The organism is Stenotrophomonas sp. TWI1149, assembly GCF_039673155.1.
Lineage (GTDB): Bacteria > Pseudomonadota > Gammaproteobacteria > Xanthomonadales > Xanthomonadaceae > Stenotrophomonas > Stenotrophomonas maltophilia_AA.
In genome coordinates this window covers 1-56,657 of sequence record NZ_JBDJLB010000019.1, presented here as the reverse complement: position 1 = coordinate 56,657, position 56,657 = coordinate 1, and the positions used below count along the sequence as shown (strand labels likewise).

The 56,657-nt window shown below is 68.0% G+C and carries 51 protein-coding genes (1 of these 51 running past the window's edge); 18 read left to right on the top strand and 33 right to left on the bottom strand.

All coding sequences use genetic code 11. From position 1 onward, the window contains the following. From ABE424_RS18610 to ABE424_RS18590, 5 genes are all read right to left on the bottom strand, one after another. Positions 1-521: the 5' portion of an AI-2E family transporter gene (locus tag ABE424_RS18610; protein ID WP_176990931.1), read on the bottom strand. It extends 571 nt beyond the left edge of the window; only the first 521 of its 1,092 coding nucleotides appear in the window; the start codon lies at positions 519-521; its stop codon lies off the left edge, out of view. Between the two features lie 136 nt (positions 522-657). Beyond that, positions 658-1,134: a protein sip-5 gene (locus ABE424_RS18605; RefSeq protein ID WP_346492584.1), complete on the bottom strand. Its 477-nt coding sequence runs from the start codon at positions 1,132-1,134 to the stop codon at positions 658-660. Next, positions 1,131-1,631 carry a phage holin family protein gene (locus ABE424_RS18600; RefSeq protein ID WP_176990933.1) on the bottom strand — a complete coding sequence of 167 codons (501 nt, stop codon included), beginning with the start codon at positions 1,629-1,631 and terminating at the stop codon, positions 1,131-1,133. The genes ABE424_RS18605 and ABE424_RS18600 overlap by 4 nt, the downstream gene beginning before the upstream one ends. A gap of 8 nt (positions 1,632-1,639) precedes the next feature. Next, complete coding sequence (locus ABE424_RS18595; protein WP_019185548.1) at positions 1,640-2,005, bottom strand: hypothetical protein; 366 nt, start codon at positions 2,003-2,005, stop codon at positions 1,640-1,642. Between the two features lie 111 nt (positions 2,006-2,116). Beyond that, positions 2,117-3,544: a Do family serine endopeptidase gene (locus ABE424_RS18590; protein WP_346492583.1), complete on the bottom strand. Its 1,428-nt coding sequence runs from the start codon at positions 3,542-3,544 to the stop codon at positions 2,117-2,119. A gap of 555 nt (positions 3,545-4,099) precedes the next feature. Between ABE424_RS18590 and ABE424_RS18585 the strand changes: the two genes are divergently transcribed. Then, on the top strand, positions 4,100-5,119 hold the full coding sequence (locus ABE424_RS18585; RefSeq protein ID WP_346492582.1) for a histone H1-like repetitive region-containing protein: 1,020 nt from the start codon (positions 4,100-4,102) through the stop codon (positions 5,117-5,119). 241 nt (positions 5,120-5,360) lie between these two features. After that, entirely contained in the window at positions 5,361-6,038 is a 678-nt protein-coding gene (locus tag ABE424_RS18580) for a hypothetical protein (protein ID WP_346492581.1), read from the top strand. A 16-nt stretch (positions 6,039-6,054) separates the two neighbouring features. On the opposite strand, the gene ABE424_RS18575 is transcribed toward ABE424_RS18580, so the two are convergent. Continuing rightward, positions 6,055-6,414 (bottom strand): DUF1428 domain-containing protein, encoded by a 360-nt coding sequence (locus tag ABE424_RS18575; protein WP_346478414.1) that lies wholly within the window; start codon positions 6,412-6,414, stop codon positions 6,055-6,057. Positions 6,415-7,076: 662 nt separating this feature from the next. Here ABE424_RS18575 and ABE424_RS18570 point away from each other — a divergent pair. Next, positions 7,077-7,649 (top strand): Ax21 family protein, encoded by a 573-nt coding sequence (locus tag ABE424_RS18570; protein WP_176990938.1) that lies wholly within the window; start codon positions 7,077-7,079, stop codon positions 7,647-7,649. Positions 7,650-7,777: 128 nt separating this feature from the next. Next, complete coding sequence (locus ABE424_RS18565; protein WP_346478413.1) at positions 7,778-8,206, top strand: NUDIX domain-containing protein; 429 nt, start codon at positions 7,778-7,780, stop codon at positions 8,204-8,206. Positions 8,207-8,255: 49 nt separating this feature from the next. Here the strand turns inward: ABE424_RS18565 and ABE424_RS18560 are convergent, their stop codons facing one another. From ABE424_RS18560 to ABE424_RS18550, 3 genes are read right to left on the bottom strand one after another with little or no spacing between them, the layout of a single operon-like run. Continuing rightward, positions 8,256-9,188, bottom strand: a complete 933-nt coding sequence (locus ABE424_RS18560; protein WP_346492580.1) for an alpha/beta hydrolase — start codon at positions 9,186-9,188, stop codon at positions 8,256-8,258. Beyond that, entirely contained in the window at positions 9,185-10,054 is an 870-nt protein-coding gene (locus ABE424_RS18555) for an alpha/beta hydrolase (protein ID WP_346492579.1), read from the bottom strand. The genes ABE424_RS18560 and ABE424_RS18555 overlap by 4 nt, the downstream gene beginning before the upstream one ends. After that, positions 10,054-11,109: a sugar phosphate isomerase/epimerase family protein gene (locus ABE424_RS18550; protein ID WP_346492578.1), complete on the bottom strand. Its 1,056-nt coding sequence runs from the start codon at positions 11,107-11,109 to the stop codon at positions 10,054-10,056. Before ABE424_RS18550 ends, ABE424_RS18555 begins: the two co-directional genes overlap by 1 nt. 112 nt (positions 11,110-11,221) lie before the next feature. On the opposite strand from ABE424_RS18550, the gene ABE424_RS18545 reads away from it, so the two are divergent. Further along, positions 11,222-11,812, top strand: coding sequence for a helix-turn-helix domain-containing protein (locus ABE424_RS18545; protein WP_346492577.1), 591 nt, complete (start codon positions 11,222-11,224; stop codon positions 11,810-11,812). A 12-nt stretch (positions 11,813-11,824) separates the two neighbouring features. On the opposite strand, the gene ABE424_RS18540 is transcribed toward ABE424_RS18545, so the two are convergent. The 6 genes from ABE424_RS18540 to ABE424_RS18515 are packed head-to-tail and all read right to left on the bottom strand — an operon-like array spanning position 11,825 to position 20,681. Then, entirely contained in the window at positions 11,825-12,928 is a 1,104-nt protein-coding gene (locus tag ABE424_RS18540) for a sugar kinase (RefSeq protein WP_346492576.1), read from the bottom strand. Continuing rightward, positions 12,925-14,106, bottom strand: a complete 1,182-nt coding sequence (locus tag ABE424_RS18535) for a GDSL-type esterase/lipase family protein (RefSeq protein WP_346488307.1) — start codon at positions 14,104-14,106, stop codon at positions 12,925-12,927. The genes ABE424_RS18540 and ABE424_RS18535 overlap by 4 nt, the downstream gene beginning before the upstream one ends. A 30-nt stretch (positions 14,107-14,136) precedes the next feature. Continuing rightward, on the bottom strand, positions 14,137-14,892 hold the full coding sequence (locus tag ABE424_RS18530) for a glucose 1-dehydrogenase (protein ID WP_019185567.1): 756 nt from the start codon (positions 14,890-14,892) through the stop codon (positions 14,137-14,139). A 43-nt stretch (positions 14,893-14,935) separates the two neighbouring features. After that, positions 14,936-16,228 (bottom strand): MFS transporter, encoded by a 1,293-nt coding sequence (locus ABE424_RS18525; RefSeq protein WP_346488306.1) that lies wholly within the window; start codon positions 16,226-16,228, stop codon positions 14,936-14,938. Next, the gene (locus tag ABE424_RS18520; protein ID WP_346492594.1) at positions 16,225-18,438 is read right to left on the bottom strand and encodes an oligoalginate lyase; all 2,214 of its coding nucleotides are present in this window, start codon (positions 18,436-18,438) and stop codon (positions 16,225-16,227) included. The genes ABE424_RS18525 and ABE424_RS18520 overlap by 4 nt, the downstream gene beginning before the upstream one ends. 17 nt (positions 18,439-18,455) lie before the next feature. Continuing rightward, the gene (locus tag ABE424_RS18515; RefSeq protein WP_346492575.1) at positions 18,456-20,681 is read right to left on the bottom strand and encodes a polysaccharide lyase 6 family protein; all 2,226 of its coding nucleotides are present in this window, start codon (positions 20,679-20,681) and stop codon (positions 18,456-18,458) included. A 280-nt stretch (positions 20,682-20,961) separates the two neighbouring features. Here ABE424_RS18515 and ABE424_RS18510 point away from each other — a divergent pair, with 280 nt between their 5' ends. Continuing rightward, positions 20,962-23,853, top strand: a complete 2,892-nt coding sequence (locus ABE424_RS18510; RefSeq protein ID WP_346478403.1) for a TonB-dependent receptor — start codon at positions 20,962-20,964, stop codon at positions 23,851-23,853. 89 nt (positions 23,854-23,942) lie between these two features. Then, positions 23,943-24,686 carry a FadR/GntR family transcriptional regulator gene (locus ABE424_RS18505; RefSeq protein WP_179460437.1) on the top strand — a complete coding sequence of 248 codons (744 nt, stop codon included), beginning with the start codon at positions 23,943-23,945 and terminating at the stop codon, positions 24,684-24,686. A gap of 21 nt (positions 24,687-24,707) precedes the next feature. On the opposite strand, the gene ABE424_RS18500 is transcribed toward ABE424_RS18505, so the two are convergent. Then, the gene (locus ABE424_RS18500) at positions 24,708-25,097 is read right to left on the bottom strand and encodes a DUF6165 family protein (protein WP_176990945.1); all 390 of its coding nucleotides are present in this window, start codon (positions 25,095-25,097) and stop codon (positions 24,708-24,710) included. Positions 25,098-25,332: 235 nt separating this feature from the next. Between ABE424_RS18500 and ABE424_RS18495 the strand changes: the two genes are divergently transcribed. Further along, positions 25,333-25,971, top strand: coding sequence for a TorF family putative porin (locus tag ABE424_RS18495; protein ID WP_346492593.1), 639 nt, complete (start codon positions 25,333-25,335; stop codon positions 25,969-25,971). A 12-nt stretch (positions 25,972-25,983) separates the two neighbouring features. Here ABE424_RS18495 and ABE424_RS18490 read toward each other — a convergent pair whose 3' ends face one another. After that, complete coding sequence (locus tag ABE424_RS18490) at positions 25,984-27,165, bottom strand: MFS transporter (RefSeq protein WP_346492574.1); 1,182 nt, start codon at positions 27,163-27,165, stop codon at positions 25,984-25,986. A gap of 99 nt (positions 27,166-27,264) precedes the next feature. On the opposite strand from ABE424_RS18490, the gene ABE424_RS18485 reads away from it, so the two are divergent. Beyond that, positions 27,265-28,200, top strand: a complete 936-nt coding sequence (locus ABE424_RS18485) for a LysR family transcriptional regulator (protein ID WP_346492573.1) — start codon at positions 27,265-27,267, stop codon at positions 28,198-28,200. On the opposite strand, the gene ABE424_RS18480 is transcribed toward ABE424_RS18485, so the two are convergent. Beyond that, complete coding sequence (locus ABE424_RS18480; protein ID WP_346492572.1) at positions 28,166-28,636, bottom strand: DUF1456 family protein; 471 nt, start codon at positions 28,634-28,636, stop codon at positions 28,166-28,168. The two genes, ABE424_RS18485 and ABE424_RS18480, sit on opposite strands and share 35 nt — an antisense overlap. A gap of 190 nt (positions 28,637-28,826) precedes the next feature. Here ABE424_RS18480 and ABE424_RS18475 point away from each other — a divergent pair, with 190 nt between their 5' ends. Together ABE424_RS18475 and ABE424_RS18470 are read left to right on the top strand one after the other, a co-directional pair. Then, positions 28,827-29,279 (top strand): hypothetical protein, encoded by a 453-nt coding sequence (locus ABE424_RS18475; protein ID WP_319209605.1) that lies wholly within the window; start codon positions 28,827-28,829, stop codon positions 29,277-29,279. Positions 29,280-29,376: 97 nt separating this feature from the next. After that, positions 29,377-30,126 (top strand): SDR family NAD(P)-dependent oxidoreductase, encoded by a 750-nt coding sequence (locus ABE424_RS18470; protein WP_346492571.1) that lies wholly within the window; start codon positions 29,377-29,379, stop codon positions 30,124-30,126. A gap of 129 nt (positions 30,127-30,255) precedes the next feature. On the opposite strand, the gene ABE424_RS18465 is transcribed toward ABE424_RS18470, so the two are convergent. The 5 genes from ABE424_RS18465 to radC form a co-directional block, all read right to left on the bottom strand. Beyond that, positions 30,256-30,618, bottom strand: a complete 363-nt coding sequence (locus tag ABE424_RS18465) for a VOC family protein (RefSeq protein WP_319209601.1) — start codon at positions 30,616-30,618, stop codon at positions 30,256-30,258. Positions 30,619-30,688: 70 nt separating this feature from the next. Beyond that, a complete protein-coding gene (locus tag ABE424_RS18460) occupies positions 30,689-31,471 on the bottom strand; it encodes a helix-turn-helix domain-containing protein (RefSeq protein WP_346492570.1) in 783 nt (260 codons plus the stop codon). Between the two features lie 129 nt (positions 31,472-31,600). Beyond that, the gene (locus ABE424_RS18455) at positions 31,601-32,461 is read right to left on the bottom strand and encodes an SPOR domain-containing protein (protein WP_319209596.1); all 861 of its coding nucleotides are present in this window, start codon (positions 32,459-32,461) and stop codon (positions 31,601-31,603) included. Positions 32,462-32,479: 18 nt separating this feature from the next. Further along, a complete protein-coding gene (argS, locus tag ABE424_RS18450) occupies positions 32,480-34,168 on the bottom strand; it encodes an arginine--tRNA ligase (RefSeq protein ID WP_319209593.1) in 1,689 nt (562 codons plus the stop codon). A gap of 102 nt (positions 34,169-34,270) precedes the next feature. Further along, positions 34,271-34,960, bottom strand: a complete 690-nt coding sequence (gene radC, locus ABE424_RS18445) for a DNA repair protein RadC (protein ID WP_346478396.1) — start codon at positions 34,958-34,960, stop codon at positions 34,271-34,273. Positions 34,961-35,154: 194 nt separating this feature from the next. Here radC and coaBC point away from each other — a divergent pair, with 194 nt between their 5' ends. The 3 genes from coaBC to ABE424_RS18430 are packed head-to-tail and all read left to right on the top strand — an operon-like array spanning position 35,155 to position 39,239. Beyond that, positions 35,155-36,414 carry a bifunctional phosphopantothenoylcysteine decarboxylase/phosphopantothenate--cysteine ligase CoaBC gene (gene coaBC / locus ABE424_RS18440; protein ID WP_346492569.1) on the top strand — a complete coding sequence of 420 codons (1,260 nt, stop codon included), beginning with the start codon at positions 35,155-35,157 and terminating at the stop codon, positions 36,412-36,414. Continuing rightward, complete coding sequence (dut, locus tag ABE424_RS18435) at positions 36,411-36,884, top strand: dUTP diphosphatase (protein WP_176990955.1); 474 nt, start codon at positions 36,411-36,413, stop codon at positions 36,882-36,884. Before coaBC ends, dut begins: the two co-directional genes overlap by 4 nt. Before the next feature lie 12 nt (positions 36,885-36,896). After that, positions 36,897-39,239: a phosphomannomutase/phosphoglucomutase gene (locus tag ABE424_RS18430; protein ID WP_346492568.1), complete on the top strand. Its 2,343-nt coding sequence runs from the start codon at positions 36,897-36,899 to the stop codon at positions 39,237-39,239. Positions 39,240-39,432: 193 nt separating this feature from the next. On the opposite strand, the gene ABE424_RS18425 is transcribed toward ABE424_RS18430, so the two are convergent. From ABE424_RS18425 to pyrE, 8 genes are all read right to left on the bottom strand, one after another. Further along, positions 39,433-40,152, bottom strand: coding sequence for a response regulator transcription factor (locus ABE424_RS18425; protein ID WP_319209582.1), 720 nt, complete (start codon positions 40,150-40,152; stop codon positions 39,433-39,435). Further along, positions 40,133-42,793, bottom strand: coding sequence for a sensor histidine kinase KdpD (locus ABE424_RS18420; RefSeq protein ID WP_346492567.1), 2,661 nt, complete (start codon positions 42,791-42,793; stop codon positions 40,133-40,135). Before ABE424_RS18420 ends, ABE424_RS18425 begins: the two co-directional genes overlap by 20 nt. A 37-nt stretch (positions 42,794-42,830) precedes the next feature. Continuing rightward, positions 42,831-43,502, bottom strand: a complete 672-nt coding sequence (gene kdpC / locus ABE424_RS18415) for a potassium-transporting ATPase subunit KdpC (RefSeq protein WP_346492566.1) — start codon at positions 43,500-43,502, stop codon at positions 42,831-42,833. Beyond that, on the bottom strand, positions 43,499-45,550 hold the full coding sequence (kdpB, locus tag ABE424_RS18410) for a potassium-transporting ATPase subunit KdpB (protein WP_346488296.1): 2,052 nt from the start codon (positions 45,548-45,550) through the stop codon (positions 43,499-43,501). The genes kdpC and kdpB overlap by 4 nt, the downstream gene beginning before the upstream one ends. 11 nt (positions 45,551-45,561) lie before the next feature. Beyond that, positions 45,562-47,280, bottom strand: coding sequence for a potassium-transporting ATPase subunit KdpA (gene kdpA, locus ABE424_RS18405; protein WP_346492565.1), 1,719 nt, complete (start codon positions 47,278-47,280; stop codon positions 45,562-45,564). A 12-nt stretch (positions 47,281-47,292) separates the two neighbouring features. Beyond that, entirely contained in the window at positions 47,293-47,385 is a 93-nt protein-coding gene (locus ABE424_RS18400) for a potassium-transporting ATPase subunit F (protein WP_019183961.1), read from the bottom strand. A gap of 713 nt (positions 47,386-48,098) precedes the next feature. Beyond that, entirely contained in the window at positions 48,099-48,761 is a 663-nt protein-coding gene (locus tag ABE424_RS18395) for a hypothetical protein (RefSeq protein WP_346478389.1), read from the bottom strand. A gap of 15 nt (positions 48,762-48,776) precedes the next feature. Then, on the bottom strand, positions 48,777-49,436 hold the full coding sequence (gene pyrE, locus ABE424_RS18390) for an orotate phosphoribosyltransferase (RefSeq protein ID WP_176987761.1): 660 nt from the start codon (positions 49,434-49,436) through the stop codon (positions 48,777-48,779). 207 nt (positions 49,437-49,643) lie between these two features. Here pyrE and ABE424_RS18385 point away from each other — a divergent pair, with 207 nt between their 5' ends. The 3 genes from ABE424_RS18385 (at position 49,644) to ABE424_RS18375 (ending at position 52,045) form a co-directional block, all read left to right on the top strand. Further along, positions 49,644-50,444 (top strand): exodeoxyribonuclease III, encoded by an 801-nt coding sequence (locus ABE424_RS18385; RefSeq protein WP_176987762.1) that lies wholly within the window; start codon positions 49,644-49,646, stop codon positions 50,442-50,444. After that, positions 50,441-51,736: an MFS transporter gene (locus ABE424_RS18380; protein WP_346492564.1), complete on the top strand. Its 1,296-nt coding sequence runs from the start codon at positions 50,441-50,443 to the stop codon at positions 51,734-51,736. The genes ABE424_RS18385 and ABE424_RS18380 overlap by 4 nt, the downstream gene beginning before the upstream one ends. Positions 51,737-51,817: 81 nt before the next feature. Beyond that, positions 51,818-52,045 carry a hypothetical protein gene (locus ABE424_RS18375; protein WP_319209555.1) on the top strand — a complete coding sequence of 76 codons (228 nt, stop codon included), beginning with the start codon at positions 51,818-51,820 and terminating at the stop codon, positions 52,043-52,045. A gap of 67 nt (positions 52,046-52,112) precedes the next feature. On the opposite strand, the gene ABE424_RS18370 is transcribed toward ABE424_RS18375, so the two are convergent. Continuing rightward, positions 52,113-53,240 (bottom strand): anhydro-N-acetylmuramic acid kinase, encoded by a 1,128-nt coding sequence (locus ABE424_RS18370; protein ID WP_346492563.1) that lies wholly within the window; start codon positions 53,238-53,240, stop codon positions 52,113-52,115. A 66-nt stretch (positions 53,241-53,306) separates the two neighbouring features. Further along, the gene (locus tag ABE424_RS18365; RefSeq protein ID WP_346492562.1) at positions 53,307-54,770 is read right to left on the bottom strand and encodes a peptidoglycan DD-metalloendopeptidase family protein; all 1,464 of its coding nucleotides are present in this window, start codon (positions 54,768-54,770) and stop codon (positions 53,307-53,309) included. A gap of 168 nt (positions 54,771-54,938) precedes the next feature. On the opposite strand from ABE424_RS18365, the gene tyrS reads away from it, so the two are divergent. Beyond that, positions 54,939-56,150 carry a tyrosine--tRNA ligase gene (gene tyrS, locus ABE424_RS18360; protein WP_176987767.1) on the top strand — a complete coding sequence of 404 codons (1,212 nt, stop codon included), beginning with the start codon at positions 54,939-54,941 and terminating at the stop codon, positions 56,148-56,150. The last annotated feature ends 507 nt before the right edge of the window (positions 56,151-56,657 follow it).

Below are 56,657 nucleotides of genomic sequence, written 5' to 3'. Positions count from 1 at the left end.
AGCACCACCGCCAGCACCGAGGCGGCCAGGCGTGGCGCGCGGGTCAGCACCTTGTAGGGATCATCGAGCTGGGTGCGCACGATCTGCACGCGGCGGCTGCCTTCGCCACCGGCGACGCGCGCGAAGTTCTCGGCGGCCTGGTTGGCCTGCTGCACCGGCTTGGTCAGGTTCTGCACCTGGCGGGCAACCTTGCGCAGCTGCTGCGGTGCTTCCTGGGCCCACTCCATCGCCGGGCCAACCAGCTGCACGCCGAGCGCGGCGGCACCACTCAGGCCGACGCCGAGCACCAGCACCGCACCGAGGAACCGGGGAATCCAGATCTTCTGCAGCATCCGCAGGATCGGGTTGCCGACCAGCGCGAAGAACATCGCCAGCAGGATCGGCAGCACCACGTCCTGTGCCGCCCACAAGGTGAAGGCGACGGCCAGGGTGGCCAGGATCACCAGCGACATCGGGGCGCGTGGGCGCGGCGCGGGCGGTGCGACGACGGCTTCGGCAGAAGGGGGAACCGGGACGCTCATTCGGATCGCACACTGGAAAGGAGCGCCATTATTGGGCAAGCCGGGTGCGCATGGCGTGTGGGGTGCGTGCAGACGAAGAAAGGCCCCGCGACGGGTGCCGCAGGGCCTTCGGATGTTGCGGCCGACCGCGCTGCGATCAGCGTTCGGACAGGTCCGTGGCGGCTTCGGCCGGTTGCGGCTGATGCGGCGAGGCCGGATCCGCGCGGCGTTCCGGGCTGAGCCGGGGCGTTGCCGGGGCCGCAGGCGTCGGAGCCGCCTGACGCGGCGGCTCATCGGTTGCCTCATCCACCTTGTCAGCCGCCTGCTCGGCGGTATCGGCCGCTTCGCTGGCCTGCATGGAGGCGAACGCGGCCTGGGTACTGGCCACCAGATTGGAGACCGAGCCGATCATCTGCAGCCACCGCGCGCCCTGCACCTTCGCGCCCAGGCCGGTGGGCTCCAGCTTGCCGGCCAGGAAACCGCCGGCCAGACCCACGGTGATGATGCGCAGCGGTGTCCATCCGGTACGCCAGACGGTGCTGAGGGTGGACCAGTTGCTGCGGGTTTTCTCCACCCGCACCGCCACCACCAGCTCGGCGCGCTGGACGCGTTGCCGCAAGGCTTCGAAGTTCATCGCTTCACCCCCGTGGTGTCGACGTCGGCATCGGGATCTTCATCGCTGGGCTCGTCATACAGCCCCAGCCGCGACAGCTGGCGGCGGGTGGCATGCATGCCGGTATGGCGGAAGAAGAACGAGACCCGCCACATCGCGTAGCCGGTGACCAGCAGGCTGACGATCGAGGTGATCAACAGCGAATGGAACCAGGACAGGCCCCAACGCTGCATCAGGGCGATCAGCGTACCGGCCAGCAACAACCAGGCCGACGCGCCGAACACGATCGCCACGCCCGCCCAGGCCAGTGCCCGGCCAAACGCGCTGCGCGCCAGTGCGAAGTCGGCAGAAGCCAACCGTCGCAGGGAGCGCAGGGTGTGTTTGGCCGAATCGACGGTCTCACGGCCGGCCTCACCGACCTGACGGATGCTCTCGTCCAGGCGCGGTGCTTTTTCACCGCTGTCCGGTGGCGGGATATCCGCGCCACCGGCAGCGTTCGACTGGGCTTGATCGCTCACGCCGCTGCTTACTTGTCGCCGCCGCTGCGGGCCAGCTTGGCGATGATCCAGCCGGCCGCGAAGGCCACGCCGAAGGACGCCAGCGGACGCTCACGGATCAGTTCGGCAGCGCTGTCGACCAGGTCCTTGCCCTTGTCCATCAGTGCATCGACCTGTTCCTTGGCAGCGGCACCACCGAACTCGGCAGCCGCCAGGCCGGACAGCGCGGTATCGGACAGCTCGGCCTTGACGTTGGCCTTGCCGATGCGCAGCTCGTCACCGGCAGCACCGGTGGCGCCCTTGATCGCACCGCCGGCGGCGGTGGCGGCCGACTTCAGGTGCGAGCCGGCTTCGCCCAGGTGTTCCTTCAGGTTCTCGGTATTGGTGGGGCTCATCGTGTATCTCCTGCTATGCGATGGGGAAGGTGACCGCGGACGATCCGACGGCAACGAACACAAGGTAATAGCACCGGCCGGGTGTAAGCGACGTTACGGCAGCCGCTGCGTTCAGCGCATCACCAGCTGGCCACCACCGTTGCCCCGGATGATGCGCAGCACCAGCTGCGCCGGACGCTGCTGGAAGTTGGCGCGCCAGCTGGCGAGATCGGCAAACTCACCTGCCGTTGCCGCGGTGATCACATCGCCCTGCTGCAGCCCGGAGTTGGCCGCGCGGCTGCCGCGTTTGACCTCGCTGACCAGCACGCCGCTGACACCGGCCTGGCGCAGCGACTCGGGCAGATCGACGAAGGTGGCACCGCCCAGGCGCGGATCGAGTGATTCGCCACTGACCGCGCGCGCCTGTTCCTTGAGCGTGGCCTTGATCTGCAGCGGCTTGCCCTCGCGGCGCACATCCAGGGTCAGCGTGCTGCCCACCGGCTGCAGGCCTTCCACGTTGTGCAGCGCCTGCGCGCTGTCCACGCGCTGGCCGTTGGCCGACACCACCACATCGCCCGGCTTCAGTCCGGCGACCGCGGCACTGGACCCGGCCAGCACGCGGGTGACCAGCGCGCCCCGCGTCTCGGTCAGGCCCAGGCCCTGTGCGATCTGCTGGGTCAGGTTCTGCGTCTCGATGCCGAGCGTGCCGCGCACCACCACGCCGTGCTTGACCAGCTGGTCGACCACGTCGCGCGCCAGGTTGGAGGGGATCGCCAGGCCCAGGCCGATGTTGCCGGCCATGCTGCCCTGCGGATTGAAACTGGCGGTATTGATGCCGACCAGCTGGCCCTGCAGGTTGACCAGTGCGCCGCCGGAATTGCCCGGGTTGATCGAGGCATCGGTCTGGATGAAGTTCTGGTAGCCCAGCCCGCGGATGCCGCTGCGGCCCACCGCCGAGACGATGCCGGAGGTGACCGTCTGGCTGAAACCGAACGGGTTGCCGATCGCCACTACGAAGTCGCCCACGCGCAGCTGCGCGCTGTTGCCGAGCTTGATCTCGGTCAGGTTGCCGGTCGGAATACGGATCAGGGCAACGTCGGTATCGGCATCGGAGCCGATGAATTCAGCCTTGACCGTCCGTCCATCGGCCAGCGTCACCTGCACGTCGTCGGCATTGTCGATGACGTGGTGGTTGGTCAGCACCAGGCCCTCGGCGGCATCGATGATCACGCCGGAGCCCAGCGATTCGTTGATGCGCTCCTGCGGCACTTCCGGGAACAGGCGGCGGAAGAACGGGTCGTTGAAGTAGGGGTTGCGCACGCGCACCACCTGCTTGGTGTTGACGCTGACCACCGCCGGCATCACCCGCTCCAGCATCGGTGCCAGTGACGGTACCGCCTGTCCGGCGACCGCCGCGGGCAGCGCGGCCGTGGTCGGAATCGTGTACGCGGCCGGTGCCGCTTCGGCACGGTTGTCCAGGTGCGCGTTGATGGCCGTGGCGGTGAATCCGCCGAAGGCAGCGGCGAGGGCGAGCGTGAGCAGGGTCGGGAGCGGTCGCATGTCCGGCGGTTCCGTGTCGGAGGGGGCGGGGGCAGGGAAAACAGGTATACGGTAATTCAACCTGAATGAGTGTGTCCGCAACCGGCTAAACCCGGCATGAAACCCGCCGCGGCCGCGGCGTTCCCGACGACGTCGGCAGGCCGATGGTCGGGGTGCCGAGGCAGCCGATAGGGAGGACCGGAAGTGCCTGCCAAGATGCATCCGGTGATGCCCGATCGCACCCTCGTCGTGCGCCAGCAACGCGCACCAGCGTGATCGAAACCAGCGCAAATGCCGGGTGTGGAGGCAGGGAATGGATCAGGTGCGACGACCAATTGTCGAATCATCGGATGCGGCGGAGATGCGCATCCAGACACACGCCATGCACCACGCACTGGAACGGTAATGCTGTTTTCAAGGGGTTTCGTGCAAGCACCTGGTGCGTTGCTTGCTGCCGCCGATGGGGGTGCTACTGTCGGCTTGGCACGTGCATCGCATCAAGACCGTTCCACGATGGACCGCGCCGGTATAGCATCGCCAGCGATTTGACTAACCAGGCCCCTTAGGAGGCACTCAATGAGCAACGGTAATGGTGTGACCACGGTTCTCTCGCAGACCGTCGAAGATGCAAAAGAAACCGCCACCAACGTCGGCGAGACCATCGCACACGTTGCGGAAGATGCCGTCGCTTCGGTGAAGAAGACCGCCAAGCGCGCACGCAAGGCCGCCACCACCCAGGTCGCCAAGGTCAAGAAGGCCGTGACCAAGGTCGAGAAGACCGTCGCCAAGAAGGCTGACAAAGCGGCCAAGTCGGTCGGCAAGACCCTGGCCACCGCCAAGCAGAAGCTGGAAACGGCCAAGAAGAACGCCAAGGCCGAAGTCACCGCGATCAAGAAGCAGGTCGCCAAGAAGAAGGCTGCCGCTGAAAAGGCCGTGACCAAGACCACCAAGGCTGCCGGCAAGAAGGCCACGACCGCCAAGAAGGCCGTGACCAAGAAGGCTGCCGCCGCCAAGAAGACCGTGACCAAGAAGGTTGCCACCGCCAAGAAGGCCGTCGCCAAGAAGACCGCGACCGCCAAGAAGGCCGTGACCAAGAAGACCACCGCCGCCAAGAAGACCGTCGGCAAGAAGGTCGCCGCTGCCCGGACCGCCGTTGCCAAGAAGTCGGCGACCGCCAAGAAGGCCGTGACCAAGAAGACCGCAGCGGCCAAGAAGGTAGCCGGCAAGAAGACCGCCGTCGCCAAGAAGACCGTCGGCAAGAAGGTCGCCACCGCCAAGAAGGCTGTTGCCAGGAAGTCGGCGACCGCCAAGAAGGCCGTGACCCGGAAGACCGCGACCGCCAAGAAGGTGGCCGGCAAGAAGACCGCCGTCGCCCGCAAGTCGGTCGGCAAGAAGGTCGCCACGGCCAAGAAGGCCGTGACCAAGAAGACCACCGCGGCCAAGAAGACCGTCGGCAAGAAGGTCGCGACCGCCAAGAAGGCTGTGGCCAAGAAGGCTCCGGCGAAGAAGGCTCCGGCCCGCAAGGCCGCCCCGGCCAAGCGTGCTGTCGCCAAGCCGGTTGCCCGCAAGGCGCCGGCCAAGCGCGCGCGCAAGTAAGCAAGTTGCAACGTGCTGCTCCCGCCTGAGGGCGGGAGTGGCATGGCGGGGTCGGCCTGTGCCCGCCCACTGCCTCTTGGCATCCCGGTCGAGTGCATCGCGTCACGCTGCGATCAGACTCCCGGTTCCTGTCCTGACTGTCCCGCCCCTTCGTCAGATCCTGCCCCTGCGGCCAGGTGCTTGACGGTTCCTCCCTGCCTCTCTTGCTAACCTGCTCCGCGGACGTCCACGGGAAGATGCAATGCGCGGTCTCGACTTCAGTTCCTGGCAGGCCATGCTCTCGACCCTGGTCGGCCTGGCGGTCATCACCCTGATCGGCGTCGGCATCCGGCTGCTGGTCATGCAGACCATGCAGCAGCGCCGCGAGCGCGAGAACCGGCAGATCAACGAGCGGCTGCGCACGCTGATCGCGGCTTACAAAGTGCTCGGGGGTTCATTCACCGGCACGCTTGATGTCGATCCACGCCATCGCCGGGACTTCCGCGCGCTGCCCGACGCAGGCGAAGACGGCGATGCATTGCACCTGCCGGCGGACGCGGAGATCGGCGGCGAGCGTGCGCGTCGCATCCGTGATGCGGTGGAAGCGGCCCTGTCGGACATCATCCTGCTGGGCACCGATGAGCAGGTGCGCCTGGCCGCGCACGCCGCCAACGAGATGGCCCAGGGCCGCCTCGTTCCCACCGCCGAACTGGTGGTGTCGCTGCGCGACTTCATCCGTCAGGCGCTGGATCTTGATCCCATCCCTGCCGCCGTCGTCATCCCGCGCCAAGGCCCGGCACGGCCGTCGGCCGGTGCGAAGGGCAAGGGCGATGCGGGTGACAAGGGCGGCGGTAAAGGCGGTGGGGGCGGTGGTGGTGCTGGTGGCGGGGGAATGGGCGGCGGATTCCAGAGCGACGAAGAATCCGCGCACCCACGCTGAGCGATGGCAGCGCCCCTCAGCTCTTGAGTTCCACCACCGGCACGAAGCCGCCGTAGATCATCCGCTTGCCGTCGAACGGCATCGGATTGTTCTCCGGGTTCATCTGCGGGTCTTCCATCATCTTCTGCATGCCGGCATCGCGCGTGGCCTTGTCCGGCCATTCGATCCAGGAAAACAGCACCGCCTCATCCTCCTTCGCTTCGACCGCCCGATGGAAGTCGGTCTGCTTGCCGTGCGGAACATCATCGCCCCAACACTCCACCACGCGCAGCGCACCGTGCTTGATGCAGATCGCATCGCCCATGCGGGCGTGCTCGAGGAATTTGTCTTTGTTCGCGGTCGGGACGGCCAGTACGAAACCATCGATATACGCCATGACAACGCTCCGGATGGCGCGCCAGGATGGGCGCCTTCAAGGCATACGACGAAACAGGGGGCGGAGTATCGACACTGCGCTTGAGGCCCTTTGCGGCGGGTGAACACCCTGGGCGGACCCGGGCGGACCATTCAGCGCGGCCCGGCCACCACCGGGCCGAGGGTCAAAGGGGTCAGAAAAATCCGAATCAGAGTGAGGAACTTCCTGATGGTTCAGCTGACGCATCCAGCCCATGATGGCGGTGCCGGGCAGGACGCCCCACGGCGCCCTGCGGTCCAACGCCCCACGGCACGGACCTCGGTGCATTCAGGAGGATGGACGCGTTAGCCGATTACTCCCCAAGAGCGGCTTCCCCAGCGCGTGACGCCCCGCAAGGGCACCGTCGTGACCAGAGTCCTTTCCCGCACGGCTCCCGTGCGTGGCCTTTCCCCCGCATCTGTTGCCCGCGTGACGATCGCGCGCTACGGGCATTCACGCCTTCATCGCCTGGAAAAAGCCACGCGCGTATGCCAGAGCGCGTCTGAACGCCGCCCCAAAATTCACTTTTGTGCAGGTGGTCAACTTCAGGGCGGGTTGTGTCGAATAACGGAGAATTTACATTCCCGATGCAGTCCGGCCTCCATGCCGGGTGCAAGTAGTCCAAGACATAAAGGTGTACCCCCATGAAGACTTCGTTGATTGCTCTGGCCCTGGCTGCCGCCCTCCCGTTCACCGCTTCGGCGGCTGAAGGCCTGTCCTACAACTACGCTGAAGCCGACTACGTCAAGACCGACGCAGATGGCGGCAAGGCCGATGGTTGGGGCGTGAAGGGTTCCTACGCCTTCCACCCGAACTTCCACGCCTTTGGTGAGTACAACCAGCAGAAGACCGACATCGGTGACTTCAAGATCGACCAGTGGCGCGTCGGCGTGGGCTACAACCAGGAAATCGGCAACAGCACCGACTTCGTGGGTCGCGTTGCCTACAACAAGTTCGACCCGAAGGAAGGCCTGGACTTCAACGGCTACAGCGCTGAAGCCGGTATCCGTACCGCGTTCGGCCAGCACGCCGAAGTCTATGCGATGGCCGGCTACGAGGATTACAGCAAGAAGCACGGCGTCAATCCGGATGGCCAGTTCTACGGCCGCCTGGGTGGCCAGGTGAAGTTGAACCAGAACTGGGGCATCAACGGCGACATCAAGATGGATCGCCACGGTGACAAGGAATGGTCGGTCGGCCCGCGCTTCAGCTGGTAATCCCAGCGTGACCGCATCGCCACGCGCCTGATCGGCGTGGCAGGAAAGGCCCGGCATTGCCGGGCCTTTTTCGTGGGCGCGGTTTCCGCGGGGAGAGGGATAATGAGGCACTGTCATGGAGATGCCTGATGTCCGAGTCCCCTGCGCTGCAGCAACCCCGCCTCGGTTGCGGTGCCGTCATCCAGCGCGCCGATGGCGCGATCCTGCTGGTCCAGCGCGGGCGTCAGCCCGAACAGGGCCACTGGGGCCTGCCCGGCGGCAAGGTCGATTGGATGGAGAAGGTCGAAGATGCCGTGGTGCGCGAAGTCCTGGAAGAAACCGGACTCGAGGTGACCGTCGAACGGCTGCTGTGCGTCGTGGATCACTTCGAACCGGCGCTGGGGCAGCACTGGGTGGCGCCGGTGTATGTCGTGCGCACGCGGGATGCGTCCATCGCGGCAGTGAAGGAACCGGAAGCGTTGCTTGCACTGGGCTGGTTCCCGCCGGATGCGCTGCCCGCGCCGCTGACCCTTTCTGCGCTGCGCGCGATGGCGCAGCTTTCGATGACTCCACCTTGATTGCAAGGCCCGGCAGTGCAGGACCTTGCCGGTTGAGGTGGTAGCGGGGCTACACCCGCCCAGCCAACAGCGCGGCACTTCGATCCAGCAGCATCCGCGTGGCCGGCGCCAACCCCAGCAGGTGCAGGCATGCGTGGATCATGCCGGGCAGGCGTTCGGAGGTCACCGCTACGCCCGCCTGGCGCAGGCGCGCGGCGTACTGTTCGCCTTCATCACGCAGCGGGTCGTACGCGCACACCAGCACCGTGGCCGGGGGCAGCCCGCGCAGGTCTTTCGCGCGCGCTGGCACGGCGTAGGCGTTGGCGTCGTCGCCGGGGTTGAGATACGCCTCCCAGCAGCGTTGCATCAACGCAGTCGTCAGGTAATGGCCCTCGCCGAAGCGCTGGTGGCTGTCGTGGTCGGTGACGGTGTCGAGTGCGGGATACAGCAGAAGCTGGTGATCGATGGTCGGCCCACCACGGTCGCGGGCAAGCAGCGCCACGGCCGCGGCCAGGTTGCCGCCGGCACTGTCGCCGCCCACCCCCAGCCGTGCCGGATCGATGTCGAGCGTGGCCGCGTGGCGGCTTGCCCAGCACAGGGCGGCGTACACGTCCTCCAGCGGGATCGGGAAGCGGTGTTCCGGTGCCAGCCGATAGTCCACCGACAGCACCACGCAACCGGTCGCGTTGGCGAGCGCCCGGCACGGGTTGTCGTAGACCGCCAGCGAACACTGGAACCAGCCGCCGCCATGGGCGAAGACCAGCCCCGCGCGCAGCTGGCCCCGCCGGTGTCCGGCGGGCCAGTAGGCACGCACGGCGACGGCCTGGCCGTCGCCGGTCTCCACGCTGAAATCGCGGACGGACTCGACGGCCTCCAATGGCCCGTGCAGGGTGGGCAGGGCCCTCTCGCTCGCGCTGCGCAATTCCGCCAGCGACATCCCTGCCACCGCCTCCGGCGGCGGCAGGGTGGACAGGAAGCGGGCGATGTCCGGGTCCAGGCTCATGCGGTGATTTCCGGCTGCAGGAACGGCAGCAGCTGCGCCAGGAACGCCTCCGGTGCTTCTTCCATGACGAAGTGGCCGCAGTCGGCGATCATCGTGCCGCGCAGGTCGCTGGCGTGCGCGCGCATGGTGTCCATCGGCATGTCGGCGGTGGCGTGCTCGGCGCCGATCGCCAGCACCGGCATGGCCAACGGGGTGAGCGCGCGCTGCCGGTTCTGCCGGATCGTCTCCGGGATCGCCCGGTAGTAGCCGAAGCCACCACTGAGCCCACCCGGTGCCGCGTACGCCCGGATGTAGACCTCGCTGGCGACCGCTTCGCGGCGATGCGCCCAGCGGTCGAACATGAAGGTCAGGTAGGCGCGCTCGCGGCCGGCGATCAACGCCTCGGGCAGGTCGCGCACCTGGTTGAACATGAAGTGCCACAGGAAAATGTTGTCTTCCGGTGCCACGAACACCGGCGGTGCATCGGCCAGGCCGGGGATCACCGCTTCGGTGATGGCCAGGCGCTGCACCGCCTGCGGCTGGTCGCTGGCCAGCGCGTAGGCCACCCACATGCCGACGTCATGGCCCACCACCTGGTAGCGCGCGTGGCCCAGCTGCTGCATCACCGCATGCAGCGTGGCGGCGATGTTGCCGGTGTCATAGCCCTGCGCAGGCGTATCCGAATCGCCCGTCCCCGGCGGATCCACGGCGATTGCCTGGAACCCCTGCGCGGCGAGTGCCTGCATGACATGGCGCCAGGCATACCAGGTCTGTGGCCAGCCGGGGATCAGCAGCACCGGCCGGCCTTCGCCGAGCAGGGCGCAATGCACGCTGCGCCCTTCGATACGCACGTGGCGGTGGCTGACGCCTTCAAGTTCCAGAATCATCAGAGGATCCCCAACATGCCGTGGATCTGCGCACGACTGACCGGTGCACCCGCGAAATCGTCGAAGATGCGGTCGGTGACCTTGATGATGTGCGCGTTGATGAAGGCTACGCCCTCGCGCGCGCCGTCTTCCTGGTTCTTCAGGCAGCACTCCCATTCCAGCGTGGCCCACCCGTCGTAGTCGTACTGGGCCAGCTTGGAGAAGATGCCCTTGAAGTCCACCTGCCCATCACCGAGCGAGCGGAAGCGACCGGCACGCTCGGTCCAGCCGCTGTAACCGCCGTAGATGCCCTGGCGCCCGCTGGGGTTGAACTCCGCGTCCTTGATATGAACCATGCCGATGAATCCGCGGTAGATATCCAGGAAGTCCAGGTAATTGAGCTGCTGCAGCACGAAGTGGCTGGGATCGAACAGGATCCGGCAGCGCCGGTGGCCACCGACGGCGGCATGGAAGCGCTCGAAGCTGGTGCCGTCGTGCAGGTCTTCGCTGGGATGGATCTCATAGCAGAGGTCCACGCCGTGGGCGTCGCACACCTCCAGGATCGGCAGCCAGCGCCGCGCCAGCTCCTCGAACGCGGCCTCGATCAAACCATCCGGGCGCTGCGGGAAGGGGAACAGGTAGGGCCAGGCGAACGAACCGGAGAAGGTGCCCATGCGGTCCAGGCCCAGGCGTTGCGAGGCCTGGGCGGCCAGCTTGATGCGCTCCACCGCCCACGCGCTGCGCGCGGCCGGATCGCCCTGCAGGTGCGCGGGAGCGAAGCTGTCGCACAGGGCGTCGTAGGCCGGGTGCACCGCCACCAGCTGGCCGAAGATGTGCGTGGTGAGTTCGCTGATCACCAGCCCGTGGCCGGCCAGCATCGCGATCATGTCATCGCAGTACTGCTGGCTGTGCGCGGCTTTCTCCACATCGAACAAGCGTTCGTCCCAGGCCGGGATCTGCAGGGCCTTGAAGCCCTGGCTGGCCGCCCAGGCGGCGATCGAGGGCAGGTCGTTGAACGGGGGTTGGTCTGCACTGAACTGGGCCAGGTGCAGGCTGGGGCCTTTGATGGTGCGCATCGGATGCCGCCTTATTGTTTGTCGAGTGACAAAGAATAGGCGCACGGATGATCCCGGTCAACGCCGGGTATCGTTAGAATCGCCGCAACGTTTCTTCCCGTAGTGATGCCCCATGGCCGGACGCCCGCGCGAATTCGACAAAGACCACGCCCTGAAGCAGGCCATGCTGCTGTTCTGGGCGCGTGGCTATGAAGGCACGTCGATGTCGGCGCTGGTGGAGGCGCTGGGCATCGCGTCGGCGCGGATCTACGCCGCCTTCGGCAGCAAGGAGCAGCTCTTCCGCGAGGCCGTGGCGTTGTACGAAGCCGGCGACGGCGGCTTCGCCGACCGTGCCCTGCGCGAGCAGGCGGTGCGCCCGGCAATCGAACGCATGCTGCATGACGCGGTACTCACCTACACCCGGCGTGGTCGCGCGCAGGGCTGCCTGGTCGTCTCGGCGGCGACCAGTACGGCACCGGAGAATGAAGCGGTGATGGACTGGCTGGCCGAACACCGCCGCCAGCGCACCCAGTCGATCATCGCCCGCCTGCAGCAGGCCGCCAGCGCAGGTGAGCTTGCCGACGGCGTGGACGTGCAGGCGCTCGGCGACTACTACGCCACCGTGCTGCATGGCATTTCGACCCAGGCCCGCGACGGCGTGGGGCGGGCGCGGTTGCTGGCGGCGGTGGCGCTGGCGATGCGCGCGCTGCCGACCCGGGACTGATCCCGGGCAGGGTCAACGCTTCGCGGCGGCGCTGTCGCCCCGCGCCACGGCCTCCACTTCCGCCAGGCTGGTGTTGGCGTAGTCGCCCGGGGTGGACATCGCCAACGCGCCATGCGCGGCGCCCAGGTCCACCGCCGCCTGCTCGCCCTTGCCGCTGAGCAGGGCATGCACCACGCCAGCCACGAAGGCATCGCCACCGCCGACGCGGTCGAGCAGGTCCACTTCGCGCGCGTCGGAGACATACAGCTGCGCCCGCGTGCGCATCGCACCCGCCCAGCCATGCCGGGCCGCCGTGGCGGCGTCGCGCAGGGTGAAGGCCACGGCCTGCAGCGTGGGGAACCGGGCCAGTGCACGCACCGCGGCGGCCTCGGCCGGGCCGACATCCATCGGCGTGTGGCGACGCCCGAGATCGCTCAGGTCCATGCCCAGGCACGCGGCGAACGAATACTCATCACCGATCAGCAGGTCGCACTCGGCAGCGATCGCGCAGTTGGCGTGGCGCGCGGCGTCCGGATCGGGATGGCTGTTCCAGAGGCTGGCGCGGTAGTTGAGGTCGTAGGAGACCGCCACACCGTGGCGCCGCGCGGCACGCACCGCCGTGATCGCCGTCTCCGCGCTGTGCTCGGACAGGGCGGCGAAGATTCCACCGGTGTGCAGCCAACGCACGCCGTGCTGGCCGAACAGCGCATCCCAGTCGAATGCCTCCGGCTGCAGCTGCGAGGCCGCCGAGTACGCGCGATCGGAGATGCCCAGCGGCGCACGTGCGCCGAAGCCGCGCTCGGTGAAGTTCAGCCCCATGCGCGTGTTGCGGCCGATGCCGTCGTAGTCACGCCAGACGATCTGGCCGGTATCCACGCCACCGGCCTGGATCAGCTGCCGGGCGAGCAGGCCGAGCTCATTGCGCGGCAGGGCGGTAAGCACGCCGGTGCGATGCTCGAAGGTGCTGCACAGGCCGCGCGCGACGTTGTATTCGCCGCCGCCTTCCCACACGGTGAACTGGCGCGTGCTGCGGATCCGGCCTTCGCCGGGATCGAAGCGCAGCATCACCTCGCCCAGCGCCAGTGCGTCCCAGCGCTGCCCGCTGTCAGGCGCAACCCGGAAGGTCTGGGCACTCATCGCGCCGGGCACCCGAGCAGGGCCAGATCGATGCCGTCGGCCATCCGCCGGTAGCCTTCATCGTTGGGATGCAGGTGGTCGCGGGTGATGTCCTCGGGCAGGTTCTCCGGGTTGGCCGGATCACGCAGGATCCGGTCGAAGTCGATCAGTCCATCGAAACCGCTGCGGCCGCCGCGCATCCAGGTGTTGAGCGTGGTGCGGGTGGCGGCGGCGATCGGCTCGTAGCGGTCCGAACCCCCGAAGGGGGTGATCGTGGCAGCGATCGGGCGGATGCCGTTACTGTGCAGGCGCTCCGCGATCTGCCGGTAGCCCAGCACCATGTCCTCGGCGTTGCGGCCGGCCACGGGCGGGGTTCCACCGTCGTGGCGGATGTCGTTGATGCCTTCGAACAGGATCACGCGGTCCACGTTCGGCAGCGCGATCACATCGCGGTCCAGCCGCGCCAGCGCGCTGTGGCTGCGGCCATGGTCCATCACCTTGTTGCCACTGATGCCGGCGTTGACCACCACCACCTGGTCCGGACAGGCCTGCTGCAGGCGGGCGGACAGCAGTGCGGGCCAGTCGCCGTTGCTGCCGCGGGTGGCAGTGGCGCCTTCGGTGATCGAGTCGCCGAGGGCGACCACCACGACAGGCTTGCGGGTACGTTCGGCCAGCACGGCGGAGACCACGTTCTGCCGGTAGGCGAGTTTGACTGCATCGCCCACGGTGGCAGCGCGGCCGTCGGCAATGCGCAGCGCGGTGCGGCGCACGGCAGGGCGGGTGGCATCCGGGAAGTACACGGTGAGCGAGACGTCGGCCAGCGCCGGTGCGGTGATCGCGACCGGGTCGCTGAGCAGGGCGGCGCCGACCGGCACCACGACATCGCCACGTCCATTGAAAGTGACCGGCTTGGCCGCGGTGGCGGTGCCGGTGAGATGGGCCGAGGCACTGCCGATATGCAGCGGTGCCTGGCCGAGTTCATTGCTGATGCGGAAGCGCAGGGCGCGGGCCGAACTGGCCAGGCGCATGTCCTGGCGTACGGTCTGGTTCGCGAACTGCACCGGGGCCTCGGGGGTGCCATCGAGACGGTCCGGGGCCGGCGAAGCGGTCCAGGCCGGCACCCAGACCTGGGCCTGGGCGGGCAGCGCCGCGGCGCTGGTGGCAAGTGCAAGAGAGAATGCAGTGATCCAGCGCAGCATGGCGGCCCTCCCAGGCGGTCAGCGGGTCAATCAGGAGAAGTAGGTGCCGCCGTTGACGTCGACGTTGGCACCGGTGATGAAACCGGCCGCATCCGACGCGAGGTACACGGCGGTATCGGCGGCTTCCTGCGGGCGGCCCTGGCGGCGCAGCGGCGTGTTGCCGGCCACCGCGGTGCGCACTTCCGGCTTGGTGAACTCGTCATGGAAGCGGGTGGCGATCATGCCGCAGCACAGCGCGTTGACGCGGATGCCGCGCGGCCCCAGCTCCTTCGCCATGGCACGGGTGAAGGTCATCACCGCGGCCTTGGCGGTGGCGTAGATCGCCGCGCCCGGGCCACCGCCATCGCGGCCGGCCTGCGAAGCGAAGTTCACGATCGCGCCGCCCTCGGGCATGTGCGGTACCACCGCATGCGTGGTCAGGTAGACCGAGCTCATGTTGAGGTCCATCACCTTGTGGAAGAACGCCTCGTCGATCTCGGCCAGCGGACGGCGCTGGACCATGCCACCGGCCACGTTCACCAGTACGTCGATCTGCGGGCCGAACGCGGCCTGGGTCGCGGCGACCATCGCCGCCACCGCCTTGGCATCGGTGACGTCGGCGCGATGCACGATCGCGGTACCGCCGGCGGCTTCGACCTGCTTGAGGGTCTCCTGCGCGCTGGCTTCGTCGTTGGCGTAGTTGATGCAGACCTTGGCACCGGCCGCGGCCAGCTTGAGCGAGATCTCGCGGCCGATGTCACGGCCGCCACCGGTGACGATCGCCACCTTGTCCTTGAATTGGGTCATGAAACACTCCTGTGATGCGTTGGGGGAAAGGGAAGAAGGGAACTCAGCGGCGCTCTACCGGGCCGTGGATTTTTTCCACGCGACCGGTGACCAGCCACAGCGCCAGCAGGGAGGCCGGCACCAGGGCCGCCACCAGGATGAAAATCGGTGCGTAGGATTCGTGGGTCATCGCCGGCACCAGCCAGGTGGTGATCAGCGTGCCGGCCACCGCGGCCATGCCGCCCAGGCCGGCGACCGAGCCGACCGACTTGCCACTGAAGATGTCGCCGGGCAGGGTCTGGATGTTGCCGATGGCGATCTGGAAGCCGAGCAGCACGAAGGCGATGGTGACGACCGCCCAGACCGGATCGGTGGCCAGCACCGCGCCGATCAGCGCTGGCGCCATGATCGCGCCGCCCAGGGTGATCACCACCTTGCGCGCCTTGTCCACGCTCCAGCCGGCGCCGATCAGGCGGCCGGACAACCAGCCGCCACCGAGGCTGCCGATCATCGCGCCGACGTAGGGCACCCAGGCGAAGATGCCGATCTGCTTGATGTCGAAACCAAAGGTGTCGGCCAGGTAGATCGGCAGCCACGACACGAACAGCCACCAGATCGGGTCCAGGAAGAACCGCGAGATCAGGATGCCCCAGGTCTGGCGGTGGCCCAGCAGCTGGCGCACGTTCGGTACGTACTCGGCGACCGGCACCGCAGGCTGCTCGGCCGGCGCATCCAGGATCAACGCACGCTCGGCCGCGCTCACCCACGGGTGCTTGTCCGGTCCGGCGCGGTAGATGATCAGCCACGGCAGCAGCCAGATGAAGCCGATCGCACCGATCAGGATGAACGTGCCGCGCCAGCCCAGCCACAGGAACAGCACGGCGATCAGCGGCGCGGAGATGATGGCGCCGATCGAGGCGCCGGCGTTGAACACGCCCTGCGCCAGCGCACGCTCACGCGCCGGGAACCACTCGGCATTGGCCTTGACCGCGCCCGGCCATGCACCGGCTTCGCTGATCCCGAGCATGGCACGCACGATGCTGAAGGACAGGATGGAGTGGGTGACCGAGTGCAGCGCGATCGAGACCGACCACACCGCGATCGACAGCGCGAAGCCCAGCCGCGTGCCGATGATGTCGAACAGGCGCCCGAACACGAACTGGCCGGCGGCGTAGAACAGCATGAACACCGTGACCAGCAGCGCGTAGTCCTCCTTGGTCGCGCCGACATCCTGCGAAATCTGCGGCCACATCACGGCCAACGCGTTGCGGTCGATGTAGTTGATCACCGTGGCCACGGCGATCAGCGCCACGATCAGCCAACGGACATAGGTGCGGGCCTGCGTGGTGACTTTCATTTGCCGTCCTTGCCCGTGCTGGTATCGAAGCGCTTCCAGCCGCCGTCCCAGCGCCAGCTGTGTCCGCCGCCGCTGACTTCATGTGCGCCACCCTTGGCCGGGTCATCGGCGATGCCCAGCGCCAGGCGCTTGCCACCGGCCAGGTCGAGCACCAGCACGTCCGCATCCTTGCCGCGGTAGTGGGTGAGACGGTCGATGCGGCTGTTGGCGCCGCGCACGGTTTCGGCGGTGCCGTCGTACTGGCCGTGCGGTTCGAGCACGCCGTAGAACGTGGTGTCAGCCTGGCCATCCACGCGCTGCAGCAGCATCGGCTCGCGGCGCAGGTTGAACGAGGGATCGTTCGCACCGCTCTCGCCGATCAACGCGCGCGAGGGTGCAGTGCTGGCGAACCGGTACGTATAGAAGCGGCCGTCGAGCAGCCAGGTCAGGCTGCGCGCCTCGCTGGTCGGCTCGCTGGCCGCATCGATCCACACATGCTGGTAGCCGTTGGCCTTGCCCAGCACCGGACGCGAGGCAACCGCGGACTGGCTCTTGAAGCCCACGTCCATGATGTGTCCATTGAAGTGCAGCGGCAGGTCATAGCGCGCGGCCTGGGTGCCGGTGACGCGCAGCAGATCCAGCACCACCGGCTCGCCCAGCGCAGGATGCGAGAGCAGCGCCTGGGTGCGGGTGAAGCTGACGCCGTCATAGGCCCCCTCCATCCGCGCCGAAGCGATCTGGGTGTCGTCGCTGACCGCGAACAGCAGCGGGGTCGGTGCCAGTGGCTGGCCCTTCTTCCAGTCGCCACCGAAGTGGCTCTGCTCGTTCACCACCAGCGTGTTGTGCGCGATGGTCTGCCGTGCCCAGCTGGCGTTCTCCGGCAGGTAGATGCCGCCGGCCTTCGCCTCGATGTTGAGGAAGCGCGCGGCGCCGTAGTCGGTGACCACGCGCTGGCCGTTGTCGTAGAACAACCAGTTGAGCTTGTCGAAGTGGCCGTGGCCCATGCCCTGCTTGGTGTTCTTCATCACCAGCGCCTGGCCGTCCTCGCCGCCCATGCGCAGGATCGCCAGCGCGCCTTCAGTGCCGTCCGGGCCGTCACGCAGCAGGGTGGGGACGAAGGCGAATGGCTTGGCCTTGTTCCCGGCCAGCGCCTGGGCCACCTGCAGGCCCTCCGGCGAGAGCAGCACGCGCTTCTGCGTCTGGGCCACGGAGAGCAGGCGGGCATCGCCGGTCTGCGCGTACGCGATATCGATGCCGGCCACCAGTTCCTCGGTGTCCAGGCCCTTGTCGAGGATGGCGTCGTTGATCGGGAAGAAGTAGCCGCCGTAGCTGCTCTGCACCAGCGCATCCACGGCCTTGAGCAGCACGCCGTCGCGGCGCTTGAAGATGCCGCGCTGCGGTTCGTTGCGCTCGATGGCGTTGGCGAACAGGATGAACGGGGCCAGCGCATACCGCTGGTAGTACGGGCCTTCTTCGTAATAGCCGTCCGGCGAGAACAGCTGATCGACCTGTTTCAGGAAGCCGGCGCTGCCATCGCGTTTGCTGCCCTGCAGGGCTTTGTCGACGTAGCCGGTATCGCGCAGGACGTAGCCGGTCATGCCCACGGCAGCGACAGCCCAGGTGGCGTGGTTGTGGATCTTGTCGAAGTTCTCCGGCGTGCCGGACAGGAAATCGGCCATCGCGCGGAACACATGCGTATCGATGGTCTCGCGGTCGGCGGCACTGAGCGTGTCGCGGATCGCGTCGTAACCCTGCGCGGCGCTGACCAGCCAGACCGAATCGTTGAGGGTCTGCCAGAACAACCGGCCGGGGATCTGGCCGCGGCCCTGCGGGTGCGCGCCCAGGCCCGGGTAGAGCTTGGCGTAGCCCAGCAGCAGGTCGCGGGCGAAGGTGGCATACGCCTTGTCACCGGTCAGGCGGTACAGCGCGCCGGCCGCCTGGATGGCCTGGTAATTGCGCTTGTGCTGTTCGTGGGTGTAGCCGCCGCCCTTGTCCTTGGGCACCGGCACGTCGATGCCGGCCGTCATCATCGCGCGCACGCGCTGCTCCGCCCGCTGCTGTTCCCTGGCGAACAGCGGCGAGCGCGCGCCCTCGGCCCGCATCTGCGTCCACTGCGCGGCAGTGACCAGCACCGGCGCGGTGGCAGCGTCGGCGGGCGCCTGCCGGGCGGCGGGTGCGGCCTGCGCAGCGGGCAATGCGGCCCCGCCAAGCGTGGCGGCGAGCAGCAGCATCAGGGGCGGGGCGTGATTCATGGCAGGGCCTCAACAGGGGTATCGGACAGCAACGGCGCGGTGGCCGTCAGCGGGTTGTCGCCCATGCGCAGGGTGGGTTCCCCGACGCGATGGCTGAAACGGATGCGGCCGCTGCGGTCGAAGCGGTTGTCGCGGATGCTGGCGAACTGCACGCCATGCAGGCGCAGGCTGGTGTCATCTGCCACGCCCACCTGCTCGAACTGGTTGCCGCGCACCTGCAGCGCCGGGCCGAAGGTGCTTTCGTCGGTGCCGCCGCGATACAGGTTCAACACCGGTCCGCCGATGCGGCGGAAGCGGGAATCCAGCAGATCGACCTGCTCGGCGTTGTAGGTGCCGAGGTCATCGGTCTCGGCGGCCGCGGCGATCACGCTGCCGCTGACGTCCTCCACCGTGACGTTCGATAGCGCGATCCGCGCGGCCAGGCTGCCCTTGCCGGTGGCGATCACGTCGAAGGCCTTGTTGGCGGTCAGCCCGTGTACGCGGCTGTCTTCGACAAGCAACGTGTAGTTGAAGGCCTGGCTGCCGGGCGGCACGCGGATCACTGCGTTGCCGGCGGCGTCCGGTGCGAGCGCGCCGTCGATGTCCAGCCGCGCCAGGCGCAGCGAACCGCCCGCGCCGATCTCGAACAGGCTCGGCCGCGAGAACTGCACGCTGGCCTGGCCGCGCGCGGGGCCGAGCACGCTGAGCGGATGATCCACCGCCAGCACCTGGCTCACCGTATAGCGGCCGCGCTGCAGCTGCAGCCGGTCGCCGGGAGCGCTGGCGGCCACGGCGGCGGTCAACGTGTCCTCGCCCGGTGCGACCTGGCGCACGGCGCCACTATCCAGTGCGGTGGCCGGCAGGGTCTTGGGGTACCAGTCCACGCCGACCTGGTCGCGCGCGATCGGGGCCAAGTCGCGCGGGGCGCCGGCGTCGACCGCAGTGGTGGGGTAAAAAAGGCCGTTGGCCGCGCGCTGCAGGGTCAGGGACTGAGCGCGGACACCGCCGGGGAAGCCGGCTGACACGGCAGGGCTCTGCACGTTGCCGGCGAAGGTGATGCCGGAGAGGTCACCCTGCGTGCGCAGCAGATCGCGTTTCCCATCGCCGATGAACAGGTTGCCGGCGATGCGGCTGTTCACCGGCATCGCATTGCGCTCCTCATCCAGCCCCGCGCCCAGCAGCAGGGTGCCGACCTGGATGAAGCTGTTGCGTTCGATCACCGCATGGTCGATCTGCTCGTAGCGGTTCAATGGCGCGTCGTGCGTACCGGCCATCACGCTCAGGGCCGCGGCGAAGTTGTCGCCGGCGATGCCTTCGAAGTAGTTGTCGCGCACGGTCTGGTTGCGGTTGATCACGCGCACCCCGCCGGTATGCGCCTTGCCATGGCCGAGGAACATATTGCGCTCGACCAGATTGCCATGGCCGTGGCGCAGCACCAGTGAGCCGCGCGAGTCCTGGAAGACGTTGCCGCGGTACGTGTTGCCACCGGACTTGTTGGAGACGATCTCGACCTCGCCATCGCACTGCTCGAACCAGTTGTTCTCCACCACGGTGCGCGAATCGGACTGCGAATCGTGGCTGGTGCCGATGCGCATCGTCTCGCCGCCGTTGGAGCCCAGGTTGGGGCGCGGGCCGAACCAGTTGTGGTCGATGCGGTGTTGGTTGTCCTGGCCGCTGGTGGCGTTGCGCACCACCACCAGGGTGGTGCCCGCATTGGTCTTGCCCACCAGCTGGTTGTGGTCGAAGCGGTTGTGCTGGCCGTAGAGCGCCACCCAGTGATCGGACTGCTGGCGGTCGGGCTTGTTGTAGCGGTCGATCACGATCCCGGTGACCCGGCTGTGGTCGGCCCACTCGCTGGCCGACCGCCGGAAGGAGATCACTTCACCGCCGGGTGCCCAGCCATCGCGGAACACAAGGTTGGAGACCTCCAGATGCGCGCCGGCCAACCGCAGCTGGGACTGGCCGCTGAGAATCACCTTGCCGGGGGTCTGCGCCGTCAACTTAATTGGTTGACCAATTTTGCCGATACCCCGGAAAAGCAGGTCGACGTCGCGCCAGACGCCATCCGCCAGGACCACCGTATCGCCGGGGGCGAGGGTGCGTACCGCAGTGGCGTATGCAGCAGCATCGCGCACCAGGTAATCGGCCGCCACGGCAGGGAACGTCGCCAGCGACAGGCTCACCAGCAGGGCCTTGGCCATGGGGCGCAGCGCCAACGGCGCGTGCGAGTGTTGCAAAGTCACGGGTTACCCTCCCAGATGAACCGTAGCGACCAACGCGAGCCACGATCCTAACAGGTTGCCGGACATGCACGTCAACCACAATCGCATACCACTTTAGGTGCATGTGGTATGCTATTTGCGCATTTTTCTGCTGCGTCCGCACATTAAATCCGTGCAAAGTGGTCTGGGCGGTAGTGCGGGGTAGACTTTAGTACCAATTCATTGACATTGGTCCATCAGTCGTGAATCTTCCGGATCGAATCCGTGTAATCGGACGATCCATCCTGGGAGGGAGATCACGATGTTGCATGACCGCCGTACGGCCTCGCCACGAGGCCTCCGCCACACCGCGCTGCACAGCGCGCTGTTCTATGCCCTGTGTGCCACCGCGGCCCTGCCGCTGGCCCACGCACAGGACGCCGATGCCCCGGCCACGCCGCCGGCTGAAGCCACCACGCTGGACCAGGTCCAGGTGACCGGCATCCGCGGCACCATCCAGACCTCGATCGACAAGAAGCGCGAGGAGACCGTGGTCTCCGACGTGCTGGCGGCCGACGACATCGGCGATCTGCCGGCCCTGTCGATCGGTGAAGCGATCGAAACCATCACCGGGGCGTCCACCCATCGCGAGAAGGGCGGTGCCTCGGAAATCTCGATCCGTGGCCTTGGGCCGTTCCTCGGCTCGTCCACCTTCAACGGTCGCGAGGCCACCAATGGCAGCGGCGACCGCTCGGTGAACTTCAACCAGTTCCCGTCCGAGCTGATCAACACCGTGGCGATCTACAAGACCCAGCGCGCCGACTTCGTCGAAGGCGGCGTGGCCGGCACGATCAACATGGAGACGGTCAAGCCGCTGGAATACGGCAAACGCACGTTCCAGCTCGACGGCCGCGGCACCTGGCAGGAGTACGACGATCGGCTCAAGGACAAGGACGGCGTGGGCTGGCGCGGTACCGCCAGCTACATCGACCAGTTCGACATGGGCAACGCCGGCAAGCTCGGTGTCTCCATCGGCGTGCAGGCGCTGGAAGGCAGCAACCCGGAAGAAATGTTCTCCAGCAGCTCCACCTGGGTCGCATGCGATGGCCGTGAAGTGGTCGGCGCGACGCGCAACTGCACCCAGGTCAACGGCAAGGACGTGGCCAACGGCGTGCCGTATTACCTGGTGCCCAGCAGCCGCATCTACCGCCAGTTCATCGAGCACGACAAGCGCGATTCGCAGTTCGCCGCGCTCCAGTGGCGGCCCAGCGATACGGTGGAAGTGAACCTGGATTACCAGCACTCCAAGCGCGACTACACGGAGGACCGCTCGGATCTGTCGCTGTCCTCGATGATGCGCAACCTCAACAACCGCGTGGTCACCGACGATGGCGCGCTGCTGCACCACACCGGCAGCACCACGGTCGATTCCACCGGCAACTTCCTGGAGCGCCAGGAGGAATACACCGGTGGCGGGCTCAACGTGATCTTCCGGCCGAGCCCGGCGTGGACGCTGTCCACCGATCTGTCCTACTCCAACACCCTGCGTGACCAGATCGAACGCAGCACCCGCCTGCGCGCCGGTCGCACCGACGTCAACGGCCAGCCGGTCGGCGGCATCAAGAACACGCGCTACGTCGATTACACCTACGACTACAGCGGCGATGTGCCGAGCATCTCTCTGGATCCGGCGTTCGATGTGAACAACCCGGACAACTTCACCGATTCGGCGCTGGTGCGTCGTCGCCAGCAGAACCGCGAGCACACCATCCGCGCGGGCCGCTTCGATGCCACGTTCACCCCGGAAAGCGGCTTCTTCACCGCGATCAAGGGCGGCCTGCGCCGGTCCGAAGCCACCTACACCGATTACACCGACACCGTGGATGTCACCACCACCAATGTCGCCGCGATCCGCGCTGCCAACCTGGCCTGCCGCCAGGCGTTCCCGCAGGACGATTTCCTGGACAACGCCAGCGGCAACACCATCGACCAGTGGGCCAGCTTCGACAGCCGTTGTTTGTTCAAGGCCTTCACCGGCGTGGACGACACCGGCCTCAGCGCGGACCTGCGCAACCCGGCCAACAACGATGTCACCGAGAAGACCAGCGCGCTCTACCTGATGGGCGACTACAGCGCCGAATGGTTCGGCCTGCCGGTGACCGGCAACATCGGCGTGCGTGGCGTGCGCACCGAGGTGCGCTCGGTCGGCCTGCGCAGCGGCCTGGATGTGATCAACAATCCCGACGGCACCGTGACCCTGGAGCCCACCGGCGATTTCACCTCGCAGGTGCTCAAGTCCAGCAACACCGAATGGCTGCCCAGCTTCAATGCCGCCTTCGAGCTGCGCCCGGACCTGCTGCTGCGCGTCGGTGCCTATCGGGCGATGTCGCGTCCGGACCTGGCCGCCGAAGGCTTCGGCCGCACCTTCAACCTGGGTGAGGTGGATACCGAGTTCAACAGCGTCGGCGATGCACTGCGCAGCATCACCGCCACCGGCAACCCGCGCGCCAAGCCGTTGATGTCGTGGAACGGCGACCTCTCGCTGGAGTGGTATGCCAACGAAGACACCATGCTGTCCGGTGCGCTCTACTACAAGCAGTTCAACGGCGGCTCGATGCCGGTGATCGTCAACGAATCCTTCGATATCGACGGCCAGAGCGTGACCGTGCCGGTGGAGCAGCTGGCCACCAGCGACCAGAAGAGCGATCTGTTCGGCGTCGAGTTCACCGCCTCGCACAGCTTCTCCTACCTGCCGGGCATCTTCTCCGGGCTGGGGGTGAAGGCCAGCTACAACTACGCCGATTCCAACTTCAAGACCGAAGACCTGCGCCTGGGCGAGTCCACCGACCCGACCACCGGCGTGGTGACCCCGGGCATCGTCGAGCCGGCCAACATCTTCGGCCTCTCCAAGCACGTGGCCTCGGCGCAGGTGTACTGGGGCCTGGGCAAGCTCGACCTGCAGGCGATCTACAAGTACCGCTCCGACTATTACCAGCAGTTTGTCGGCGACCCGTCGCAGAACCGTTATGTGCGGGACAATGGCTCGCTGGACTTCCGCGCCACCTACAAGGTGAACAAGCACCTGTCGCTGTCGCTGTCGGCCAGCAACCTCACCGATGAGCCGCGGGTGTCGGATATGCCCATCCTCGGCAGCTTCCGCGAGTACACCACGTACGGGCGGCGGTATTATCTGGGGGTGCGCTACCGCTTCTGAGGTCAGTGGCGCGGTTTTTCCGACCGCGCCGCTCTCTGAAGGCGCGGTCGCGTGTCGGTCCCCAGCCACCTGTCAGCAGGCCTTTGATGATGTCCGAACCCCGTCTGTACCAGTCCATTGCCGCCGAAATCGTCGCGCTGATCGAGAAGGGCGAATTCCCGCCGGGCTCGCGCCTGCCGGGCGAACGTGACCTGGCCGAACGCCTGGGCGTGAGCCGGGTGACGGTGCGGGAGGCGGAAATCGCGCTGGAAGCGCAGGGCCTGATCACCATCAAGACCGGCTCGGGCGTTTACGTGAAGGCCAAGCCGTCGCAGGCGCCGGGCGCACTGCCCGACGTCTCGGCGTTCGACCTGACCGCCGCCCGCGCGGTGATCGAGGCCGAGGCCGCGGCGATGGCCGCCAGCCGCATCACCGATGCCGAACTGGAGGACCTGGCCGGCCTGATCGCGGCCATGGTCGATCCCAACTCGGGCGAAGCGGCGGCCAGCGAGGCCGATCGCCAGTTCCACCTTTCGATTGCACGCATCGCCGGCAACCCGGTGGTGGAGCACTGCGTGCAGCTGATCTGGCGGATGCGCAACGAGCTGCCGCGGGTCAAGCAGGTCTACGCCAACGTCTGCCACAACGACGACGACACCCGCGACGAAGAACACACCCGGATTCTCGATGCGCTGCGCCAGCGCGACCCGGCGGCGGCGCGGCTGGCCATGCGCAACCACTTCCAGCGACTGTTCGAATCGATGCTGGAAGCCACCGAGAATGAAGCGCTGGCCGAAATCCGCCGGAGGACCCAGCAGGACCGCGAACGCTTCAGGGCCGCGACCGGGCACTGAGCCCGGTGTAAAGCGGCGGAATCACTCGCCCTGGTACTGCTTCTCTTCGACCAGCTGCGAGCCGGCGATGCGGTTGATCTCGTTCTTCACTTTGACCCGCTCGCCATTGGTGCCATAGACGCCGCGGGCCAGCTGGATGAAGGCATCGTCGAAGACCTGCGCTGCTTCCTTGTCGCGCAGCTGGTCCTGGATCTCCCACATGCGCTCGTTGATCGCCTTGAGCTGCGTCTTCAGCGCCTCCAGCCCGGGCTGAGCGCCCACCTGCTGCTGCCACAGCGGCCACAGCCCATCGAGTTCCTTGCGGACGTTGGCGTTCTTGCCGGCATCGGCGATGCGTTCGGCCTTGATTTCCAGGATGGTGATCTTGTCGATCAGCTCGCCAATCGATACCGGGGTCAGGATCGCGTCCACGCCATTACTCGCAACAGGTCAGAGCGGCCATGATACCGCGCACCCCCGGGCACCACCCTGACGCAGGATTTACAGAAACGTTGCGCCGATCGGGTGGCCACGCCATGGCGGCTTTACGCCGGTCCTGAGGACACTGTCGCTCTCGACGGCGCGGCCGTCATCTGGAGCGGGACACGTGGTGGGTAACTATTCGAAACAGCGCCTGCGCTGCGGCGCGGTGCTGGTGGGGCTGGTCATGAGCGGTGCGGCCGCGGCCGCGGTGGAAGGCAATGCGACGCTGACCTCGGACTATGTCTGGCGCGGCAGCTCGCAGAGCGACGGCGATCCGGCCGTGCAGGCGGGCGTGAAGCTCAGTGCGTCCACCGGCTGGTATGGCTCTGCGTGGGGCTCGGGTGTCTCGTTCCGGCCGGACAACGGCGCGCGCAGCGAGTTTGATCTTGTCGCCGGCTGGAGCGGGGCGGTGACGCCGGACTGGAGCGTGGACGTCAACCTCACCCGCTACGTTTATCCGTCCGCCACGGTCGATCTGGACTGGACCGAGCTCAATGGCACCGTCACCTGGCGGCAGCGCGTCTGGGTGCAGGTCGGCGTCTCCGACAACGCGCTGGCCGGTGGCCATGGCGGCACCTACGCCCAGCTCGGTGCGCGCCTGCCGCTGGGGGAGCAGTGGCGTATCGAAGGGGCGGTGGGCCACTACTGGCTGGACAGCGCGCAGGCCGATGACTACCTGCACGGCCAGCTCAGCGTGGTGTGGCGCGTGCACGGACCGTGGGAGCTGCGCGTGACCGGGCATGACACCGACGGCGCCGCCAGGCGGCTGTTCCCGGGCAACGCGGGATCGCGCGTCGAGGTCGCGCTGCAGACGAGTTTCTGAGGTGCGCGGGCGCTACGCCCGCCGCCTTGCCTGCGACATCGCCCAGATGCCCATCGCCACCACCGCAACGCAGGCACCGGTGACGCACACACCGGTCCAGCCGAAGCGATCAAAGACCTGCGCCGAGACCAAGGAACCCAGCGAGCCACCGATGAAGTAGCCGGTCATGTAGCCGGCATTGAGCCGGTTGCGGGCCTCCGGGCGCAGCGCATACACCACGTTCTGGTTGCTCACGTGCAGCAGCTGCGCGGCCAGGTCGAGCACGATCACGCCCAGCACCAGCGCGATCAACGAGTGCGCGGAAAAGCCCAGCGGCAGCCACGATGCGGCCAGCAGCACCAGCGCCACGGTAGTCGCCAGGGCGGCCTTGCCACGGTCGGCCATGCGCCCGGCCACGCCCGCGGCCAGCGTGCCGGCCGCACCGACCAGCCCGAACAGGCCGATCGTCGCATCGCTGTAGCCATAGGGCTCGGCCGCCAGCAGGAACGCCAGCGGCGTCCAGAAGATCGCGAACATCGCAAAGCTCAGCGCGCCCAGTACGGTACGCAGGCGGAACACCGGCTCCTGCGCGAACAGGGTGCCGATCGAGCGCAGCAGCTGCAGATAGCCCAGCCCGGCGGTCTGATGGAAGCGCGGCAGATGCCGATAGAGCATGCCGGTGGTCAGCACCAGCGCGGCCGCGGCGATCCAGTACACCGTGCGCCAATCGCCCAGCGAGGACAGCGCCCCGGCCACGGTGCGTGCCAGCAGAATGCCGAGCAGCAGGCCGCTCATCACCGTGCCGACCACCTGGCCGCGCTCCTCCGGACGCGCCAGCGTGGCCGCGAATGGCACCAGCACCTGCGCCACCACCGAGAACAGGCCGGTCAGCGCGGTGCCCACCAGCAGCCACACGAACTGATGGCTGAGCGCGCTCAGCACCAGGCCGGAGGCCGACAGCAGTGACATCACCACGATCAGCCGGCGGCGCTCGAACAGATCGCCCAGCGGCACCAGCAGGATGAGGCCGGCGGCATAGCTCAGCTGGGCGACGGTCACCACCGTGCCGGCACGTGCGAAGGACACCCCGAACTGCCCGGCGATGGTGTGCAGCAGCGGCTGCGCGTAATAGTTGCTGGCGACGGCCACACCGGTGGCGAAGGCCATCAGCAGGACCTGCCAGCGGCTGAGCGGGGAGGGCACGTCGTGGGTCATGACGGGCTCCGGATAAGAAGGGGCGCCAGTGTCCGCCTGATCCACAAATGAGGGAAATGAATAGTTATCATCCGATGCATCTGAAAATGAGATGGCGTGATGAACCTCAAGCAGCTCGAGTTCGCGGTCGCGCTGGCCGAGGAGGGCAACTTCACCCGTGCCGCGCAGCGCTGCCACGTCGTGCAGTCGGCGCTGAGCCACCAGATCGCCCATCTCGAGGACGAACTGCAGGCCACGCTGTTCGAGCGCCTGCCGCGTCAGGTCAGGGTAACGCCCGCCGGTGAAGCACTCTTGACGCACGCACGCCAGGTGCTCGCCTCGCTGCGGCATCTGCGCGATGACGTTGCCGCCGTCGGTGGCCAGGTGCGTGGCATCCTGCACATCGGCCAGATCACCTCGTTGACCGCCGTGGATCTGGTCGCCTGCCTGGCGACGTTCCATCGGCGCTATCCGCAGGTCGCGTTCCGCCTGCGCATGGACAAGAGCGAGGTGCTGATGGCCGATGTGCGCGAGCGGCGGCTGGATGTGGCGCTGGTGGGCTTGTCGCCGGGCACGCCGATCGAGGGCGCCCAGCATCGATTGCTGGCCGAGGAATCGATGGTCGCCGTGCTGCCGCCGGCCCATCCATTGGCGACGCGCAGACGGCTCTCGCTGGCGACGCTGGCCGAGCTTCCGCTGGTGGATTTCCCGCAGGGGAGTGGGGCCCGCCGGCAGACCGACGAGGCCTTCGCCGCCGCCGGACTGCCCCATCGGGTGCCGTTCGAGATCAATCACATGGCGCTGGTCGAGCGCTTCGTGCAGCAGGGCCTGGCAGTCGGCATCGTGCCGCAGGCGATCGCCGCCGGTTTCAGCGGCGTTGCCTGTGTGGCGATCCAGGGTGCACCGACCCGGCGCGTGCATGCGGTCTGGTCGAACCTGCCCACGCCGGCGGCGCGGGCCTTCATGGAGGAACTGCTGCAGCACGTGGCCCCGACACCGGCGCCACGCACCAACACCGCCCTCAGGCGGCGCGCACGCGCAGGGTCAGGCCCTTGAGGAAATTGCGCAGCATCTGGTCACCGCAGGCGCGGTAGTTCTTGTGGTCCGGCTGGCGGAACAGCGCGGACAGCTCCGGCTTGGAGACCGAGAAACCGGCAGCGTCGAACACTTCGTGCATGTCCACGTCCTTCAGCTCGAAGGCGACGCGCAGCTTCTTCAGCACCAGGTTGTTGGTGATGCGCTTTTCCACCGGGCGGACCGGCTGGCTCTCGTCGCGGCCGCGGAAATGCACGATCAGGCCATCCAGGAAATGCGCCAGGGTGCGGTCGTCGCAGGGCACGAAACCTTCTTCGTCTTCCTTGCGCAGCCAGCCGGCCACATCGGCCTTGTCGACCACGAAGGCCGGATCGGCCAGGGCACAGGTGTCGGCGATCATGCCGTCGCTGAGGTCGAGCATGTAGCGGATGCTGCGCAGTACATCGTTGTTGATCATGGGACGTCCAATACCGCCGGCGCGGCTGCGCGGCTGGCGGCCATTTTACCCCGTGCCGGGCGCGCGGCCGGCTGCGACCGGTGGTCGCTGTCATCTGGCTGCCATGAAAGTGAAGCACAGTGCCGCGATCAGGCATCGACAGGCAGTGGAGCAGGCAATGCGCAGGTGGCAGGTACTCGGGTGTGTGGGCATGTTGCTGGCGGGCCAGGCAGGGGCGCAGGCCCCTTATGTGGCGCTGGAACAGCGGCTGGATCCGCAGGCGCTGGCCGAGGTCGGGCTGACCCCGGGCCAGTTGCAGACGCTGAACCGCCTGCTGCGCCAGGCCGAGGCCGACGCCCCGGCACCGGTGGCCGTCGCGGCGGCGCCGGCCGCAGGCCCGGGTCTGCCAACGCCCGCCCCGATGTTTCCCGGGCTGGACGATGGCCCGATCCACGCCAAGGTCACCGGCCAGGTGGACGGCTGGGCCCCCGGCACCGTGTTCACCCTCGACAACGGCCAGCAGTGGCAGGTGCTCAAGGGCGAGATGACGCTCAAGACCGCCCGCAGCAACCCCGAGATCGTCGTGGTGCCGGGCATCGCCGGCCGCTGGTTCCTGCAGGTGGATGAGGACCTGCCCAAGGCGCGCGTGTTCCGCATCCGCTGACGCGACGACCCTGAGCGGCAGGCAGCGGAGCAGCGCCCGGCTCTGCACCGGGCGGGCATCGGTGCGAAAATGGTCGGGATCTTCACGGAGTACCTCGATGACCCGTACCGCTCTGATTACCGGCGCCACCTCCGGCTTTGGCGCCGCCGCCGTCCACCGTTTCGCCCAGGCCGGCTGGCGCGTGATCGCCACCGGGCGCCGGGCCGACCGCCTGCAGCCGCTGGTCGATGCCTACGGTCCCGAGCGCGTGCATGCCGCGGTGTTCGACGTGCGCGACAGCGTGGCGATGGAAGCGGCCCTGGCCGCCCTGCCGGCCGGGTTCGCCGACATCGACCTGCTGGTCAACAATGCCGGCCTGGCCCAGGGCACCGCCCCGGCCCAGAGCGCCTCGCTGGAAGACTGGCGCACCATGATCGACACCAACGTCACCGCCCTGGTGACGCTGACCCATCGCCTGTTGCCGCAGCTGGTCGCGCGCAAGGGCGCGATCATCAACATCAGTTCGGTCGCCGGCGTGTACCCGTATCCGGGCGGCAACGCCTATGGCGGCACCAAGGCCTTCGTCAGCCAGTTCTCGCTCGGCCTGCGCTCGGATCTGCACGGCAGTGGCGTGCGCGTGACCACGATCGAGCCGGGCATGGCGGAAACCGAGTTCACCGTGGTCCGCACCCATGGCGACCAGGCGGCCTCGGACAAGCTCTACACCGGCGCCAACCCGATGACCGCCGAGGACATCGCCGAGCAGATCTTCTGGGTCGCCTCGCTGCCGGCACACCTGAACATCAATCGCCTCGAAGTGATGCCGGTCAGCCAGTCGTTCGCCGGCTTCCAGGTCGCGCGCGACTGATCGCAGGCCCCGGCGATTCCGGCTGTCGGTCATTCCGCCCCGCCGGCGATTCCAACCCGCCGGCGATTCCGACCCACGGGTGATTCCGACCCACGGTAGCTGCCGACCGTGGGTCGGCAGGCTCCCCGATCATCCCTCCCGCGCCGTCCACACCGCCAGCTCATACCCATCCGGGTCGCGGAAATGAAACCGGCGCCCGCCCGGGAAATCGAACGCGGCCCGGCAGATCGCCGCGCCGGCCGCCTGCAGCCGTTGCTGCGTGGCGACCAGGTCATCGGCATACAGGATCACCAGGGGCCCACCCGGTTGCACCGCTTCGCCCGTGGTGAAACCACCGGTCAGGCGTCCATCGTTGAACTCGGTGTAGGCCGGGCCGTAATCGGTGAACGTCCAGCCGAAGACTTCAGCGTAGAACGCTTTGCTGCGCGCGATGTCGGCCACGTTGAACTCAATGTTGTCGATGCGGCGATCGTTGCCGTGTGCGGTGCTCATGGATGCTTCTCGTTGAAAGGAGCCCCAGCATCGCCACCCCCGCCGCGCCGGTCTTGAACAAAACGGCCAGTCAGCGACGCCACTGCGCGCACAACGCCGCCGCCCCGATCCCCGCCAGAGCCCGCACCTCGCGGCTCAGGTGCGACTGGTCGGCGTAGCCCACATCCGCCGCCAACCCCGCCAGCCCCTCCCTCGGCCTCGCCCGGGCCAGCGCCAGGAACCGCTGCAGCCGCAGAATCCGCTCCAGCATCTTCGGCCCATAGCCGAACTGCTCATGGCATAACCGGCGCAGGCTGCGCGTGCTTACCTGCAGCGCCGAACCGATCGCGGCCAGATCGTGGCCACCGGCCCGCACCTGCCCGAACACCCGCGCCGCCACCGCGTGCCGGCCACCGGTAGAGCGGGGCAGCCCGGCCAGCGCCTGCACGAACAACCGCTGCCGCGCATCGCCATCGCCCACGTCATTCAACCGCGCCGCCAGCTGCCGGGCCTGGGGTCCCAGCACCGCATCCAGCTCCACGGCGGTGCCCACCAGCTCGTCCAGCGGCACACCCAGCCAGGCCCGCGCCGCGCCGGGCTGGAAGCGCGCGCCCAACACCTGCGCGCCGGGCATCAACTGCGGGTGTGCGGCCACCACATCCGGGCCCACCACATACAGCCGCCCATCGCGCCACAGGATGTCCACGCAGCCATCAGGCAGCACCGCGACCTCACCGTTATGGCCCACCGGGAGATCGCTGCGCCACAGCTGCCCGAAACAGCCCTGCAGCGGAGCAGGTGCCACCCATTCGCGGTAGCGACCGGTCGCACCGGCAACGCCGGGAAGGTCATCAGAATCGGGGCGGGAAGACATGCTTGGACGATAGCGCATCGCCAGGGGGGCGCCAGCAAGGGTGCTGCACGAAACAAGAACGCCGACCCAAGGGCCGGCGTTCGGGGTGCATCTGGAGCAGGAGCCCCCTCGGAGTGCAAGGGCGCGCGGCTACTGCGCCTTGATCGCCATCGCCTGCAGCCCCGTCCCATCCAGCTTCTGCTTGGCTTCGGCCAGCTCGCCCGCGCTGCCATACGGCCCCATGCGCACGCGGTACACCGTCTTGCCGTTGATCTGCGCCGATTCCACCCGTGCAGCCAGGCCGATCATCGCCAGCTTGGCCTTGGTCGCTTCGGCATCGCCGGAAGCACCGAAGGCGCCGGCCTGCAGGATGTAACGCACGTTGCCCGCGGCCGGAGTGGCGGCGGCAGCCGACGCGGTCGCGGCCGGTGCATCCGGCTTCGGTGCGTTGGCGACCGCGGTGGGTGCCGATGCGGCCGGTGCCGGCGTCGCCGCCGGACGTTCATTCACCGGGGCCGGCAATGCCGCAGCGCTGACCGGCGCCGGCGACGTGGTCGCCGCGGTACTGGTCGGCGCCGGTGCGGGCGGCAACGGGCGGCCTTCCAGCGCCGCCTGCGCCCGCTGCGCTTCCGCCTTGGCACGGCGCTGATCTTCGGCGCGTGCGCTGGCCGCCAGCTCGGCATCGGACATTTCCACTTCCTTGCCGGGCAGCAGGGTGTAGAAGTCGTACTGCGTCGCCGCCGGCTTGGCCGCTTCGGCAGGCTTGGCAGCGCCCGGCTTGGGCAGCTCGGTGCCGACGTCGGTCTCGGCGTCGCTCACCGGGGCCGGCTGGGCGTTCGGGTCCGGCTGCGGGCCGACCCGCAGGAAGCCATCACCCTCGTTCTTGAACAGGTTCGGTGCCGCCAGGAACACCACGGCCGCAATCGCCACACCCGCGACCAGCCACACCCATCCCGGGGTGCCCTGGTTGCTGTTGCGCCGTGCCTGGCTCTTGCCGCGTCGTGCTGCCATTTACTGCTTCTCCACTGCTTACATTTTTTCCGGGGCGGATACGCCCAGGATGTTCAGACCATTGGCCAGGACCTGGCGCGCGGCGCAGGCCAGCGTCAGCTTGGCGTTGCGTTCGCTTTCGTCGGCCACCAGTACCTGCGTGCCGTGATACCACGTGTGGAAGGCGTGCGCCAATTCACGCAGATACTGCGCGATCAGGTGCGGTTCCAGCGCGAGGCCGGCCGCTTCGACGACTTCCGGGAAGCGCGACATTTCCACCATCAGCCACAGCGAGGCGTCGTCGCCCAGCGAGGACAGACCGGTCAGACCCGCAGCCGGCGTGTAGCTCAGGCCCTTCTCCTGCGCCTGGCGCAGCAGGCTGCAGACGCGGGCATGCGCGTACTGCACGTAGAACACCGGATTGTCGTTGCTCTGCTGGCGGGCCAGATCGATATCGAAGGTCAGCTGCGAATCGGGCTTGCGCGCGATCAGGAACCAGCGGGTGGCATCGCGGCCGGCTTCTTCGATCAGGTCGCGCAGGGTCAGGTAGCTGCCGGCACGCTTGGAGAGCTTCACTTCCTCGCCACCGCGCATCACCGTCACCATCTGGTGCAGCACGTATTCCGGCCAGCCCTTCGGGATGCCGACGTCCAGCGCCTGCAGGCCGGCACGCACGCGCGCCAGCGAACCGTGGTGGTCCGCACCCAGCTCGGTGATCGCGCGCTCGTAGCCGCGCTGCCACTTGGAGAGGTGGTAGGCCACGTCCGGCAGGAAGTAGGTGTAGGTGCCGTCGGACTTGCGCATCACGCGGTCCTTGTCGTCACCGAAGTCGGTCGAGCGCAGCCACAGCGCGCCGCCTTCCTCGTACGTATGGCCGGCCGCGTTGAGCTGGGCGACGGTCTCTTCGACCTTGCCATCCTTGTACAGCGAGCTTTCCAGGAAGTAGATGTCGAAATCCACGCCGAACGCAGCCAGGTCCTGGTTCTGCTCGTTGCGCAGGTAGGCCACCGCGAAGCGACGGATCGCATCGAGGTTGTCCGGGTCGCGCTCGCCGACCACCGAGTGGCCTTCCAGCTCCACCGTGGCGCCGGCCAGGTAGGCGTTGGCCACGTCCTGGATGTAATCGCCGCGGTAGCCCGCTTCCGGCCAGCCGGCATCGTCGGGCTTGAGGCCCTTCGCACGCGCCTGGGTGGACAGCGCCAGGTTTTCGATCTGCACGCCGGCGTCGTTGTAGTAGAACTCGCGCTTGGCGTTCCAGCCGTTCACTTCCAGCAGGCGCGCCAGGCAGTCACCGATCGCCGCCGCGCGGCCGTGGCCGACATGCAGCGGACCGGTCGGGTTGGCCGACACGTATTCCACGCCCACGGTGCGGCCGTTGCCGCTCAGGTTGTGGCCGTAATCGGCGCCTTCCTTGAGCACGCCGGCCGCTTCGCGCTGGTAGGCGCTGGGGGCGAGGTGGAAATTGATGAAGCCCGGGCCGGCGATCTCGACGCGGGCCACGTCATCGCTCTTGGGCAGCGCATCGAGCAGCGCCTGGGCCAGGGCGCGCGGGTTGCTGCGCGCCGGCTTGGCCAGCAGCATCGCGGCGTTGGTGGCGAAATCGCCGTGCTCACGGGTCTTCGGGCGTTCGACCACGAATTCCGGGGTCAGGGTATCGGCCGGCAGAGTGCCGTTGGCGCGCAAGGCTTCGATGCCTTGGCTGATCAGGGCGCGGAGGAGATTTTTCACAAGGCCTGCTTTGGGACTGGAGCGGCGGAATCGGCAATTTTAGCCCAGAAGCCAGCCCGATCCATTGAACCGGGCCCCAGCGGCCGCGTTTCCCACGCCGGATCAGGCCGTTCCGGTGCCCATCCAGCCGCGCGCGGCCATCGATACCGGGGCCCCGTCGCCGATAACGACATGGTCGAGCAACCGGATATCCACCAGCGCCAAGGCCTGCTGCAGCAGCGTGGTGATCCGGCGGTCCTCCAGCGAGGGCTCGGCGCTGCCCGAGGGATGGTTGTGGCTGACGATCACCGCGGCCGCGTTGTGCAGCAGGGCGCGGCGGACCACTTCACGCGGGTAGACCGCTGCCGCATCCACCGTCCCGCTGAACAGCTCCTCGCAGGCCAGCGTGCGGTGCTGGTTGTCCAGGAACAGCGCGGCGAACACCTCGTTGGGCCGCGCCCGCAGCCGCTGTTTGAAGTAACGGCCTGCGGCGGCGGGATCGCGCAGGCTTTCGCCCCGGGCCAGCTCGGCAGCCAGATGCCGATGCGCGAGCTCCAGCCCGGCCACCAGCTTGCAGCTGCGGGCCGGCCCAAGGCCGGGCAGGGCCGCCAGCGCGCTGGCCGGCAGGTCGAGCAGGTTGCGCAGGGGGCCGTGGGACTGCAACAGATCGCGGGCGGTTTCGACCGCGTCCCGGCCGCGCAGGCCTGAGCCGAGGAAGATCGCGAGCAGTTCGGCATCGGACAGGGCGCCGGCACCTTGGGCCAGCAGTTTTTCGCGGGGACGCTCGGCGCTGGGCCAGTCTCGGATCGACATGGCCCCAGTGTCTGTGGGGGGCGGCGGATTCACCATCGGTGAACCGGGCGCCAACGTGTCGGTAAATGCAGGGCAACGTGCCACGTCCGGCGATTCCTTATGACGAAAACCTGCCTCCTTATGCCGCTGGCGCATCAGGCGGTTTACGGACCATCGGGTAAGCTAATCGCCTCGGTTCGACAGGAACACCCAAGGTGGCTGACTCCCCCCAGGCTTCTCCGGCGGCCGCGCGCCCGTTGGAAGGCCAGAAGCTGTTGTTGTGCGTTGGTGGCGGGATCGCTGCCTACAAGTCGCTGGAACTGGTGCGCCGCCTGCGCGATGCCGGGGCCCAGGTGCAGGTCGCGATGACCGCCGGGGCCCAGCAGTTCGTCACCCCGCTGAGCTTCCAGGCGCTGTCCGGCCAGCCGACCCGCACCACGCTGTGGGACAGCGCGGCCGAGCAGGCGATGGGCCATATCGAGCTGGCCCGCTGGGCCGACCGCATCGTGGTCGCACCGGCGACCGCCGATCTGCTCGCGCGCCTGGCCCACGGCCACGCCGATGACCTCGTCACCACCCTGTGCCTGGCCACCACCGCGCCGCTGACCGTGTGCCCGGCGATGAACCACCGCATGTGGCTGCACCCGGCCACCCAGGCCAACATCGGCCTGCTGCGCGAGCGCGGTGCCCAGGTGATCGGGCCGGAAGACGGTCCGCTGGCCGAAGGCGAGTCCGGCCCGGGCCGGCTCACCGAACCGCACGCGATCGTGGCCGCGCTGGCCGGGCTGCACGCGCCGGCCCCCGCCGAGCCGCCGGCGAGCAGCGAGCTGAAGGGTCTGCGCGTGCTGATCAGCGCCGGTCCCACCTATGAAGACATCGATCCGGTGCGCTACGTCGGCAACCGCAGCAGCGGCAAGATGGGCTACGCGCTGGCCGCCGCCGCCGCCCGCCTGGGCGCGCAGGTGGTGCTGGTCAGTGGTCCGGTCCAGCTGGCCACGCCCGCCGGCGTGCAGCGCGTCGACGTGCGTTCGGCCGCGCAGATGCGTGAAGCGGTGCTGGGGGCGCTGCCGGCCGACATCTATATCGGTGCGGCCGCGGTGTCCGATTACACCCCGCGCCAGATCGCCCCGCAGAAACTCAAGAAGACCGCCGGCAGCCAGAGCCTGACCCTGGAACTGGTGCGCACCCCGGACATCCTGGCCGAGGTCGCCGCGCAGACCAACGCGCTCAAGCTGGTGGTCGGTTTCGCTGCCGAGACCCACGACGTGGAGAAATACGCGCGTGGCAAGCTGGTGGACAAGCGCCTGGACCTGGTGATCGCCAACCAGGTCGGGATCAGCACCGGCGGTTTCGAAAGCGATGAAAACGCGGCCACGGCCTACTGGCAGGGCGGCGAACAGGTGTTCCCCGGCACCTCCAAGGCCGTGCTGGCCGAACAACTGTTGTCCCTGATTGCCCAGAGGTTGCATGCATGACCATCGATTCCTCCCTGCAGCCGCTGCAGGTCAAGCTGCTGGACCCGCGTTTCGGCGACGAATGGCCGCTGCCGGCCTACGCCACCGAGCACAGCGCCGGGCTGGATCTGCGCGCCGCGCTGGAGACCGAGCTCACCCTGCAGCCCGGCGACACCGCGCTGATTCCCAGCGGCATCGCGATCCATATCGCCGACCCGAACCTGGCCGCCGTGGTGCTGCCGCGCTCCGGCCTGGGCCATCGCCACGGCATCGTGCTGGGCAACGGCACCGGCCTGATCGACGCCGATTACCAGGGCCCGCTGCTGATCAGCGCCTGGAACCGCGGCCGCGAACCCTTCACGCTGCAGCCCGGTGATCGCATCGCCCAGCTGGTGGTGCTGCCGATTGCACGCGTGGCGCTTCAGGTAGTGGATACTTTCAGCGACAGCGCCAGGGGAACGGGTGGATTCGGCCATACCGGGGTGCGCTGACAGGGGAGCTTCATGAGCAAGGCGAAGGCGGAAGGACGGCCGCAGTGGACGACAGGGCGCTCGGTGCCGCTGTTGGCCGTGCTGCTGGTGCTGTTGGCGGTCTGGTTCGGGTGGAGCGGTGTGCGCCAGTGGCGCCAGGCCGCCGTGGGTGCGGAGCTTGAGCAGTCGCGCGACCGTGTGGTCGAGGGCCTGCAGACGGCCCTGACCGGGCAGCTCGGCAAACTGGCCACGCTGCTCAAGACCGAGCGCGTTGCAACTGCACTGGCCAGCGGCAACGCCCAGGCGGCCGCCGTCGCCATTCGCGAAGGCTGGCCGGGCGTGGAGGACGTCCAGATCCTCACCGCCGATCTGGATGTGGCCTACGCCGATCCGAAGGCCTTCGGTTACTCGCGCCTGGCGCTGCTCGAAGCGGCCATCGCCGATAACGCGCCGGTCGCCCGCGTGGTGCGTGATGCCGGCGGGCAACGTCTTGGTCTGGCGGCGGCGATCGATCTCGGCCCGCAGGGCGCGGCCGTCGTCTATATCCGCCAGCCACTGCTGCGCCTGACCGGTGTGTTCGACAAGGTCGCCGTGCCGGGCGACGGTTACCTCGCCCTGCGCCAGGGCAGTCACAACGTCGTCGAACAGGGCAGCCGCGGGCTGTCCGGCGGCGCTGAAGCGCTGGCGCGCCCCATCGGGCGCAGTGGGCTGCGTCTGTCCGCCGCCGTGCCGGATATCGAACCGGGTCCGTTGGGGCTGGGGGCGATCCCCAGTGCGATCGTCGCCGTGTTGCTGCTGTTGATCGCCGGGCTGCTGGTGCTGGGCAAGGGCAAGGTGCCGTTGCCGCGCCGCCGCGGTGCGGCCGAGAGTGCCACCGACACCGGCCCGACCCTGAGCGAAAGCCTGGCCCAGGCCCCGCTGGCGGCGGCCGCCGTCGAACGCGTTGACGACGCGACGCCGCCACCGCCGTCCGTCCCGGGCGAGGCGGTCGCGGCCGAGATCTTCCGCGCGTACGACATCCGCGGCATTGTCGGCCGCGAGCTGACCCCGAAGGTCGCCGCCCTGATCGGCCAGGCGATCGGCTCGGTGCTGCAGGTCCAGGGCCTGCGCGACATCGTGGTCGGCCGCGATGGCCGCCTCTCCGGCCCCGAGCTCACCGCCGGGCTGATCGAAGGCCTGCGCCGCGCCGGCTGCAACGTCACCGACATCGGCCTGGCGCCGACCCCCGTGGTGTACTTCGCCAGTTACCACCTGCGCGCGGGCAGCTGCGTGGCGGTGACCGGCAGCCACAATCCGCCCGATTACAACGGCTTCAAGATCGTGGTCGGTGGCGAAACGCTGTCCGGCGATGCGATCACCGAGCTGTACCACCGCATCCGCGATGGCCAGCTGCACGTGGCGTCCGAACCGGGCAGCTTCCAGACCCGCGAGGTCAACGCCGATTACATCCAGCGCATTGCCGATGACGTGCAGCTGGACCGCCCGCTCAAGGTGGTCGCCGATGCCGGCAACGGGGTGGCGGGCGAGCTCGCCCAGCCGCTGCTGGAAGCGATCGGTGCCGAGGTCATTCCGCTGTACTGCGATGTGGACGGCACCTTCCCCAACCACCATCCGGACCCGAGCGATCCTGACAATCTGGAAGACCTGATCCAGACCGTGAAGCGTTTCGATGCGGACCTCGGCCTGGCCTTCGATGGCGACGGCGACCGCCTCGGCGTGGTCACCCGCGAAGGGAAGATCATCTACGCGGATCGTCTGTTGATGCTGTTCGCCGCCGACGTGCTGATGCGCAACCCGGGCGCGCTGGTGATCTACGACGTGAAGTGCAGCGGCAAGCTGTCCGACTACGTGCTGCGCAATGGCGGCAGCCCGCTGATGTGGAAGACCGGCCATTCGCTGATGAAGGCGAAGATGCGCGAGACCGACGCCGAGCTGGCGGGCGAGATGAGCGGGCACTTCTTCTTCAAGGAGCGCTGGTTCGGCTTCGACGACGGCCTGTACGCCGCCGCGCGCCTGCTGGAGATCCTGGCCCAGCGCGAGGAGACGCCGTCGGAGGTACTCGACGAACTGCCCGACAGCGTCTCCACCCCCGAGCTGAAGGTGCCGGTCGACGCGGGCACGCCGCATGCCCTGGTGTCGCTGTTCGTGTCGTCGGTGCAGGTGGAGGACTCGCCGTTCGCCGGCGCGCGCCTGTCCACCATCGATGGCCTGCGTGCCGACTTCCCCGATGGCTGGGGCCTGGTGCGTGCGTCGAACACCACCCCGGTACTGGTGCTGCGTTTCGAGGCCGATGACGAGGCCGCGCTGGAGCGCATCAAGGCGCTGTTCCGCGCGCAGCTGCAGCCGTTGCTGCCGGGTGTGGCGCTGGGCTTCTGATCTGCGTGGGTACCGACCAACGGTCGGTACCTACCGCAGCGATCAGCGGTACTACCTACCCTGGCGATCAGCGGTAGTGCCGGCCGCTGGCCGGCCCTTCGCATTCCTTGAACGTGACGTGGAGCCGGCCAGCGGCCGGCACTACCTTGCATCCACGCGCATGGACATCCACGCCATGCGTGGATGCCTTTGATCACCCCTTGAACCGCAGACCCACGCCGGGCTCGGTGAACAGATACCGCGAATCCAGCGCGGAATCGCCCAGCTTGTGGCGCAGCTTGCCGACCAGGATGCGCAGGTAATGCGTATCGTGCTGGTGCGTCGGCCCCCAGATCTCCTGCAGGATCTGCGGCTGGGTCACCACCCGCCCGGCATTGCGCAGCAGCAGGGACAACAGCGCGTACTCCTTGCGCGTCAGCGCCACCGGCGCACCGTCCAGCATCACCTCGCGCCGGACCAGGTCGATATGCAGGTGCCCATCGTCGAACTGCGGCAGCACGCCCTCGCTGGACACCGTGCGCGAGCGCAGCAGCCCGCGCACGCGCGCCATCAGCTCCTGCGTGCCGAACGGCTTGGTCACGTAGTCGTTGGCGCCGGCATCCAGCGCACGCACCTTCTCGGTCTCGCTGGCCCGTACGGTCAGCATGATCACCGGCACCTGGCTCCACTGGCGCAGTTCACCCAGCACCTCATGGCCTTCCATGTCGGGCAGGCCGATATCCAGGATGACCAGGTCCGCCCCTTCGCCGACCAGCGCTTCCAGCCCGGCCTGGCCGGTCGCGGCCTGGGACACGCGGTAGCCCTGCGCGCGCAGGCTGATCTCCAGGAAGCGCCGGATCTGCGCTTCATCGTCGATCACCAGCACGCGCGCCGGGGGCACGCCGTGGGAAGCCTCAGGAATCGTCGTTGTCATCGGCAGGGTGGGGATGCAGCAAGGGCAGTGTGATGCGGATCAGGGTACCGCGTCCGTCGCGCCCCGGCAGCGCCTGCACGCTGCCGCCATGCGCGCCGATCATGCCCTGGCAGATGGTCAGGCCCAGCCCGGTGCCGTGCCGGCCCCGGTCGCCACGCTCCACGCTGTAGAACATGTCGAAGATGCGCGCCCGCTCTTCGTCGGGAATCCCGGGGCCGGCGTCGAGCACATCGATGCGCAGCTCGCCTTCGACCAGCCGCGCCTGCACTTCCACTGCCGCGCCGGGCGGGGAGAATTTGGCCGCGTTCTCCATCACGTTGAACACCGCCTGTTCGACCAGCGCCGGATGCACCCAGATCGGGGCCAGCGCAGCCGGAATATCCAGCTTGAGCAGCACATCGGGCTGATAGCGCTGCAGGCGGCGCGCGGCCGAACCGACCAGCTCATCCACGCCGATCCAGTCGCGGTTGATCTGCAGGCCGTCATGGCCGAGCCGGGTCATGTCCAGCAGGTTCTGGATGTAGCGGTCCAGGCGCTCGCCTTCGACCAGGATGGTGTCCAGCAGGGCGCGGCGATCGCTGGCATCCATCGCATCGGCATAGCTGGAGAGGCTGTCGGCCGAGCCGATCATCGCCGCCAGGGGCGAGCGCAGGTCATGTGAGACCGAGGACAGCAACGCCGAACGCAGCCGCTCGGTCTCGTTGCTCACATGCGCTTTCTCCAGATCGGCCACCAGCTGGGTGCGCAGCGCAGCCTGCGCGATATCGTCCACCATCGCCTCGGCCAGCTGGCGCTGCTCGGGCGTCAACCGCGGGGCCTCGCGCGGGAAGCGCATGCCGGCCACGCCGATCGCGCGGTCGTCGCCGTCCAGCAGCGGCAGGAACCACCAGCCGGCGCCGGCCAGCGTATCGGTGAAGCGCCCGCTGGGCTGGCCATGCCGGTGTGCCCAGTCGGCGGCGGCCAGATCGGTGTCGCCCGGTGCGGCGCTGCCACTGGCGCTGGTGTACTGCCCGATGCGCAGCCATGCCGGCGCATCCATCGCCTGTTCCAGCGCTTCACGGCCGGCCTGCGCGACCTGCTCGTTGCTGGGCGCGCTGGCCAGCTGCCGGCCCAGCGCCTGGCGCGCATGCGCGTGCCGGTTGGCGGCGCGCAATGCCACCACCTGCATGCGCAGGCGCGAGGCCAGCCGTCCGGCCACCAACGCGGCCGCCAGGAACAGGAAGACCGTGATCACGCCTTGGCGCGCGCTGATCGCGAAGGTGAAGCGCGGCGCGATGAAGAAGAAGTTGTAGGCCAGGAAGCACAGTGCGGCCGCGATCACCGCCGCACTGGTGCGGCTGCGCGCGGCGACCATCACCACCGCCACGATGAACACCATCGAGAGGTCGTACAGCCCGATCCAGCGCTCGGCGACCAGCGCCACCAGGCAGGCGGCGCCAGTGGCGCCCAGCGCCAGCAGCGCGTCCTTGCCGGCACTGCGGCTGGGAAGGGACAGGCCGGACCGGCGCGCACGCGCTCGCGCCTGCGGCGTGCCGATGATGGTGATCTCGAAATGCGCGCCGCGCCGGATCAGCTGCTGGGTCAGCGTGCGGTTGAGCATGCGCGCCAGCGGGCGCTCCCGGGTTCGCCCCAGCACCAGCGTCGACACGCCATTGTGTGCGGCATGGTCGAGCAGGGCATCGGCAATGCTGGAGCCATGCAGCAGTTCGGCTTCGCCCCCGAGGCGCCGGGCGAGAGCGAAGGCGGCATCGATCTCGCGCCGGGTCTGTTCGTCGTGCGCGCGCGCCTGCACCGTCACCACCGTCCACGGCGCATCACGCCGTTCGGCGATGCGCCGGCCGACCCGGACCAGGTACTCGCTCTGGCCACCGCCATCGATCGCCACCAGTACGCGGCGGCGCAGTGGCAGGTTGCCTTCACCGCGCGCGGCGCGGGTCTCGCGCAGGCTGCTGTCCACGCGGTCGGCCGCTTCCTGCATGGCCAGCTCGCGCAGCGCGGTCAGGTTGGCCGGCGAGAAGAACGCCTGCAGCGCCTGCGCCGCCTGTTCGGGCACGTAGACCTTGCCCTGCTGCAGCCGCTCGATCAGCTCGCGCGGCGGAAGATCCACCAGCACGATGTCATGCAGGCGGTCGAGCACCGCATCGGGCACCGTCTCGCTGACCCGCACGCCGGTGATGCGCATGACCACGTCATTGAGGCTCTCCAGGTGCTGGATGTTGACCGTGGTCCACACATCGATGCCGGCATCGAGCAGTTCCATCACGTCCTGCCAGCGCCGCTCATGGCGACTGCCCGGCACGTTGCGGTGCGCCAGTTCGTCGACCAGCACCAGCGCCGGGCGACGCGCCAGCACCGCATCCAGGTCCATCTCGTCCAGCGCGTGCTGTTGATACTCGCGCTGCAGCAGCGGCACCTGCGGCAATCCCGCCAGCAGCGCCGAGGTTTCGGCGCGGCCGTGGGTTTCCACCAGCCCGATCACCACGTCCACCCCGCGGCGCAGTTGTTCGTGCGCGCGGGTGAGCATGCTGAAGGTCTTGCCAACGCCCGGTGCCGCACCCAGGAACACGGTGAGCTTGCCGCCGGCTTCGCGCTGCAGGCTGTCGGCCAGGGCATCGGCCTGGCGGGTACGGGAGTCGCTCATGGGCGGGGATTGTGCGCCCGGGACGGTACGCAGCGCATCAACGCGTTCCGTAGAGCCGGGCGCTGCCCGGCTGCCCATCCTGCGTATCCAAGGCCAGGTTCAACGTCATCACGTTCACCCGTGGCTGCCCGAACACGCCCCACTGCGGGCCCAGCGTATGCGCCTTCACCAGCGCCGCCACCTGGTCAACCGGCAGCCCACGGCTGCGCGCCACGCGCGCGATCTGCACCTGCGCCGCTGCCGGCGACAGCTCCGGATCCATGCCCGCGCCGGACTGGGTGACCAGATCGCCGGGCACCTGCACGGCGGGCACGCCCTCGCGCGCGGCCACCGCGGTGATCGCGGCCTGCACGCGTTCCCGCAGGGCCGGGTTGCTGCGCGCCATGTTGCTGCCGGCGGCCGCCATCGGATCGTAGTTGGCGGCCGATGGCCGGGCCTGGAAGTAGCCATCGCCGACGAATGGCTGGGCGATCAGCTGCGAGCCGCGCACCTGCCCCTCGCGGAGCAGCAGGCTGCCCTCGGCCTGCGCCGGAAACAGCAGTCCGCTCACGCTGGTGGTGGCCACGGCATAGGCCAGGCCGAGCAGCAGCAGGCTGCTCACGCCGAGCACCAGGGCCGGCCGCCAGGCGCTGTTCTGCTGGAGCTGGGTAGAGGCGGCAGCGCGGATGCGCGCCGGACGGGGAACGGAAGTAGCAAGCGAGCGGTTCATGCGCCGAACACCGAGACAAGGAAGAGGTCGATCAATTTGATGGCCGCGAACGGCAGCAGCACACCGCCGAGCCCGTACACGAGCATGTTCCGGCGCAGCAGCGCGGTCGCCGTGGCCGGGCGGAAGCGCACCCCGCGCAGTGCCAGCGGGATCAGCGCCGGAATCACCAGGGCATTGAAGATCAGCGCCGCCAGCACCGCATTGCGCGGGCTGGACAGGTGCATCACGTTCAACGCCGCCATCGCCGGCAGGGTCGAAGCGAACAGCGCCGGCAGGATCGCGAAGTACTTGGAGACGTCGTTGGCCAGCGAGAAGGTGGTCAGCGCACCGCGGGTGATCAGCTGCTGCTTGCCGACTTCGACCACCGCCAGCAGCTTGGCCGGATCCGAATCCAGATCGACCATGTTGCCGGCTTCCTTGGCGGCCTGGGTACCGGAGTTCATCGCCAGGCCGATGTCGGCCTGGGCCAGCGCTGGGGCATCGTTGGTGCCGTCGCCGACCATCGCCACCAGGCGTCCGCCGGCCTGCTCGGCACGGATGCGGGCGAGTTTGTCTTCCGGGCGGGCCTCGGCGATGTAGTCGTCCACACCGGCCTCGGCCGCGATCGCGGCGGCGGTCAGCGGGTTGTCGCCGGTGATCATCACCGTGCGGATGCCCATCGCCCGCAGCTGCGCGAACTTCTCGCGCATGCCGTGCTTGACCACGTCCGACAGCTCGATCACGCCCAGCACGTGGCGGCCCTCGCATACCACCAGCGGGGTGGCACCGTTGCGTGCCACCTGCTCCACGCGCCCCGCCAGCTCCGACGGCACCGTGCCGCCCAGCTCACGCACATACGCGGTGATCGCATCGGAGGCGCCCTTGCGGATGCGGCGGCCGCCGTCCAGGTCCACGCCGGACATGCGGGTCTGCGCGCTGAACGCCAGATACTCCGCGCGGTCCGGCTCGGCGGTGGTGCAGCCCTGCTCACGCGCCAACCGCACCACCGACTTGCCTTCCGGGGTCGGGTCGGCCAACGAGGACAGCAGCGCCGCCTCGCGCAGCTGGCTGGCATCGATACCGGCCAGTGCATGGAAATGCGTGGCCTGGCGGTCGCCGTAGGTGATGGTGCCGGTCTTGTCGAGCAGCAGCACATCCACGTCGCCGGCCACTTCCACCGCCTTGCCGGATTTGGCCAGCACGTTGGCGGCCAGTGCGCGGTTCATGCCGGCGATGCCGATCGCCGGCAGCAGCCCACCGATGGTGGTGGGGATCAAACACACCAGCAGCGCGATCAGCAGCAGCGGATCAACCTGCACGCCAACGAACGCCCCGATCGCCGGCAGCGTCGCCACCACCACCAGGAAGGTCAGCGTCATCGCCGCCAGCAGCAGGGTCAGGGCGACCTCGTTCGGGGTCTTCTGGCGGTTCGCGCCTTCCACCAGCGCGATCATCCGGTCCAGGAAGCTGTGCCCCGGCTCGGCGGTGATGCGCACGATGATCTGGTCGGAGAGCACTTTGGTGCCGCCGATCACACCGCTGCGGTCGGTGCCGGCCTCGCGCAGCACGGGCGCCGATTCACCGGTCACGGCGGCTTCGTTGATGGTGGCCAGGCCCTGAACGATCTCGCCATCGGCCGGAATCAGCTCCCCGGCACTGACGATCACATGGTCGCCCGGGCGCAGCTCGGCGGCCGGCACCTGGGTCTCGCTGGCGCCGGCATGCGCGGCGGCCAGCCGACGCGCGCTGAGGTCCTGGCGGGCACGCCGCAGCGAGGCCGCCTGGCCACGGCCACGCGCTTCGGCGACGGCCTCGGCGAAGTTGCCGAACAGCACGGTCAGCAGCAGGATCGCGGTGACCGCCAGGCCGAAGCCCAGCGGTGCGTTGCCGGTCACCGTGACCAGCGCGCTGACCACGGTGCCGACCATCACCACGGCCATCACCGGGCTGTGCAGCAGATGGCGCGGCGAGAGCTTGATCACCGCATCGCGCAGGGCGCGGCGCCAGCCGGCGCCATCGAGCAGGCGCTGGCGGCGGTGGGAAGAAACGTTCAACGGATACGTACTCATGGAAGGAGGTCTCAGTGCTGCGTCAGCGACAGGTGGTCGGCGACCGGGCCCAGCACCAGCGCCGGCATGAACTGCAATACGGTGAGGATGACGATCAGCGCGATCAGGGTCAGCGCGAAGGTCGGGGTTTCAATCTGCAGCGTGCCGGCCGATTCCGGCGCACGCCGCTTGGCCGCCAGCTGCGCGGCCACGATCAACGGGATCACCAGCACCGGGTAACGGCCCAGCAGCAGCACCAGGGTGCAGCTCAGGTTCCACCACACCGTGGCATCGCCGAGGCCTTCAAAGCCCGAGCCGTTGTTGGCGAACGCCGAGGTGTACTCGTAGAACACCTGGCTGATGCCGTGGAAGCCGGGGTTGGAGGTGCCGGTGATCGACGGGATCGCCAGGGTCAGCGCGGTGAAGCCCAGGATCGTGATCGGCTGCAGCAGCACCAGCAGCGCGAGCAGGCGCACCTGCGGCGTTTCCAGCTTGCGACCGAACAGCTCCGGGGTGCGGCCGGTCATCAGCCCGGCCAGGAACACGCCCAGCAGCAGGTACACGATGAACTGCTGCAGGCCGCAGCCGATGCCGCCCCAGATCGCATTGACCAGCATGTTGACCATCGGGATGGCGCCGGCCAGCGGACTGAGCGAGTCATGCATGCCGTTGACCGAACCATTCGAGACCTGGGTGGTGATCGCCGCCCACAGGCCCGTTCCATCGGCACCGAAGCGCACTTCCTTGCCTTCCATCAGCAGCGGGCTGGCCGCGGTGGCCGAATGGCCCTCCAGCCACACGGTGGCGGCCACCGACACACTGGACATCGCCAGCATGCAGCCGAATACCAGCCCGGCCAGGCGCCTGCGCCCGGTGAACGCGCCCAGCATGAAGATCACCGCGATCGGGATCAGCAGGATGCCGATCAGTTCCAGTGCGTTGGACAGCGGCGTCGGGTTCTCCAGCGGCATCGAACTGTTGGGGCCGTACCAGCCACCGCCATTGGTGCCCAGCTGCTTGGCCGCGACCATCGCCGCGACCGGGCCGAGCGGCAGCTTCTGCGTCTCGATGCCGGCCGCGGCATCGATCGGCGTCGCCTGCGGACCGGCCGCCAGCGTCGAAGGCACGCCCTGGCTGGTCAGCAGGACCGCCCACAGCAGGCACAGCGGCAGCATGAAGCGCACGCTGGCGCGCACCACATCGGCGTAGTAGTTGCCCACATCGACCCGACGGTCCGCGCTGAGCAGCGCGGCCTGTTCGGCCGGCACGTCCTCGGGACGCGCGCCGAACAGCGCACGCAGGGTGGCCACCACCAGCGCCAGGCCCATCATCGGCGTCACCACCTGCAGGCCGGTGATCGCGGTCATCTGCGAGAAGTAGGACAGCTGCGCCTGGCCCGAATAGTGCTGCTGGTTGGTGTTCGTCAGGAACGACACCATCGTGTGCAGCGCGGTATCCCAGCGCATGTTGGGAATCTGGTCGGGATTGAACGGCAGCCAGGCCTGGGTCATGAAGACCGCCTGCACCAGCACCGCGATCACCACGTTGCTGAGCAGGAAGGCGCCCACGTAGCCACGCCAGGACATGCCGCGCGCCGGGTTCACCCCGAGCAGCCGGTACAGCGGTTTCTCAATCCACCCGAACAGCGCGTCGCCGCGCATCGGGCCACCGCGCATCACCCGGGCGAGATACAGCCCAAGCGGAAAGGCCAGCACGATGCTGGCCAGCAGGATCAACAGGATCTCGGTCATGGTCGGCTCCGGTCAGAAGGTTTCGGGCCGAAGCACGACGTAGAGCAGGTAGGCGGCGGCAACGAGCACCAGCACGCCGCACAGCAGGGAAAGCCAGGCAGACATGGTCGTGGCCTCAAACGCGGGAAAGGGAGCGCGCGGTGCACGGGGCACCGGCGGGGAAGACAGGCAGATACAGGCTCATGGGACGTCCAGGTGGAACCACTCCACGTCAGGCGCTCATGGTCTGCCTGCCCGGCATAAACGCTCCACGCCCCAAACCGGCGCCCCGCGTAAAAAGTGCATAAAAAGGTGCTTCGCCTCATGGATCGGAGCGCCTCACTCCACGGCAACGCAGATGCGCACGGCCGTGTACGTCTGGCCTGGGAACTCCGCCGGAGGGTGGATCCGGTGGCGTCTCCGCTCAGGTTTGTCGCGAGTGTGAGGGCCCCGCAGCGGTGGGTAGGCCCCTCGGCAAATGTCCCCCGGCCGCCGCCTGGCGGCGACGGCCTCCTCCTTGATTTTGCCCAGGAGCCTACCCACCGCTACAGGGCTCGCGTGTGGTGCGCGTGCTGCAACCCTGGGCTTTCAGTGGGGCGCCAATGGTCTGGATACGCGGGGTGCGATGCCCTTGTGGGCGAAATCAAGGAGGAGGGGACGGCCGCAGGCCGGCACCGGGGGACATTCGCCGACAAGGGCATCGCGCCCCGGCGCCCGACCAACCCACCGCCCCCGCTTCCGGAAAAGTTCAGAGCGCGCTTCGTACCTGCCACGAGGATAGGAACCAAAAAAGGCGGCCCAAAGGCCGCCTTCGTTTCAACGCCATCGCACAGCCACCATCACCCGCGCGGATCGCTCCCCACGCCCTTCAGCAACCGATAGCGCTGCAGCGTGCCCTCGATCTCCACGTCCAGTGCCCGGCGCTGCTGCTCGAACGAGGCCTGCATGCGCCGCTGCGTCACCAGCTCGGCGTGCCGCGCGCGGATGCGCTCGGCCTGCTTCTCCGACACCGGCTGCCCATCCAGTTCGCGGTTGCCCGCGCCGGCCAGCAGCGTGACCAGCGCATCGCGCACGCTGGCCACGTTGTAACTGGCGGTGTGGATGTTGTTGTCCAGGATCCCGCTGCGCTCGGCGAACACCCGGCGCAGGTCGTCCTCGCTCTCGTACGTCGCAAGCATCGCCTGCTCGGTGCGCTGGCGGGTCTGCTCGGCGGCCAGGTCCAGGCGCTGCTGCGCGGCCTGCGCCGCGACATCGGCGCGTTCCTCGTCGGTCAACGCGCGCTGCACTTCGCCACTGCGCATGCCGCTGCGCAGGTTGAACTCCTCGCGTGCGTTGTTCACCGCCTCCTGGGGCAGCGCATCACTGCAGATCCGCTCGCTGCCCTTGTTCCAGCAGTACAGCTTTTTCGGCGTCGCGTCGGCCGTGCGCTTCTGCGCCTGGGCAGGCAACAGCGGCACGGCCAGCAGCAGGCCGACAACGGTGAACGTGGCAAACCTGGACATGAAAGCCCCCTGCTCTCAACGCGTAGGACGGCTGCCGTAGCGGGAACGATAGTCCTCCAGCGGCTGCCGGTAGCCCACAAGTTCCGGATTTCCGGAGGCAAAATCAAGCAGGTCGGCCAGCGTGGCCACCGCGACCACCGGAATCCCGGCTTCTTCGGCGACGGCCTGCGCGGCGGAACGGGGGTCGGTCTCCGAAGCGATCTCCTGACGGTCCAGCGCGACCACGATGCCGGCCGGGGTGCCGCCGGCGCCCTTGATGATCGCCAGCGCTTCGCGGATCGCGGTGCCGGCGGTGATCACGTCGTCGACGATGAGCACGCGCTTGCCGTTCATGTCGGCGCCGATCAGGTTGCCGCCTTCGCCATGGTCCTTGGCTTCCTTGCGGTTGAACGACAGCGGCAGGTCGCGGCCGCGCTGGGCGAATTCACAGGCGGTCGCGGTGGCCAGAGGGATGCCCTTGTAGGCCGGGCCGAACACGACATCGAACTTCAGGCCGGTGGCTTCCACGGCATCGGCGTAGCAGGCCGCCAGCTGCGACATGCGCGCGCCGGAGTCGAACCGGCCGGCATTGAAGAAATAGGGGCTCAGACGGCCGGACTTCAGGGTGAACTGGCCGAAACGCAGGGCATCGGCGGTCAGGGCCAGTTGCAGGAAACGGTGGCGATGGTCGCTCATCAAGACTCAATTCAATTCATTTGGAGCGCAAATCCTAATGCATGTCTGCATTTTTCCGCTCGCCGGCCCCTGCGGCCCGGTGTCGCACAGGGTGGCGAGACGATCCCGGGGCGCACCGGGGCAGGCCACCCGCGTCCGTTTCCAGCCAGCCCCTGCAAGGGCCGAAACGGTATGCTCTTGCCGGTATCGTTCCAGACCCGGGTCAGCATGCGCATCATCAGTTTCAACGCCAATGGCATCCGTTCCGCCGCCACCAAGGGCTTCCTCGAGTGGTTCCGCGCCCAGGACGCCGATGTCCTGTGCATCCAGGAAACCAAGGCCCAGGAAGACCAGCTGACCGACCCGATGTTCCGCCCGGACGGCCACCACTGCTTCTACCGCGACGCCATCACCAAGAAGGGCTACAGCGGCGTGGCGATCTACAGCAAGCGCGAGCCGGACCAGGTGATCACCTCGCTGGGCTGGGCCCCGTTCGACGATGAAGGCCGCTACATCGAGGCCCGCTACGGCAATCTCAGCGTCGTCTCCTTCTATATCCCTTCGGGCAGTTCGGGCGACCTGCGCCAGGGCTTCAAGTACGAAGTGATGGAATGGCTGCGCCCGATCCTGGCCGGCTGGCTGGCCAGCGGCCGCGACTACGTGCTGTGCGGCGACTGGAACATCGTGCGCTCCGCGCTGGACATCAAGAACTGGAAGTCCAACCAGAAGAACTCCGGTTGCCTGCCGCCCGAGCGCGACTGGCTCAACGGCCAGTGCGTGGACGCCGACCAGGCGCTGGACCTCGCGGCCGGCCAGGGTTGGACGGATGCCTACCGCCTGCTGCACCCGCAGGGCGAGGACTACACCTGGTGGAGCAACCGCGGCCAGGCCCGCGCCAACAACGTGGGCTGGCGCATCGACTACCAGTTCGTCAGCCCGGGCCTGCGCGACCGCCTGCGCAGCTGCTCGGTCTACCGCGATGAGCGCTTCTCCGACCATGCCCCGTTCACGGTGGACTACGCCCCATGACCGAGGCGGACGCGCCGGTGTCCTACAAGGGGTGGGCCGGGATCAAGCGCGCCTTCGGCACGCCCTCGGCGCTGACGATGGCCTTCTTGGGCTTCGGCAGCGGCCTGCCGTTCCTGCTGATCGCCTCGCAGACCCTGTCCACCCGCCTGCGCGATGTGGGCCTGGACCTGAAGAGCATCGGCCTGATCAGCCTGGCCAGCTTCTTCTACCTGATGAAGTTCGTCTGGGCACCGTTGATCGACCGCTACGCCTTCCCGCTGGTCAGCGCGCTCGGCCGCCGCCGTTCCTGGCTGCTGGCCTCGCAGGTCGGCGTCACCGGCGGACTGTTCGCACTTGCCTTCGTCCGTCCCGAGCTGGGCGTCACCCCACTGGTGCTGTGGGTGCTGGTGGCCTCCTTCGCCGGTGCCACCCAGGATTCGGTGGTCGATGCCTACCGCATCGAGATCGCCCCGGAGAGCGCGCAGGCGGCGTTGGCCGCCACGTACACGCTGGGCTACCGCATCGGCCTGATCCTGGCCGGCGCGGGCGCGCTTTACCTGGCGCAGTTCGAAGGCTGGATCGTGGCCTACCTGGCCATGGCCTCGCTGATGCTGCTGCCCATCATCACCACGCTGGTCTGCCGCGAACCGGTCCAGCCGGAAGTGCGCATCCAGCGCCGGATCGATTTCTTCGGCGCGTTCTGGCAGCCCATCAGCAGCTTCTTCAGCGCCAACGGCGTGGCGCTGGCGCTGGCGCTGCTGGCGTTCGTGGGGCTCTACAAATTCCCCGACCAGGTGATCGGGGTGATGTCCGGTCCGTTCTATCTGGATTCGGGCTTCACCAAGGCCGATATCGCCACCGTCTCCAAGCTGTTCGGCGTGTGGATGGGCATCGGCGGCGCGTTCCTCGGCGGCATCGCGGTGGCCGCGTTCGGCTTCCGCCGCATGCTGCTGGTCGCCGCGCTGGGGGTGGCGCTGTCCAACCTGGCGTTCCTGCTGATGGCGCACAACCCGGGCCAGCTGTGGGCGTTCTATGCGGCGCTGAGCGCGGACAACCTGTTCCAGGGCTTTGCCGGTACGGTGCTGGTCGCCTTCATGTCGTCACTGACCGACCGCAACTTCACCGCCACCCAATACGCGCTGCTGGTCTCGCTGGCGAACCTGCCGGGCAAGTTCGTCGGCGGTGTCTCGGGCTACATCGTCGAAGCGAGCTCCTACAGCACCTTTTTCATCCTCAGCGCCACCACGGTCATCCCGACCCTGCTGCTGCTGATCTGGCTGTGGCCGCGGATCCGGGACCGCAGCACGGCATAAGCGGTTTGCGTGCCGGCAGGGCCTGTTGGATCATGCCGGCACAACGGCCGTGGGGACGGCATCACGCCAACGGGGAGAACGATGGCTGATCTACTGCTGCGGGATGTGGACCCGCTGTTGCTGGAACGTATCCGCCGGATCGCGGCCGCCCGCGGCTGGACCCGCGAGGACACCTGCATGGCGCTGCTGGAACAAGGCCTGTTCGCCAGCGAACTGGAGGTCCGCAGCGGCTTCCACGATCCCGAGGTCGACGCGCTGGCCGCTGCCATCGCGGCCCTGCAGGCCCTGCCGGACGCGCAGGGGCTGTAACGGCGGCAAGCACCGGACGGCGCATCGGCGATCACAGCCGCAGGGCAGCGCCCGCCGCCGTGGCCACTCAGGCCGGGTGGATCGCCCCGAGAATGCGCGGACCCCGCGCGCCACTCACGCTCGGCAGGTTGCCGGGCAATCCGGCCAGGGTGCGCTGCGCCAGCCACGCGAATCCCATCGCCTCCAGGTAATCCGGATCCAGCCCGTGCACCGCGCTGGATTCGATCACCACGCCCGGCAGCCGCGCACGCAGGCGCCGCAGCAGCTGCGGATTGCGCACGCCACCGCCGCAGACCAGCACCCGCGTCGCGCTCGGCAGATGCGCCAGCAGTGCATCGGCCACTGTCGCGGCGGTCAGCTCCAGCAGGGTCGCCTGCACGTCCGCGCCGGAGACCTGCCCCTCGCCCAGCTGCGCCTGCGCCCAGTCCAGGTGGAACTGCTCGCGCCCGGTGCTCTTCGGCGGTGGCAGCGCGAACCAGGGATCGGCCAGCCAGCGGGCCAGCAGCGCCGCATCGACCTGGCCACTGGCGGCGAACGCGCCATCCGCATCGAACGGTGCGCCGCGATGGCGCTGGCACCAGGCATCCATCAGCGCATTGGCCGGGCCGGTATCGAAGCCGCGCGGTGTCCCGTCGCGCGGGATCAGGGTGAGATTGCCGATGCCGCCCAGGTTGAGCACGGCGCGGTCTTCATCGCTGTCGCCCAGCATCGCCAGGTGGAAGGCCGGCATCAGTGGCGCGCCATGCCCGCCGGCCGCCACATCGCGGCGGCGGAAATCGGCCACGGTGGTGATGCCGGTGAGTTCGGCGATGCGGTTGGCGTCGCCGATCTGCATCGTGAAGGCGGGATCGGCCAGCGGCCGGTGGCGCACGGTCTGCCCATGCGAGCCGATCGCATGCACCCGGGTGCGGTCGACCCGCGCGCTGTCCAGCAGGCGGTTGGCGGCCGCGGCGAAGGTGATCCCGACCTGGGCATCGAGCCGGCCGAGCGCGTCCAATGAGGTGATGGTGCCGCCCTCGCCGAGCGCGATCAGCTCGGCGCGGATCGCCGGATCCCAGTCGTGGGTCAGGCCTTCGACAAAGCGGCAGCCGCCCTCGGCGGGGAACTGCACCAGCGCGGCATCGATGCCGTCGGCGCTGGTGCCGGACATCAGGCCCAGGTAGAGCGGGGTAGTGGGATCAACAGCAGAGGTCATGGCCAGGCGGTCCAACGGGTTGCGTGCAGCTTCCGCGCAACCCGTTGCCGCCGTCAATCAATGCGATCAGCCGCGGTTGGACTTGACCGGCTTGCCGGCCTTCGCCGTGGCGGTATCGGCGGCCTTGGCGTCCGGTGCCGGGCTGGCATCGGCGTAGATCAGCTTCTCCATGCCCTGGATGCGCGCCAGCGCCGGGGCGGTCTGCGCACGGAAGGCGGCCAGCTCGGCGCCCTGCAGCGGCTCCGGCGGCGGCATCGTCACCGACAGCGGGTTGCGGTGCACGCCGTTGACGCGGAATTCGTAGTGCAGGTGCGGGCCGGTGGCCAGGCCGGTCGAGCCGACGTAGCCGATCACCGTGCCCTGCGCCACGCGCTGGCCGGTCTTGATCTTGCCGAACCGCGACATGTGCCCGTACAGCGTGGTGTGGCCGCGGCCATGGTCCAGGATCACCACGTTGCCGTAGCCGCGCTGGGTCCCGGCGAACTGCACGCGGGCATCGCCGGCGGCCATGATCGGGGTGCCGGTGCGCGCGGCGTAGTCCACGCCCTTGTGCATGCGCATCTTGCCCAGCACCGGGTGCTTGCGCGCGCCGAAGGTCGAGCTCAGCCGCGCGAACTGGATCGGCATGCGGATGAAGCTCTTCTTCAGCGGCCGGCCGCTGGCATCGAAGTACTCCGACTTGCCGTTGCGGTCGAAGCGGAAGCCGCTGTAGGTCTTGCCGCCCGAGCTGAAGGTCGCCGCGAGGATCTTGCTGGTGTCCACCTTCTCGCCTTCGCGCCAGGTTTCATCCATCACCACGCTGAAGCGGTCGCCCGGCTGCAGGTCCTTGGAGAAGTCGATGTCGTACTTGAAGATCTCGTCGGTCATCGTCGCGATCGCCGAGGGCGACAGGCCCGCCTTGCGCGCGGCGGCATACAGCGAGCTGGTGATCTCGCCACTGGCGACCACGCGGCGAGTCGAGCTCTCGCGCTTGCTCACCGTTTCGGTGATCTTGTCGCCGGCCAGGGACAGCTCCACGCGGTTGTCGGCATCGCGGTCGAAGCGGATCGTGCGCAGCTCACCGGACAGCGGCAGGTCGAAGGCGATCTCCGCGCCGGGGCGCAGCTTGGTCAGCGATTCGCGCACGCCCGGGTGCTCCAGCACCTGGTGCATCACCGTGGCCGGGATGCCGGCCTGGTCGAACAGATTGCTCAGGGTCTGGCCGCGCTGCACGCGCAGCACCTGCCAGCTGTCGCCCGGGGTCTGCTGCTGGCGTTCCAGCGACAGCGGCGGCAACGGCAGCGCCAGGGTCGAATGGCTGACCGAGTAGGGCGAGTCGATGGTGTGCGAGAAGCCGGGGACGATCGTGGCCACCAGGGCGCCGATGGTGGCGAACAGGCTGGCGTGCATCCAGTGGCGGCGGGTCCAGCGCTGGTTGAAGGCCGCGGGAAGATGCTGTTTGAGCTTCCGATGGAGGGCGGTGTCGTGGAGGACGTGGAGACGTTCCTTGAAGCGCTGCTTGCGCGCGCGGCCTTGATCGGAATTGAGCATCGTCGGTCTGTTCCTGGCTGGCCCGGGAGCGCGGGCCCAAACGTCGGTAACATAGACAGGTATAAATACCGCGTCAAACCCTTGTGCCTATTGGCTTTTGTGAAGCACCTGCGGTTAACTTGTACTTAACGTCATTCATATAAATAAGGCATTGCCGGGAGTTGTCACGTGTCCTCGATTGAAGAAGCCATCGCCCTGATCGGGCGGGGCGCCGATGAGATCCTCAAATCCGACGAGCTGCGCCAGCGTCTGGAAAGCGGCCGCCCGCTGCGGGTCAAGGCCGGCTTCGACCCCACCGCCCCGGACCTGCACCTGGGCCATACCGTGCTGTTGAACAAGCTGCGCCAGTTCCAGGACCTCGGCCACCAGGTGATCTTCCTGATCGGCGACTTCACCGGGATGATCGGCGACCCCTCGGGCAAGAACGTCACCCGCAAGCCGCTCACCAAGGAAGATGTGCTGGCCAATGCGCGTACCTATGAAGACCAGGTCTTCAAGGTGCTGGATCGCGAGAAGACCGAAGTGCGCTTCAACTCGGAGTGGTTCGGCAAGATGGCCGCGGCCGACATGATCCGCCTGGCCGGCCAGCACACCGTGGCGCGCATGCTCGAGCGCGACGACTTCGCCAAGCGCTATGCCGCCCAGCAGTCCATCGCGCTGCATGAGTTCCTGTACCCGCTGGTCCAGGGCTACGACTCGGTCGCGCTGGAAGCGGACGTCGAACTCGGCGGCACCGACCAGAAGTTCAACCTGCTGATGGGCCGTGGCCTGCAGGAGCACTACGGGCAGAAGCCGCAGATCGTGCTGACCATGCCGCTGCTGGAAGGCCTGGACGGCGTGGCCAAGATGTCCAAGTCGCTCAACAACTATATTGGTATCAGCGAACCGGCCATCGACATCGTCACCAAGACCATGAAGATCGGCGACGACCTGATGTGGCGCTGGATCGAGCTGCTCTCCTTTGATATCAGCCAGGCCGAAGCCAAGGCCCTGCGCGAGCAGGTCGACGCCGGCGGCTTGAACCCGCGCGAGGTGAAGCTGCGCCTGGCACGTGAGCTGACCACGCGCTTCCATGACGCCGCCGCGGCCGAGCAGGCTATTGCCGGCTGGAACGCCGCCGTCACCGGGCAGGGCGATGTGACCCTGCTGCCGCTGCAGGAAGTGGTCATTCCGGCCGAGGGCCTGCGTATTGGCGCACTGCTGACCGCTGCCGGCCTCACCCCGAGCAACTCCGAGGCCTCGCGCAAGCTCAAAGAGCGTGCAGTGAAGGTGGACGGCGAGGTGGTGGATGACGCCCAGCAGGTGTTCGTGCCCGGTTTCGAGGGCCTGCTGCAGGTCGGCAAGCGCACCTTTGCACGCGTGCTGCTGGTCGCCGCCTAAGCGGCACAAGGGGTTCGGGCGATCCGGACCCCTTTCAGCATGAATGGGAGGGCGGCAACGTGAAAAAATGTCACGTACCCCCTTCACAAACGGCTCCGATAGGGACATACTTTCCCTCCCCCGACGCAGGGGCCACCGCAAGGCGGCAACCGCGAAGGAACAGGACTTCAACTACTTCGAAAGAAGGTGTTGACGGAAACGAAAAGCCTGACATAATAGGCGGCTCGCAACGACGAAAGCCTCTCGGGGCAAACGACGAAGCGGCATCGGCAACAACGCTTCACTACGGTGAAACGGCCTTGAAAAAAGGTGTTGACGAAGCAGATAAGCCGGTCTATAATGGGCGGCTCGCAACGACGGAAACGTCGGGGCACACAGAGGAAGGCGCTGAGGCCAACTCCCAAGTTCTTTGACAGTATGCGCAGGTATCTTGTGAAGGCGCCTGCAGGAAGGATGTATGTCCATCTTGCAGACGTTTGATCAAGCAACATATCAATTGTTTTAAAG

Bases quoted from the DNA above. Each gene is read 5' to 3' on its own strand.
- ABE424_RS18605 (WP_346492584.1), bottom strand. From the start codon at position 1,134: ATGAACTTCGAAGCCTTGCGGCAACGCGTCCAGCGCGCCGAGCTGGTG.
- ABE424_RS18595 (WP_019185548.1), bottom strand. From the start codon at position 2,005: ATGAGCCCCACCAATACCGAGAACCTGAAGGAACACCTGGGCGAAGCC.
- ABE424_RS18590 (WP_346492583.1), bottom strand. From the start codon at position 3,544: ATGCGACCGCTCCCGACCCTGCTCACGCTCGCCCTCGCCGCTGCCTTC.
- ABE424_RS18585 (WP_346492582.1), top strand. From the start codon at position 4,100: ATGAGCAACGGTAATGGTGTGACCACGGTTCTCTCGCAGACCGTCGAA.
- ABE424_RS18580 (WP_346492581.1), top strand. From the start codon at position 5,361: ATGCGCGGTCTCGACTTCAGTTCCTGGCAGGCCATGCTCTCGACCCTG.
- ABE424_RS18575 (WP_346478414.1), bottom strand. From the start codon at position 6,414: ATGGCGTATATCGATGGTTTCGTACTGGCCGTCCCGACCGCGAACAAA.
- ABE424_RS18570 (WP_176990938.1), top strand. From the start codon at position 7,077: ATGAAGACTTCGTTGATTGCTCTGGCCCTGGCTGCCGCCCTCCCGTTC.
- ABE424_RS18565 (WP_346478413.1), top strand. From the start codon at position 7,778: ATGTCCGAGTCCCCTGCGCTGCAGCAACCCCGCCTCGGTTGCGGTGCC.
- ABE424_RS18560 (WP_346492580.1), bottom strand. From the start codon at position 9,188: ATGAGCCTGGACCCGGACATCGCCCGCTTCCTGTCCACCCTGCCGCCG.
- ABE424_RS18555 (WP_346492579.1), bottom strand. From the start codon at position 10,054: ATGATTCTGGAACTTGAAGGCGTCAGCCACCGCCACGTGCGTATCGAA.
- ABE424_RS18550 (WP_346492578.1), bottom strand. From the start codon at position 11,109: ATGCGCACCATCAAAGGCCCCAGCCTGCACCTGGCCCAGTTCAGTGCA.
- ABE424_RS18545 (WP_346492577.1), top strand. From the start codon at position 11,222: ATGGCCGGACGCCCGCGCGAATTCGACAAAGACCACGCCCTGAAGCAG.
- ABE424_RS18540 (WP_346492576.1), bottom strand. From the start codon at position 12,928: ATGAGTGCCCAGACCTTCCGGGTTGCGCCTGACAGCGGGCAGCGCTGG.
- ABE424_RS18535 (WP_346488307.1), bottom strand. From the start codon at position 14,106: ATGCTGCGCTGGATCACTGCATTCTCTCTTGCACTTGCCACCAGCGCC.
- ABE424_RS18530 (WP_019185567.1), bottom strand. From the start codon at position 14,892: ATGACCCAATTCAAGGACAAGGTGGCGATCGTCACCGGTGGCGGCCGT.
- ABE424_RS18525 (WP_346488306.1), bottom strand. From the start codon at position 16,228: ATGAAAGTCACCACGCAGGCCCGCACCTATGTCCGTTGGCTGATCGTG.
- ABE424_RS18520 (WP_346492594.1), bottom strand. From the start codon at position 18,438: ATGCTGCTGCTCGCCGCCACGCTTGGCGGGGCCGCATTGCCCGCTGCG.
- ABE424_RS18510 (WP_346478403.1), top strand. From the start codon at position 20,962: ATGTTGCATGACCGCCGTACGGCCTCGCCACGAGGCCTCCGCCACACC.
- ABE424_RS18505 (WP_179460437.1), top strand. From the start codon at position 23,943: ATGTCCGAACCCCGTCTGTACCAGTCCATTGCCGCCGAAATCGTCGCG.
- ABE424_RS18495 (WP_346492593.1), top strand. From the start codon at position 25,333: ATGAGCGGTGCGGCCGCGGCCGCGGTGGAAGGCAATGCGACGCTGACC.
- ABE424_RS18490 (WP_346492574.1), bottom strand. From the start codon at position 27,165: ATGACCCACGACGTGCCCTCCCCGCTCAGCCGCTGGCAGGTCCTGCTG.
- ABE424_RS18485 (WP_346492573.1), top strand. From the start codon at position 27,265: ATGAACCTCAAGCAGCTCGAGTTCGCGGTCGCGCTGGCCGAGGAGGGC.
- ABE424_RS18480 (WP_346492572.1), bottom strand. From the start codon at position 28,636: ATGATCAACAACGATGTACTGCGCAGCATCCGCTACATGCTCGACCTC.
- ABE424_RS18475 (WP_319209605.1), top strand. From the start codon at position 28,827: ATGTTGCTGGCGGGCCAGGCAGGGGCGCAGGCCCCTTATGTGGCGCTG.
- ABE424_RS18470 (WP_346492571.1), top strand. From the start codon at position 29,377: ATGACCCGTACCGCTCTGATTACCGGCGCCACCTCCGGCTTTGGCGCC.
- ABE424_RS18465 (WP_319209601.1), bottom strand. From the start codon at position 30,618: ATGAGCACCGCACACGGCAACGATCGCCGCATCGACAACATTGAGTTC.
- ABE424_RS18460 (WP_346492570.1), bottom strand. From the start codon at position 31,471: ATGTCTTCCCGCCCCGATTCTGATGACCTTCCCGGCGTTGCCGGTGCG.
- ABE424_RS18455 (WP_319209596.1), bottom strand. From the start codon at position 32,461: ATGGCAGCACGACGCGGCAAGAGCCAGGCACGGCGCAACAGCAACCAG.
- radC (WP_346478396.1), bottom strand. From the start codon at position 34,960: ATGTCGATCCGAGACTGGCCCAGCGCCGAGCGTCCCCGCGAAAAACTG.
- dut (WP_176990955.1), top strand. From the start codon at position 36,411: ATGACCATCGATTCCTCCCTGCAGCCGCTGCAGGTCAAGCTGCTGGAC.
- ABE424_RS18430 (WP_346492568.1), top strand. From the start codon at position 36,897: ATGAGCAAGGCGAAGGCGGAAGGACGGCCGCAGTGGACGACAGGGCGC.
- ABE424_RS18425 (WP_319209582.1), bottom strand. From the start codon at position 40,152: ATGACAACGACGATTCCTGAGGCTTCCCACGGCGTGCCCCCGGCGCGC.
- ABE424_RS18420 (WP_346492567.1), bottom strand. From the start codon at position 42,793: ATGAGCGACTCCCGTACCCGCCAGGCCGATGCCCTGGCCGACAGCCTG.
- kdpC (WP_346492566.1), bottom strand. From the start codon at position 43,502: ATGAACCGCTCGCTTGCTACTTCCGTTCCCCGTCCGGCGCGCATCCGC.
- kdpB (WP_346488296.1), bottom strand. From the start codon at position 45,550: ATGAGTACGTATCCGTTGAACGTTTCTTCCCACCGCCGCCAGCGCCTG.
- kdpA (WP_346492565.1), bottom strand. From the start codon at position 47,280: ATGACCGAGATCCTGTTGATCCTGCTGGCCAGCATCGTGCTGGCCTTT.
- ABE424_RS18400 (WP_019183961.1), bottom strand. From the start codon at position 47,385: ATGTCTGCCTGGCTTTCCCTGCTGTGCGGCGTGCTGGTGCTCGTTGCC.
- ABE424_RS18395 (WP_346478389.1), bottom strand. From the start codon at position 48,761: ATGTCCAGGTTTGCCACGTTCACCGTTGTCGGCCTGCTGCTGGCCGTG.
- pyrE (WP_176987761.1), bottom strand. From the start codon at position 49,436: ATGAGCGACCATCGCCACCGTTTCCTGCAACTGGCCCTGACCGCCGAT.
- ABE424_RS18385 (WP_176987762.1), top strand. From the start codon at position 49,644: ATGCGCATCATCAGTTTCAACGCCAATGGCATCCGTTCCGCCGCCACC.
- ABE424_RS18380 (WP_346492564.1), top strand. From the start codon at position 50,441: ATGACCGAGGCGGACGCGCCGGTGTCCTACAAGGGGTGGGCCGGGATC.
- ABE424_RS18375 (WP_319209555.1), top strand. From the start codon at position 51,818: ATGGCTGATCTACTGCTGCGGGATGTGGACCCGCTGTTGCTGGAACGT.
- ABE424_RS18370 (WP_346492563.1), bottom strand. From the start codon at position 53,240: ATGACCTCTGCTGTTGATCCCACTACCCCGCTCTACCTGGGCCTGATG.
- ABE424_RS18365 (WP_346492562.1), bottom strand. From the start codon at position 54,770: ATGCTCAATTCCGATCAAGGCCGCGCGCGCAAGCAGCGCTTCAAGGAA.